This is a genomic window from Pseudomonas sp. NFX1 (assembly GCF_051123555.1).
GTDB classification, from domain to species: domain Bacteria; phylum Pseudomonadota; class Gammaproteobacteria; order Pseudomonadales; family Pseudomonadaceae; genus Aquipseudomonas; species Aquipseudomonas capeferrum.
Genome location: NZ_CP169366.1, coordinates 1940468 through 1996096 on the forward strand (window position 1 = coordinate 1940468; position 55629 = coordinate 1996096).

General features: G+C 64.1%; 53 protein-coding genes and 2 pseudogenes (1 of these 55 running past the window's edge). 25 read left to right on the forward strand and 30 right to left on the reverse strand.

Annotated elements, in window-relative coordinates:
• Positions 1-432 precede the first annotated feature (432 nt).
• The 9 genes from bcsC to DJ563_RS08475 are packed head-to-tail and all read right to left on the reverse strand — an operon-like array spanning position 433 to position 14142.
• Positions 433-3951: a cellulose synthase complex outer membrane protein BcsC gene (gene bcsC / locus DJ563_RS08435; RefSeq protein WP_434519267.1), complete on the reverse strand. Its 3519-nt coding sequence runs from the start codon at positions 3949-3951 to the stop codon at positions 433-435.
• Entirely contained in the window at positions 3939-5054 is a 1116-nt protein-coding gene (bcsZ, locus tag DJ563_RS08440; protein ID WP_434519268.1) for a cellulose synthase complex periplasmic endoglucanase BcsZ, read from the reverse strand. Before bcsZ ends, bcsC begins: the two co-directional genes overlap by 13 nt.
• On the reverse strand, positions 5054-7336 hold the full coding sequence (bcsB, locus tag DJ563_RS08445) for a cellulose biosynthesis cyclic di-GMP-binding regulatory protein BcsB (RefSeq protein WP_434519269.1): 2283 nt from the start codon (positions 7334-7336) through the stop codon (positions 5054-5056). Before bcsB ends, bcsZ begins: the two co-directional genes overlap by 1 nt.
• Entirely contained in the window at positions 7333-9942 is a 2610-nt protein-coding gene (gene bcsA, locus DJ563_RS08450) for a UDP-forming cellulose synthase catalytic subunit (RefSeq protein ID WP_434519270.1), read from the reverse strand. The genes bcsB and bcsA overlap by 4 nt, the downstream gene beginning before the upstream one ends.
• Positions 9939-10646, reverse strand: coding sequence for a cellulose biosynthesis protein BcsQ (bcsQ, locus tag DJ563_RS08455; RefSeq protein WP_434519271.1), 708 nt, complete (start codon positions 10644-10646; stop codon positions 9939-9941). The genes bcsA and bcsQ overlap by 4 nt, the downstream gene beginning before the upstream one ends.
• Entirely contained in the window at positions 10643-10861 is a 219-nt protein-coding gene (gene bcsR / locus DJ563_RS08460) for a cellulose biosynthesis protein BcsR (protein ID WP_434519272.1), read from the reverse strand. Before bcsR ends, bcsQ begins: the two co-directional genes overlap by 4 nt.
• Positions 10858-12477, reverse strand: coding sequence for a cellulose biosynthesis protein BcsG (gene bcsG / locus DJ563_RS08465; RefSeq protein ID WP_434519273.1), 1620 nt, complete (start codon positions 12475-12477; stop codon positions 10858-10860). The genes bcsR and bcsG overlap by 4 nt, the downstream gene beginning before the upstream one ends.
• Complete coding sequence (bcsF, locus tag DJ563_RS08470; protein ID WP_186655988.1) at positions 12470-12655, reverse strand: cellulose biosynthesis protein BcsF; 186 nt, start codon at positions 12653-12655, stop codon at positions 12470-12472. Before bcsF ends, bcsG begins: the two co-directional genes overlap by 8 nt.
• Positions 12652-14142, reverse strand: coding sequence for a BcsE family c-di-GMP-binding protein (locus DJ563_RS08475; RefSeq protein WP_434519274.1), 1491 nt, complete (start codon positions 14140-14142; stop codon positions 12652-12654). Before DJ563_RS08475 ends, bcsF begins: the two co-directional genes overlap by 4 nt.
• 437 nt (positions 14143-14579) lie before the next feature.
• Here DJ563_RS08475 and DJ563_RS08480 point away from each other — a divergent pair, with 437 nt between their 5' ends.
• Positions 14580-16151 carry a diguanylate cyclase gene (locus tag DJ563_RS08480; protein ID WP_434519275.1) on the forward strand — a complete coding sequence of 524 codons (1572 nt, stop codon included), beginning with the start codon at positions 14580-14582 and terminating at the stop codon, positions 16149-16151.
• A gap of 18 nt (positions 16152-16169) precedes the next feature.
• On the opposite strand, the gene DJ563_RS08485 is transcribed toward DJ563_RS08480, so the two are convergent.
• Entirely contained in the window at positions 16170-17057 is an 888-nt protein-coding gene (locus tag DJ563_RS08485; protein ID WP_434519276.1) for a MerR family transcriptional regulator, read from the reverse strand.
• Positions 17058-17211: 154 nt separating this feature from the next.
• Between DJ563_RS08485 and DJ563_RS08490 the strand changes: the two genes are divergently transcribed.
• From DJ563_RS08490 to DJ563_RS08520, 7 genes are all read left to right on the forward strand, one after another.
• Complete coding sequence (locus DJ563_RS08490; protein WP_274099251.1) at positions 17212-17658, forward strand: PAS domain-containing protein; 447 nt, start codon at positions 17212-17214, stop codon at positions 17656-17658.
• 104 nt (positions 17659-17762) lie between these two features.
• Positions 17763-18185: a nuclear transport factor 2 family protein gene (locus tag DJ563_RS08495; RefSeq protein ID WP_274099252.1), complete on the forward strand. Its 423-nt coding sequence runs from the start codon at positions 17763-17765 to the stop codon at positions 18183-18185.
• A complete protein-coding gene (locus DJ563_RS08500) occupies positions 18182-18934 on the forward strand; it encodes an SDR family NAD(P)-dependent oxidoreductase (protein ID WP_274099253.1) in 753 nt (250 codons plus the stop codon). The genes DJ563_RS08495 and DJ563_RS08500 overlap by 4 nt, the downstream gene beginning before the upstream one ends.
• A gap of 6 nt (positions 18935-18940) precedes the next feature.
• Complete coding sequence (locus DJ563_RS08505; RefSeq protein ID WP_274099254.1) at positions 18941-20188, forward strand: NAD(P)/FAD-dependent oxidoreductase; 1248 nt, start codon at positions 18941-18943, stop codon at positions 20186-20188.
• Positions 20185-20994, forward strand: coding sequence for a DUF1365 domain-containing protein (locus tag DJ563_RS08510; protein WP_434519277.1), 810 nt, complete (start codon positions 20185-20187; stop codon positions 20992-20994). Before DJ563_RS08505 ends, DJ563_RS08510 begins: the two co-directional genes overlap by 4 nt.
• Positions 20969-22231, forward strand: coding sequence for a class I SAM-dependent methyltransferase (locus DJ563_RS08515; protein ID WP_434519278.1), 1263 nt, complete (start codon positions 20969-20971; stop codon positions 22229-22231). The genes DJ563_RS08510 and DJ563_RS08515 overlap by 26 nt, the downstream gene beginning before the upstream one ends.
• The gene (locus tag DJ563_RS08520; protein WP_434519279.1) at positions 22231-22725 is read left to right on the forward strand and encodes a DUF2878 domain-containing protein; all 495 of its coding nucleotides are present in this window, start codon (positions 22231-22233) and stop codon (positions 22723-22725) included. Before DJ563_RS08515 ends, DJ563_RS08520 begins: the two co-directional genes overlap by 1 nt.
• Positions 22726-22746: 21 nt before the next feature.
• On the opposite strand, the gene DJ563_RS08525 is transcribed toward DJ563_RS08520, so the two are convergent.
• Complete coding sequence (locus DJ563_RS08525; protein ID WP_274099258.1) at positions 22747-23283, reverse strand: DUF3833 domain-containing protein; 537 nt, start codon at positions 23281-23283, stop codon at positions 22747-22749.
• Positions 23284-23505: 222 nt separating this feature from the next.
• On the opposite strand from DJ563_RS08525, the gene DJ563_RS08530 reads away from it, so the two are divergent.
• From DJ563_RS08530 to DJ563_RS08555, 6 genes are all read left to right on the forward strand, one after another.
• Positions 23506-23997 carry a DUF1543 domain-containing protein gene (locus DJ563_RS08530; RefSeq protein ID WP_274099259.1) on the forward strand — a complete coding sequence of 164 codons (492 nt, stop codon included), beginning with the start codon at positions 23506-23508 and terminating at the stop codon, positions 23995-23997.
• A gap of 313 nt (positions 23998-24310) precedes the next feature.
• Positions 24311-25357, forward strand: a complete 1047-nt coding sequence (locus DJ563_RS08535; RefSeq protein WP_434519708.1) for a diguanylate cyclase — start codon at positions 24311-24313, stop codon at positions 25355-25357.
• Between the two features lie 364 nt (positions 25358-25721).
• Positions 25722-27131 carry a circularly permuted type 2 ATP-grasp protein gene (locus DJ563_RS08540; protein WP_434519280.1) on the forward strand — a complete coding sequence of 470 codons (1410 nt, stop codon included), beginning with the start codon at positions 25722-25724 and terminating at the stop codon, positions 27129-27131.
• 3 nt (positions 27132-27134) lie between these two features.
• Positions 27135-28085 (forward strand): alpha-E domain-containing protein, encoded by a 951-nt coding sequence (locus tag DJ563_RS08545; protein WP_434519281.1) that lies wholly within the window; start codon positions 27135-27137, stop codon positions 28083-28085.
• Positions 28082-28861, forward strand: coding sequence for a transglutaminase family protein (locus DJ563_RS08550; protein ID WP_033698462.1), 780 nt, complete (start codon positions 28082-28084; stop codon positions 28859-28861). Before DJ563_RS08545 ends, DJ563_RS08550 begins: the two co-directional genes overlap by 4 nt.
• Positions 28862-28938: 77 nt before the next feature.
• Complete coding sequence (locus tag DJ563_RS08555; protein ID WP_274099261.1) at positions 28939-29673, forward strand: proteasome-type protease; 735 nt, start codon at positions 28939-28941, stop codon at positions 29671-29673.
• Between the two features lie 47 nt (positions 29674-29720).
• Here the strand turns inward: DJ563_RS08555 and DJ563_RS08560 are convergent, their stop codons facing one another.
• The 3 genes from DJ563_RS08560 to DJ563_RS08570 form a co-directional block, all read right to left on the reverse strand.
• On the reverse strand, positions 29721-30431 hold the full coding sequence (locus DJ563_RS08560) for an anti-sigma factor (RefSeq protein ID WP_434519282.1): 711 nt from the start codon (positions 30429-30431) through the stop codon (positions 29721-29723).
• Positions 30428-30973 carry a sigma-70 family RNA polymerase sigma factor gene (locus DJ563_RS08565; RefSeq protein ID WP_434519283.1) on the reverse strand — a complete coding sequence of 182 codons (546 nt, stop codon included), beginning with the start codon at positions 30971-30973 and terminating at the stop codon, positions 30428-30430. Before DJ563_RS08565 ends, DJ563_RS08560 begins: the two co-directional genes overlap by 4 nt.
• A gap of 102 nt (positions 30974-31075) precedes the next feature.
• On the reverse strand, positions 31076-31609 hold the full coding sequence (locus DJ563_RS08570) for a DUF3455 domain-containing protein (protein ID WP_274099263.1): 534 nt from the start codon (positions 31607-31609) through the stop codon (positions 31076-31078).
• A gap of 188 nt (positions 31610-31797) precedes the next feature.
• Between DJ563_RS08570 and DJ563_RS08575 the strand changes: the two genes are divergently transcribed.
• Both DJ563_RS08575 and DJ563_RS08580 read left to right on the forward strand, forming a co-directional pair.
• Positions 31798-32337 carry a type 1 glutamine amidotransferase domain-containing protein gene (locus tag DJ563_RS08575; protein WP_434519284.1) on the forward strand — a complete coding sequence of 180 codons (540 nt, stop codon included), beginning with the start codon at positions 31798-31800 and terminating at the stop codon, positions 32335-32337.
• 134 nt (positions 32338-32471) lie between these two features.
• Positions 32472-32975: a CinA family protein gene (locus DJ563_RS08580; protein ID WP_095064529.1), complete on the forward strand. Its 504-nt coding sequence runs from the start codon at positions 32472-32474 to the stop codon at positions 32973-32975.
• A gap of 40 nt (positions 32976-33015) precedes the next feature.
• Here the strand turns inward: DJ563_RS08580 and DJ563_RS08585 are convergent, their stop codons facing one another.
• A complete protein-coding gene (locus tag DJ563_RS08585) occupies positions 33016-33156 on the reverse strand; it encodes a hypothetical protein (RefSeq protein ID WP_274099265.1) in 141 nt (46 codons plus the stop codon).
• 415 nt (positions 33157-33571) lie between these two features.
• On the opposite strand from DJ563_RS08585, the gene DJ563_RS08590 reads away from it, so the two are divergent.
• Together DJ563_RS08590 and DJ563_RS08595 are read left to right on the forward strand one after the other, a co-directional pair.
• Positions 33572-34036: a hemerythrin domain-containing protein gene (locus tag DJ563_RS08590; RefSeq protein ID WP_274099266.1), complete on the forward strand. Its 465-nt coding sequence runs from the start codon at positions 33572-33574 to the stop codon at positions 34034-34036.
• Between the two features lie 78 nt (positions 34037-34114).
• On the forward strand, positions 34115-34363 hold the full coding sequence (locus DJ563_RS08595) for a hypothetical protein (protein ID WP_033700117.1): 249 nt from the start codon (positions 34115-34117) through the stop codon (positions 34361-34363).
• A gap of 25 nt (positions 34364-34388) precedes the next feature.
• Here the strand turns inward: DJ563_RS08595 and DJ563_RS08600 are convergent, their stop codons facing one another.
• The 10 genes and pseudogenes from DJ563_RS08600 to pedF all read right to left on the reverse strand — a co-directional run bounded on the left by DJ563_RS08600 (position 34389) and on the right by pedF (position 43158).
• Complete coding sequence (locus DJ563_RS08600; protein WP_434519285.1) at positions 34389-36116, reverse strand: PAS domain-containing hybrid sensor histidine kinase/response regulator; 1728 nt, start codon at positions 36114-36116, stop codon at positions 34389-34391.
• Positions 36100-37263, reverse strand: a complete 1164-nt coding sequence (ercA, locus tag DJ563_RS08605; RefSeq protein ID WP_033698473.1) for an alcohol dehydrogenase-like regulatory protein ErcA — start codon at positions 37261-37263, stop codon at positions 36100-36102. The genes DJ563_RS08600 and ercA overlap by 17 nt, the downstream gene beginning before the upstream one ends.
• A gap of 89 nt (positions 37264-37352) precedes the next feature.
• Positions 37353-38495 (reverse strand): pyrroloquinoline quinone biosynthesis protein PqqE, encoded by a 1143-nt coding sequence (gene pqqE, locus DJ563_RS08610; RefSeq protein WP_434519286.1) that lies wholly within the window; start codon positions 38493-38495, stop codon positions 37353-37355.
• Positions 38473-38745, reverse strand: a complete 273-nt coding sequence (gene pqqD, locus DJ563_RS08615) for a pyrroloquinoline quinone biosynthesis peptide chaperone PqqD (protein ID WP_186656103.1) — start codon at positions 38743-38745, stop codon at positions 38473-38475. The genes pqqE and pqqD overlap by 23 nt, the downstream gene beginning before the upstream one ends.
• Positions 38742-38879 (reverse strand): annotated as a pseudogene (locus DJ563_RS08620) (pyrroloquinoline-quinone synthase PqqC); the annotation flags it as partial. The pseudogene DJ563_RS08620 and the gene pqqD, both read right to left, overlap by 4 nt.
• A 53-nt stretch (positions 38880-38932) precedes the next feature.
• Complete coding sequence (gene pqqA / locus DJ563_RS08625; protein ID WP_003253598.1) at positions 38933-39004, reverse strand: pyrroloquinoline quinone precursor peptide PqqA; 72 nt, start codon at positions 39002-39004, stop codon at positions 38933-38935.
• A 229-nt stretch (positions 39005-39233) separates the two neighbouring features.
• Entirely contained in the window at positions 39234-40754 is a 1521-nt protein-coding gene (exaC, locus tag DJ563_RS08630; RefSeq protein WP_186664273.1) for an acetaldehyde dehydrogenase ExaC, read from the reverse strand.
• Positions 40755-40927: 173 nt separating this feature from the next.
• Positions 40928-41869, reverse strand: a complete 942-nt coding sequence (locus tag DJ563_RS08635) for a quinoprotein relay system zinc metallohydrolase 1 (protein WP_434519287.1) — start codon at positions 41867-41869, stop codon at positions 40928-40930.
• A 41-nt stretch (positions 41870-41910) separates the two neighbouring features.
• A complete protein-coding gene (locus DJ563_RS08640) occupies positions 41911-42678 on the reverse strand; it encodes a quinoprotein dehydrogenase-associated SoxYZ-like carrier (protein ID WP_434519288.1) in 768 nt (255 codons plus the stop codon).
• Positions 42679-42696: 18 nt separating this feature from the next.
• Entirely contained in the window at positions 42697-43158 is a 462-nt protein-coding gene (gene pedF, locus DJ563_RS08645; protein WP_434519289.1) for a cytochrome c-550 PedF, read from the reverse strand.
• 251 nt (positions 43159-43409) lie between these two features.
• Here pedF and exaA point away from each other — a divergent pair, with 251 nt between their 5' ends.
• Together exaA and DJ563_RS08655 are read left to right on the forward strand one after the other, a co-directional pair.
• Complete coding sequence (exaA, locus tag DJ563_RS08650) at positions 43410-45305, forward strand: quinoprotein ethanol dehydrogenase (protein ID WP_434519290.1); 1896 nt, start codon at positions 43410-43412, stop codon at positions 45303-45305.
• A 63-nt stretch (positions 45306-45368) separates the two neighbouring features.
• Positions 45369-46028: a pentapeptide repeat-containing protein gene (locus tag DJ563_RS08655; protein WP_434519291.1), complete on the forward strand. Its 660-nt coding sequence runs from the start codon at positions 45369-45371 to the stop codon at positions 46026-46028.
• A 22-nt stretch (positions 46029-46050) separates the two neighbouring features.
• On the opposite strand, the gene DJ563_RS08660 is transcribed toward DJ563_RS08655, so the two are convergent.
• On the reverse strand, positions 46051-46689 hold the full coding sequence (locus DJ563_RS08660; protein ID WP_434519292.1) for a response regulator: 639 nt from the start codon (positions 46687-46689) through the stop codon (positions 46051-46053).
• A pseudogene (locus DJ563_RS08665) lies at positions 46689-47405 on the reverse strand (sensor histidine kinase); the annotation flags it as partial. The gene DJ563_RS08660 and the pseudogene DJ563_RS08665, both read right to left, overlap by 1 nt.
• Before the next feature lie 265 nt (positions 47406-47670).
• Between DJ563_RS08665 and DJ563_RS08670 the strand changes: the two are divergent.
• A complete protein-coding gene (locus tag DJ563_RS08670; RefSeq protein WP_434519293.1) occupies positions 47671-48231 on the forward strand; it encodes a PQQ-dependent catabolism-associated CXXCW motif protein in 561 nt (186 codons plus the stop codon).
• Positions 48232-48288: 57 nt separating this feature from the next.
• Complete coding sequence (locus tag DJ563_RS08675) at positions 48289-48954, forward strand: response regulator (protein ID WP_434519294.1); 666 nt, start codon at positions 48289-48291, stop codon at positions 48952-48954.
• On the opposite strand, the gene nahK is transcribed toward DJ563_RS08675, so the two are convergent.
• From nahK to DJ563_RS08690, 3 genes are all read right to left on the reverse strand, one after another.
• Positions 48939-51599: a hybrid sensor histidine kinase/response regulator NahK/ErcS' gene (gene nahK / locus DJ563_RS08680; protein ID WP_434519295.1), complete on the reverse strand. Its 2661-nt coding sequence runs from the start codon at positions 51597-51599 to the stop codon at positions 48939-48941. The two genes, DJ563_RS08675 and nahK, sit on opposite strands and share 16 nt — an antisense overlap.
• Positions 51529-52692: a nitric oxide-sensing protein NosP gene (nosP, locus tag DJ563_RS08685; protein ID WP_434519296.1), complete on the reverse strand. Its 1164-nt coding sequence runs from the start codon at positions 52690-52692 to the stop codon at positions 51529-51531. The genes nahK and nosP overlap by 71 nt, the downstream gene beginning before the upstream one ends.
• 131 nt (positions 52693-52823) lie before the next feature.
• Entirely contained in the window at positions 52824-54008 is a 1185-nt protein-coding gene (locus DJ563_RS08690; RefSeq protein ID WP_434519297.1) for a porin, read from the reverse strand.
• Positions 54009-54276: 268 nt separating this feature from the next.
• On the opposite strand from DJ563_RS08690, the gene DJ563_RS08695 reads away from it, so the two are divergent.
• The 3 genes in view from DJ563_RS08695 to DJ563_RS08705 are tightly spaced (each overlapping or abutting the next) and all read left to right on the forward strand, a layout consistent with a single transcriptional unit that may run on beyond the window.
• Entirely contained in the window at positions 54277-54873 is a 597-nt protein-coding gene (locus tag DJ563_RS08695) for a paraquat-inducible protein A (protein WP_434519298.1), read from the forward strand.
• A complete protein-coding gene (locus tag DJ563_RS08700) occupies positions 54870-55514 on the forward strand; it encodes a paraquat-inducible protein A (RefSeq protein WP_274098250.1) in 645 nt (214 codons plus the stop codon). Before DJ563_RS08695 ends, DJ563_RS08700 begins: the two co-directional genes overlap by 4 nt.
• Positions 55495-55629: the start of an intermembrane transport protein PqiB gene (locus DJ563_RS08705; protein WP_274098251.1), read on the forward strand. The gene runs 1521 nt beyond the window's last position; the window shows 135 of its 1656 coding nt (coding positions 1-135); it begins with the start codon at positions 55495-55497; the stop codon falls past the right edge of the window. Before DJ563_RS08700 ends, DJ563_RS08705 begins: the two co-directional genes overlap by 20 nt.

Below are 55629 nucleotides of genomic sequence, written 5' to 3' on the forward strand. Positions count from 1 at the left end.
GTCTGTCTTGGGTTTGGAGGTGGGGCGAAGATCGAGCGCCGCCCGCGCGGCGCATCGCGAGCTACGCTCGCTCCTACGTTTGTTTCGGGCCAGTTATTCCTGTGGGATTTGCGCGCGAACGCCTTGGGCACCTGGCTGGATATCGTGTCGTACAAACAAGGCGGTCGCGTGCACGGGTGCAGGCGTTACTGGCCCGAAACAAACGTAGGAGCGAGCGTAGCTCGCGATGCGCCGCGCGGGCGGCGCTCGATCTGACAGGCGCTGAAAATGCCAAGCCAGGCACCTGGTGGCCGCGAATACAATCTCCAGGCATCCCATCTCCCCTTAAAAAAGCCGAGGGCATTCTGGCCTCAGTCGCCCATGCGGCACGGGCCCTGGATATGTAATGTTCATTGGTATATTTCTGAAACACCACACTAGGCTCACCGTGCCTCAACGCCACTCGCTGTACGGCTCCAGCGGCGTCACCGGCAGCGCGAGGTTGCCCCGCCACGGCTCGAACAGGTAGCGCAAGTAAAGCATGCCGTGGCTTGGTGCATAGTCATCGCTGTGCTGCCAATCGAACCCGCCCCCCAGCACCCAGTGGTCGCTCAGGCGGCGCTCGAACAGGCCGCGCAGGCGGTAGCCCAGGCCGCTGCTGTCGCTGGCATCGTTCATGGCATCGATGTTCGAACGCACGTCAAACTGCGCCAGTACCTTGTGGTTGATGGGCGCGTCCGGGTACAGGCGGCTGCGGCCGCTGTGGGCTTGGGACCAACCGACCGAACCCTCCAGCAGTAACGACCAGTCGTAGTTGCGCCAGGCGTAACTGACCGGCACGCCCACCGACGTGTAGCGTTGCGGGCTGTAGTAGCCGCCCTGCCCCAGGCTGTAGCCGCCCAGGTCCTTGTCGTGACGCCAGTGCATCAGCGTCAGGCCAACGCGTACGCGCTCGTCGGCTTTTTCCACCAGGCGGTGGTAGTAGCCGGCCATGGCGCGGGTGCGCTGGTTGTCGGCGACGTTCTCGCCATACAGCCAGTGGTGCCCCAGGCTGGCCCAGACGCCGTTATCGCCCCCTTGGTCCCAGCTCAGGCCAAGCGTGCCGCCATTGGCCGTGACTCCGCCCCAGCGTACGCCGGTTGCCGGGTCGCGTGCCCCGGCGAACGACAGCAGCGAGTTGCTCATCGGCCGCCGCGAAGCGGTCAGTGACCAGCCGACCTGGCCCAGGTCGCCGTTGACCGTTGCCCCACCCAGCCAGTTGTTGACTGCGTAGCCCTGGGTGGTGCCCAGGTCGAAGGCCCAGCGGTTGCCCTGCCAACCCAGCGCCAGCACACTGCCGTTGGCTGTCTGCGAGCCGCCCGTACACGCGGGCAGCGATTTTCCGTCAGCCGTCTGGCCAACAAACTGGCAGCTGCCGAAGTCGGGGGTGTAGCGCCCCTGATCGTTCTGCTCGAACGAGCCCGCATCCATGCCGATACGTTCTATACGCGCAAAGGCGGTGCCGTCCTGCCAGGGGGTATCGACATGCAACAAGGTCGACTGGGTGCTCAGCTCGGACGTGCCCGGCGTACCGTCATCCTCGCGCCAGCCGTAATCATGCATCAGGGTCACGTGGGTATTGCGCTGGCGATACAGGGCATCGACGTCGCTGCGCAAGCTGCGCGCCAGCCAGTCATCGGCGCCCTGCTCGCGGCTGGCCAGTGTCAGCGCGCGGTCGTCGCGTGGCGACACGGCGGCGCGGTCGAGCAACTGCGCATCGGCCATGGCCGCCGCATAGAGGTCCAGCGCCCGTTGCGGGTCATCCTGCGCCACCAGGCGAGCGGCATCACGCCGCAACAACGGATCGGGGCGCACCTGCTGCGCTGCAATCCGGTCGAGCAGCCTCGCCGCTTGCTCGTGTTCGCCCAAGGCGACCCAGATCGCCGCCAAACGCCGTTGGGCGTTGCTGTCATCAGCGGCAAATTGTGGCACCTGCACGCCCAGCATGTGCCGGGCCTGCGCCAGGTTGCCTTGGGCCACGGCGCTTTCCATCACCCCAAGCCGCGCATCAGCACGCCCAGGCTGTACGGCAAGCACACGCTGGTAATAGCCACGCGCTTTGCCAGGTTCACCGCGCGCTGCTGCCCAGTCGCCCAACAGCATCACGTCATCCGGGCTACCTTCACCACGCGCCAGACTGGCTTCCAGCAAAGCTGATGCCTCGGCACTACGGCCTTGTGCCTGCAGCTGTTGCGCCGAGGCCAGGGTCATGCGCCGTTGAATACGCTGCTGCAGCGCGTGCATGTCCGGGTTCCAGGTTGCCTGCAGTACCGCGCCCAGGCTGTCCAGAGCCAAGGCATCACGGTCGCTGGACTCCAGAAACAGGCCGTGGGCATAGCGCGTCGCCGGGTCGAGTGGCTGGTGCTGCACCAGCCTGGCGAATGCCGCGTCGGCCTCGGCGGTGCGCCCCTGGTGACGCAAGCTGTTGGCCAGCTGATAGACCAGCCAAGGCTCATCGGGGGCCAAGGCAGTTGCCTGGCCCAGCGCCTGGCTGGCCGCCTGCCAGTCTTCGCGCTGCAGGGCTTCATCAGCCTGTTGACGCAGGCGCGCCAGTTCCAGGCTGCGGCGCAGGCTGGCGAATTGCGCTTGCTGGCGTGGCGGCAGGCTGTCCAGGTATGCCTGCGCCTTGTCTGGCGACTGCGCCTGGTACACACGCATCAGGCCACGCACAGCGCTTTCGTTATCCGGCGCCATGCGCCGCACCTGCAGGAATTGGCGCTCGGCAGCTGCCGCATCGCCCTCTGCCAGCGCGACATCCGCCAGGCCCAGCAAGGCGTATTCATCCTTGGGACGCTGCTGGCGTGCCTGCAGGTAAAGGGCGCGCGCGCCTCGCAGGTCGTTTGCCTGCAATGCCCGCTCAGCTTTGTTGAGCAGCGCCCAGTACTGGCTGGACGACTCCAGGTCTTTCCATTGGCTGATCCAGTAGGTGTCCTGCTCCTTGACGCTGGCCGCCCGGAACGCAGCGTTGGCGTCTTGGTAGCGGCTCTGGCGCATCAGCGCATAACCCAGGGCACCGTACAGGCTGGCATCGTCCGGGTACTGGCGCAGCGCCCGGCGCAGTTGTGCTTCAGCTTCGGCGTTACGGCCCTTGTCGAGCAACGCCTTGCCCCGCTGGCCAGCCTGCCAGGATGGGTCGGCCAGCAGTTTGCGCTGCTGTTGCAGGTTATCGCTGGCCTGGGCCAGCAGCGGCGAGGCCGGGTAGCGTTGCAGGAAAGCTTGCCAGGCCGCCGCACTGGCGGTGCTCACCGCCTGCCCGGACAGGTAGTCGAACTCGCGCTGGGCAGCGGCATCGCGTGCGCCAGGGTCGCGTGACAGTTGATCGAGCAGCGCCAGCGCTTCGCGGTCGCGGTTTTCAGCGAACAGCCAACCGGCCAGGGTCTGGCGCAGCCCGGCGCTGCCAGGGTACTGCCGGTCCAGTTGCTGCAACTGGCGGATGGCTTCAGGGCGTTGGCCTGGCAGGTTGCCGCGCACGCGCCAGTAGTCAAGGGCCAGCTCAAGGCTGGGCGGTTCACCCGCAAACAAGTGCTCATACGCCGCCAGCGCTTCTTCATTGCGCCCGGTAACGGCCAACAGGCGTGCCTGCTGCAAGCGTCGCGCCGCCTCTGGCTGCTGCAGCGCAAGCAGGCGCGTGGCCTGGCGTGCCTGCAGGCTGCCAGGCGCCAGGGCATTGATCCTGGCCTGCAACTGCTGGGCCTCGGTGGTGTTCTTGTCACGTAACGCCAGACTCAGGGCTGCCAGCAGCACGTCCGGGTTGCGCGGCTCCAGCAATTGCAGGCGGCCCAGTGCATCGCGCACCAGATCGTCACGGTGCAATGCCTCGCCCCGACGCACCTGGTCCAGCAGCCATTGGCGCTGTTCAGCGGCATCCTTGGGTTGCGCTACGGCCTGGCACGCCAGCGTCGCCAGCATCACCACGCCAATCATTCGCTGCATGGCGCGCTCCAGGCCGGCAACAAGCGGCCGTGCGAGTCAAAACGGTAACGGGCTTCATCCCAGCCCTGGCCAAACAGCGCGAGCACCTGGCCGTAATAGGCCTTGGCCTCGACTGGCTGCTCGTGCAGGCGCTGACGCTGGGCGGCAAGGCTGGCAACGTGCGCTGGCGACGCGGCCAGCAATGGCAGCAATGCTGCAGAGAACCCCGCCGGACCATGGCCGCTGGTGTTACCGCTGTGCGCATCCGCGCGCTCTGGCGGTAGCCCCTGGTGTGCGGTCACTGCCGCCATCGGGGCATAGTGGGCCAGCAGTTCGGCACGTTGCGCCGCGCCCTCGGCCAGCATGCCGACCCACAGGTACACGCGAATGGCGTCGTAGTCGCCGGCGTTGCCATGCTGCGGGTCCGCAGCCAGCTCACCGGCCGGCGTCCACAGCAGCCAGTCCGGGGCGAAGCCCTTTGGCGACGAAGCCAGCCACAGACGCCGCGTGTTGGCGGCCAGTTCGCCCCACAGCGGGTCCACCAGGCTGAAGCGGTCCAATACCTGCAGCGGCAGGTAGCTTGGGTTCAAGCGGGTGCCGTTGGCATCCTCGAAGCCGTAGTCACCAGGCAGCAGCATCACCCCCAGCCTCGGCAGCTTGCGCACGGTCTGGGCGGCGATGCGCCATAGCATGTGCTGCCCCAGTTGCGTATAGGCAGGCATCTCCCAAAGCCGCCCCGCCTCCAGCAGGCTGTAGGCAATCCACAGGTCGGCGTCGCTGGCGTTGTTGGCGTCCAGCACCTGCCACTGGTTCTGGCCCTTGCGGCCCCACAACCAGGCCGGCAGGTGACGCGCCAGGTCGCCCTCGGCGAGGTTGTTGCCGGTCCAGCCCAGCACCTGCGCGAACGCCTCCCGGTCATTGCCCACCAGGGCGAAGAACAGCGCATAACTCTGCCCTTCCGAGGTGGTGATCAGGCGCTCATCGCTCGGGTCGATGACCCGCCCGTCCACGCTCACCAGCTCGGCCTTGAAGCGCTCCCAGGCCGGCCACGGGCAGGCGGGTGCGGCATTGGCGAAAACGGGCAAGCCCAAGGCGACCAGCCCTACCAGCAACGGACGCACCATCACCCGCGCTCGCCCAGGCGACGACGGCCTGCCCAGCGCAATGCCCGCCACAGCAAGAAGGCAAACAGCACCACGCAAAGGGCCGCGATCGCCGCCAGCAACACCGGGTGCTCGGACAAGTGGAACCACAGCAACATCCACCAGGGCAGCGCACCGACAAAGTAGTGCTCGCCGACGAACTGGCTGGTGACGCCACTGCTGCGCACCAGCGTCACCGAACCGGCCACTGCATCGAGTTTGCCCACATCACCCAGCACGTCGCGCAGCAATGCGTAATCGCTGTCGCTGTTGGCCAGCAGGGCGACGACGCTGCGCTGCTCGTGGAACGGCGATTTCAACCCGGTGATGGCCGCGATCGGCGCTTGCGCGCTGACCGCCACACGGCTGCTTGCGGCCACCGGTGCGGTGTCGAAGCGCTGGCTGCCTGGCAACCCTGCGCTACGGCCTTGCAGCAACCAGTCACGCTGGGCGCTGAGCAGCAGGCCGAGGTTAGGCGCATCGCTCAAAGCCTCGGGCAAGCTGCCAATCAGCAACAAGTCGGCGTCGGCGGCCGTTGCCTGCTTCCAGTCATCGACCAGCTTCAGACCAAGCGCCGGGTAACCGATTTGCCCGGCCAGCCCACCAACCGCGTCGAGCAAGGTGCCAACCTGCATCGCCGTGGGCTTTGCCGGCATGATGACCAGGGTTTCGGAAAGGTCGGCCATGCGGCTGAACGGGAAGCCGCTGCGGGCGAAGGCGCGCAGGTCGGGCATGGCGATGTAATGGTGGTAGCCGGACAAGTCGATGGTCGAGTTTTCGTCGATCGCCGCGCGCACATCCACCGGCAGCGACGTCTGGCAATGATCGCGCTGGGCGCTGCCCAGGGTGCTGGCAAAGCTGAAATCGAAACGCAGGCGGTTGCGGTCGCCGATCTTCAACGCCGGCACCAGCGAGTTTTCGGTCAGTGCGCTGCTGTCACCTGACAGCACCGCCAGGCGCACCTGCTCGAGCGTGCCGCCGCGCCGGTCGTTGCCCACCAGCGGCATGCTGGTGATGTACTGGTCATTGACGCTGATACTCAGGCGCGATTCGTCAGTCACTGCCGGTGCCGTATAACGGTACAGCGTGCGCAACGGGATGCCCTGGTTGCGCCAGACGAACAAGTCTGGCGGCAAATTCAGTGACAGCGTCACCGGCCGCGGTTGCAGGCCACTGACTTGCAACTGCTCGGGGTAGTCGAGCAGTTCGGCGAAGCGCACCGGCCGATCGGTGCGCGTCCAGTTTGGCGCGTCGTAGGGCTTGCGCGGCTGCAGCGCGGTCATCTGCTCGACCTGCACCCGGGCACCACGGAACAGGTTGTTGCCAACCGCCAGCGCCGAAGCTGCCTTGATCAGGTCGTCATCGTTGCGCCCCAGTACCAACAGCACCTTGCTGAAGCGGTCGTGCGGATGGTCGATCATCTGCAACACCGGGCCGTCGACCAGCGGAAACTGCTGCAGGTCGGCGAGAAATGCCGGGCGACGTTCATTGCTGGCAAACACGATGCTCGGCTTGGGGGTGTCGGCACTGGCCGGCAGGCGGTTGTACAGCACCGGGAAGGTTGCCTTGCGCCAGCCGGCCTGGCTGCCGAAGTAAGACGCCAGGATCGCGGCCGCACGCTGCTCACCCAGGCTCGGCACACCACTGAACACCACCGGCAGCTCGACCTTGCCGGTGTCGCGCGCGTCAAAGAACGGCAGCGGGAAGTACGCCAGGTCGTTGTCCAGCGCCAGTGCCTGCTCGTGCAACTGCACCTGGCTCTTGCGGTTCAGGTTCAGCCACAGGCCGCTGTGCGCCGGGTCTTCGCAGATGTCGGTGTAATGCCCGACAAACTCCAGGCGGACCCGGTTGAAGTCGCTGAGCAGCTTAGGGTCCAGCGGCAGTTGGCGGCGCACGCGCTGGCCAAGCTGCTCCTTCTCCACCGGCACTACCCCCATCAGCTCGTCATTGAGGTAGACGCGCAGGTGCGACAGGTTCGGCAACAGCGCGGGCGAAGGCGTGTAGTCCAGCTGCAAGGTGGCTTCGGTGGCCAGGCGGTCGCGACGCAGGCCGAATTCGATGTGTTCGCTGTTGCGCACCCCCAGCAGCAGGCTGTCGGACGCATGCCCGAGCTGCTCGAAGGTTTTCGTAACCGGCCAGCTCGGCACCTTGGGTACGGCGGGCTCGGCAAGCGGGGCTTCGGAGGCGGCAGCGGCGCTCTGCGACAAGGCGGCAAACAGCGCCATCGCCAGGCCCCAGGTACGCGCGGGATAACCAGTCATCATGCGTCTCGATCAACAGGGTTCATGAAAGGGATAGGCCGCGGCGTGCGGGGCCTGTAGCTGGCCAGCCAATGCACCAGCGCGCGCAGCGGGCGCAACCACGTCCGCAGCCACGGCGGCATGTGCTCGACCAGGCGCAGGTAACCGACAGCGCCCAGCTTCAGCACCTCGACCAGGCTGCGCAGCGGGCGATCGGCCTCGTGTTGCTGGTGCCAGCCAAGCCAGGCATCGGCACGGGCAAAGGTGCAGTGAACCAGGTCTATGCGCTGTTGCTGGCTCAGGTCGTGGAACACCAGGCCCACGTGTTGCCCGACGGTACGGGTAACGCAGGCCTGGAAGGCAAACTCGCGCTGGCCACGGTTGAGCAGCAGGCGTACCTGCGCCCCGGGTTTGAGCGCAAGGCCTTGGTGCAACTGCAGGCCGACGCCGCCATCGGAGTAATCGACCAGGGTGCAGGGGTAGGCGTGACCGCTGGCCAGCACCAGCCCCGCCGGCAAGTGCATCTGCACCCGGTGGGCGCGGCGTACCTGGCGCACCTCGGCGGCCACGGCAACGGCGGCGCCGATGATCAGCAGGTTGTAGACCACCCACAACGAGCTGACGATCACCGTGCCGACTTCCGCCGCGGGGCCGGTGAACAGCCGCCACACGGCAAAGCCCAGGCCGGCCACGTTGAGTGCCGCAAGCCACAGGTAGGGCTGGGCGATGCGCCAGTCGAACTGCCCCTGCTCCATCAGGCCGCCCTTGGCGGTGACGTTGAAGGTGCCCTTCTTCGGCGCGAACAGCGCGACCGTGGTGGGGCGGGCGATGTACCAGGCCAGCACGGTCTCGTAGACCTCGCCCCAGAACGTTTGCCGGTACTTGCCCTGCATGCGCGAGTTGGTCAGGCTGGCGTGAATCATGTGCGGCAACACGTACAGCAGGATCATCAAGGCAGGCGCATAGATGATGTAGGCATGCAGCAACAGGAACGCCAGCGGCGCAGTCAGAAACACCAGCCGCGGCAGGCCGGCCAAGAAGTGCAGCATCGCGTTGGCGTAACACACCCGCTGAAACAGGCTCAGCCCGCGGCCGAAAATCGGGTTGTCGGTACGAAAGATCTGCACCATGCCACGCGCCCAGCGAATACGCTGGCCGATGTGCGCCGACAGGCTCTCGGTGGCCAGGCCCGCCGCCTGGGGGATGCTCAGGTAAGCCGAAGACCAGCCCTGGCGGTGCATGCGCAAGGCGGTGTGGGCATCTTCGGTCACGGTCTCCACGGCAAAGCCGCCAATGCTTTGCAGCGCCGTACGCCGCAGTACCGCGCATGAGCCGCAGAAGAATGCCGCATTCCACATGTCGTTCCCGTCCTGGATCAGGCCGTAGAACAGCTCCCCTTCATTGGGCCGGCGGCGGAACGAGCCCAGGTTGCGCTCGAACGGGTCTGGCGAGAAGAAGTGGTGCGGCGTCTGCACCAGCGCAAGCTTCGGGTCCTTGAGGAACCAGCCCACCGTCATCTGCAGGAATGAGCGCACCGGCACGTGGTCGCAGTCGAAGATGGCGATCAGCTCGCTGTCGGTCACACCCAGCGCATGGTTGAGGTTGCCGGCCTTGGCGTGCTTGTTGTCCGGGCGCACGATGTAGCCCACGCCGACCTCGTCGGCAAAGGCGCGGAACGCGTCGCGCCGGCCATCGTCGAGAATGTAGATGCGCAGGCACTCGCGTGGCCAGTCCAGGCCCAGGGCGGCCAGCACGGTGGTGCGCACCACCGCCAAGTCTTCGTTGTAGGTGGGGATCATCAGGTCGACCGTCGGCCAGTGCCCGGGGTTGGCCGGCAGGTTCGCCGGCTTGCGCTGCAGCGGCCAGCAGGTCTGGATGTAGCCCAGAATCAGCACGCACCACGAGTAGGTCTCGGCAGCCAGCAGGATCACCCCGCACACCAGGTCCGTGGTGTCGTTCCAGTTCAGGGTCGAGGTATAACGCCACCACAGGTAGCGGCAAGAGATGATGGTCGACAGCACGATCAGCATCAGGGTCGGAAAGCGGCCCGGCATGTGCCGCACCAGCATGGCAATACCCAGAAGCAGGCAGATGAACGTCAACTGTGCCAGGTAGCCGAACGGCTCGGTCACGCACAGCAAGGCCAGGCCAAAGGCGCAGAGCGTCAGCACACCATAGAAGGCCCAGCGGGCGAATACGCTCAGGCCGCGCAAGCGTGCCGAGGCTACCTGCTTGAAGGCACTGGCCCGATAGCGCGCGGGCAACCGTTGCAGCCGGTCGATCAACCGGCCACGGTAGTGCTGCACCCTCTGACGCGTGGTGTGCCATTGGCCGCGCACGGCACGCCAGGCCTTGCTGGCCGGCCCTGGTTGGCGTGGCAGCGGTTGGCGCCGTAGCAGCAGCCACAGGCTCTGGATCAACACCCGCACGGGGTCGCCCAGGCTCGGGCGCTTGCCCGCCAACTGCGGGTACAGGCGCTGACGCTCGGCCAACAGGGCCTGCCAGGCGGGCGACTCCAGGCGCAAGAACAGCACGGCCAGCGCCACACCCAAGGTAAACAGCCAGGCGACCGGCCGCTGCGCGCCGCGTGTGGTGAACCAGGCGTAAGCCGACAGAGGGTTCAGGGTCACGACTGCCGCCTCGTCAGGCAGCGCACCGCCAGGCTCTGCACATCCCGGCAGGCCAGGCTCTGCGGCGCATAATGGCCAAGCGGGGCCTTGCACGCCAAGGCCTCGAGAAAGGCCTCGTCGCGGTGCACCACCTGCAGGGGCAAGCGATCACGGAACAGGTCGCGCCACACCATCAGGAGGTCGCTCTGCAAGCGGCTGGCCGGGTCGTAACGGTTGACCAGCAGCAGGTCGTAGCGCTCGATGGCTCGGCGCCCGAGCAGCAGATGGCTGGCCATTTCGGCTTCGGCCACCAGCACCCGCACATCGGTCTCGACGCAGTGGCCCGCAGCCGCGGCCGGTAACTGCGGCACGTCGAACAGCAACCAGTCGAAGTGTTCGGCCAGTTCAACTTGGCGAGCGGCCCAGGTTGCAGCGTCGGCCGCCGGGTGCAGCGCATCGCCAGGTGCATTGCCGAACGGCATCAGGCACAGCCCATCGAGCACCTCGTATACAGCGTCGGTGTACGGCCGCCCTTCCCGCTCGGCAAGCGCCCAGCCCTCGCGCGCCTCCAGCGGCAGGTTGAAATGCAGCCCCAGCAGGTTGTCCGGGCACAGGTCGATCAACAGCACCCGCTCACCCACGCCCTGCAGCGCATAGCCCAGCGCGGCCAGCAAGGCACTGCGCCCCAGGCCACCGCGCACGCCGTGCAACGCTAGGCTGGTCATGGCAACACCGCCTCGCGCTTGGGTACAGGCATAGGCAGCCCATCCTGGGCACTGGACCGGCAGCTTTCACCCAGCAACGGCCAGCGCTGCAAGGCCTGCTGAACCCCCACCAGCATGGAAATATCCTGATAGTTCAGGTCCGGCATATCCAGGTGCTGGCGCAGTTGGGCAATGTCGTCACTACGGTCGGCAGGGTCAGCGTTGCCAGGCTTCATCGGCTCTCCTCGGGGATAGGCTGCCAGTCAGGCTGGCCTTGCAGGCGCATATAGGCGCGCCCCTGGTAGTTCAAGACCTGCGCACCGGAGGTTTCCGCGACCTGTTCGGTGGTCGGCAGGTCGTTCAGCAGGCTGGGCACATCCAGTACCTGCTGCTGGCCAAGGCCGGCGTACACCCGCGATATCACTTCGGACAACGCCAGGTAGCTGGTGGGCGCCGAGACCCGCAGCGGCTCGCTGCGCCCAGGCTGCCCCATGCCGATGAACTTCAGGCCAACCGGCACATGGGTAATCGACGGCGTGGGGATTTCGCGCATGCCCGACAGCTGCATGCGGTCGCCATGCAGCGCGGCGCCATGCTCCGGGACGATGGCCACGACCACGCGGCGGCCACTGCGCTCCAGTTCGTCGAGGAAGGTGCCCAGCTCGCCGAACAGGCGGTTGGCGCGGGTGGCGTAGTCGGCGACGCGGGTGCCGCCGTCGGCGGTGACGATGCGGTTGCCGTCATGCAGGCTGATGCTGTTGTAGAACAGCGACACATGCTCGGCCGGCGTGCCTTTACGCTGCCCCCACCAGCGCCGCAACACGTCCAGGTCGCTGGCAATCGGCGAGCCGTCGAAGCCGACCAGTGCCCGCGGGAAATCGGTGTTGCGCAGGCCGGGTTGCGGCATGTGCTGCTGGGTGATATCGCCGATGAAGTTGTCGAAGCGCCCGCTGTGGTTGAGCAAGGTATTGCTCTGGAAGCCAAGCCTGGCCAGGTTCTGGAACAACAGGCACTGCTCCGGGGCGCTCTGGTACAGGCCCGCGTGGGACGACTGCCCACAGCTGGCACGCAGTACGCGAATGGCGGCCGGCCCGCTGTAGGACGTGGCCGAGTTGAACTGATCGAAGACCACGTCCAGGCGCGAGAGCAGCGGGTTGTCACGCAGCCCCACGGCCGACAGGTCATCCCAGGCCAGCGAGCAGATGTTGATCACCAGCAGGTCGAACGGCTGCTCCTCGGCATTCATGGCAGGGAACGCCGTTACCCGTTCACGCTCACTGGCAAAGAACCGCTCAAGCCAGCCGTCGAGCGTGGCGTTGTCGGCCAGCGCCGTGGCCTGCGCCTGCGCAGCGGGGCTGGTAGTCACCGTGCCAGGCGCCTGGCCCGCAGTGAACCCCAGTGACGGCAGCCCGCCGACGGCCAGCCAGCCCAGCCCTAACAGGCTCAGGGTACTCAGGCGCAGCCAATGGCGCAGGTACAGATACCCCACCAACAGCAGTGCCAGCGCGCCCATCAGGTTCCAGTTGATGAAACGGCCCAGCAGTTCGAGCAGGTAGCTCCACGAAAAATCGAGTACCCCCGGCTGCGCCAGCAGGCGACTGAACGGCGGCAACCAGGTGTCCTGGTAGAACAACGCGATGCCAATCGGCAGCGCCGCCAGCTGGCGCGCAATGCGCAACCACTTGCCCGGCAACGGGATCAGCAGAAACGCTGCGAACAACAGGTTCGGCAGCGCCTGGAAGTCGAGCATGCCCAGAGCGACCAGCAGGAACTTGGCCAGAAAATAGAGGTTCCACGCTCCCAGACCAGGCCATCGGGCCAGAACCGGGAGCGTGACGGTTGTATTAGTCATTACGGGGTTCCTGGCGTGCAGCGCGGTGGCGTACGCCCAGCGGTTTCAGGTAACGGGGGGAAAGGCGGCGGTGCAACCAGCCGCGCAACACTGCGCGCAGGCGCACCACCAGCAAGGCCAGGCCCAAGGTGACCAACGCAGTGAGGGCGATCACTTGCAGCAATTGCGCGAAGTTCATACTGCGCCCCGCTTGCCCAGGGCGACCCGGCGCGGTGCCAGTGCCGGCCGCGCGGGCGTGGGCAACTGCGCCGCTGCATCGACCCGCGGCGGCTGCGGCGAGCGGTTATCGAGGAAGGCCGGGGCGGCCAGGCTGTCGACGCCGGCAAGCACTTCCTGGCTGATGAACAGCTCTTTCCATGACAACTGGAAGATGTGATCAAGCGCCTGTTCGACGCCTTCGGAACGGCAGGCAAACAGGAACAGGAACAACACCTCCCCGACCACACAAGCGATGTCGCCGTCGCGGCGGAACACCGTACGCGAGCATGCCTGCAGCGGGGTCAGACCTGGGGCCGGGCGCAATACCAGCAACTGGTGGACGATTTCGCCGTTACGTACACCGTGCCACATGCTCTGCACTGCTTCGGCGAACGCATCAGGCGCTACCAAGCCGCAGATCGCGAGTGGCCGCAAACGCGTGAGCAAGGCATCGAAGTCGGTTGGCAGGTGTCGGCGCCAGACATAACCCTGGATGCTTTCCACCATGGTCAGGAAGCGTGACAGGCTGGCGCCAAACGGCACGATTTGGGTGGCGCCGCAGGCCAGCAGCAGTTGTTCATCCTGATAGCGCAAGGTGGGCGCCATTTCGCGCACTACCAGCTTCAAGGCATTGCCACGCAACTGGCGCAAGCGGTGCAGCTGGCGCGCCAGGCTGTCCAGCCGCTGCCCGCCATCCATGGCGAAAATGACCGTGGCGGACACCGCTCGGCTGGCGCGGTCAGCCAGTTCGTCGAGGCTTTCGCAGACCTGCCAGTGCTCGGAGAAGGCAGGCGCCCCTTCAAGGACCGGCCGCTGGGCCAGGCACAACAGCTCATCGCCACCGGTATCGGTGGGCGCCTGCGGCGTACCGGCAACGGCAAACCCCGCGTCAAGGCGCACCAGCTCCATGTCCCGGGTGCCCGCCTTGCCAAGCGGGTTGCTCCAGAAGTGCTGCAGGTAACGGACCCCGCCTTTGCCGCGATACACCTGGGCCAGGCCGTCGACGCCCTGGTTGAACACGCGCAGGCACTCCACCAGGCCGGCACTCTGGCCACCGCTGATGACCAGCAGCAGCGCCGCCTCGGCCAACAACAGCGGGCGCAGCGCCTCGCACCAGCGCTCGACCTTGCCGTCTGCCCAGGCACCGGCAGGCGCCAGCGCGACAAGCACACGGCCAGGAACATCGAGACGGGGCAGATCATCGACCAGGTGCAGGGTGGCGTGAGGGTTGGCTTCATACAGCGCCAGCTCGCCCGGGCCCTTTGCGGCATCCAGTGCACTCAGCACATCACCCATGCCTTGCGCATTGGCGATCAGGGCTGCCCGCGTTGGTTCGGGCAACCCCTCCACCACCTGGCGGCAGAGCAAGGTGGCGTCTTCTGCGGTGTCACAGGCCAACCAATACAGTCCCTGTAGATGAAGCTGGCTGCTTTCGGCGCCTAAGCCGGAGATTGCCAACAACGGCATTCCATTCGTCAAAACACTGGCTCTAAATTAAGAATTGAAACGGATTTCGGGAGGAATATCGCATGCGCGCTAGGGTGGCATTTTGATCTTCGTCAAAAAAATAGCAAATTAGCTTGCGATATAGCGTAACCGTCAATCTTACAGCACGAAGGCAAAATGCTGGCGCGCTCAAATGTAATTAATTGCAAGGAGATGTTCGGTTAGGGCTGTGAGGCGTATGGGGAAGGGGTGCCTGGCTTGGTTTCTTCAGGGGTGCGTATATCGAGCGCCGCGCGGGCGGCGCTCGATCTTCATCCACCGTTGCCGCGCGTTGAATCAACGAGGTAGGACGTTCCTGCGCAATGGCGAAGACAGTTTGCAGGGCTGCGCGGTGCACAACCCGATTCCTGTCTAAGCTTCTGCCAGCATTTCCAGCAGTTGAGGCTTACGACGTACTCATGGGCAACGTTCTGTCATCGCATATCGGCCTGCGTGGCCTGATTTTGAGCTTTGTTCTACTCGCCGTGCTGGGCACGCTGTGCAATGGCCTGATCACCGCCTACGGCGTGCAACGCGATGCTTTGGTCCACTCGGCGCTGGAAGCCAACCGTGCCTACGCGTTCAAGGTGGCCTCCAGCATCGATGGGTTCCTGTACTCGGTCAATGAGCGCCTGAAATACAGCAGCCAACGCCTGGGCCGCGACATTGGCAACCCAGCCTTGCTGGAGGAGGAAGCGCTTCGCTTGCAGGCCCAGGACTCGGAACTGAACAGCGTGCTGATCACCGACCCTGCGGGCAAGATCCTGCAGGCATACCCGCCTGGGGTGCAGATCGGTTCGACGGTGGCTTCTACTGAGTTGCACGCAGCACTCAAACAACGGCAGCCCTTGGTCAGCCAGGCATTCACTGCGGCCAACGGCAAGCTCATCATCTTTGTGTCGCAGCCGATCTTCAGCCCGGCCGGCCAGTTTCTCGGGCTGGTGGGCGGTTCGGTGTACCTGCAGCAGCGTGGCGTGATGCATTCGCTGATTGGCGAACATCACCTCGATGGCACCTTCGCCTTCGTCGCCGACGGCAACCGCCGCTTGCTTTACCACCCCGACCAACAGCGCATCGGTGAAGTGCTCGGCTGGAGCGAGACGGTGGACATCGCCCTGCACGGTGAAAACGGCACCCTGGAAACCGTCAATTACCGGGGGGTGCCGATGCTTGCCGGGTTTGCCCATGTGCAGGGGTCCAACTGGGCTGTGGTGGTGCAACAACCGCAGGCACAGGCACTGGCACCACTGGGCAAGCTGATGCGCGACATGCTGATCAAGATCATCCCGGCCGGGGTGGTCGGCTTTGCTCTGATACTGCTCGGCGTGATGCTGATCACCCGCCCGTTACGTGCACTGGCCGGCCATGCCATCGACCTTTCGGCGCCCAATGCCACGGCAGAACTGTCCGCGATCAATGCCTGGTACGCAGAGGCCGCGGCGATCCGCCAGGCACTGGTGCTGCAGGCGCAACACCTGCAACAGAAGATCGGCACCTTGAACGCCGCTGCCGAAACCGACCTGTTGACCGGCCTGGGCAACCGGCGCGCGATGAAGGCGGCACTCGAGGCCCTGGATGCATCGCAGCAGGCTTATGCGGTACTGGCGTTGGATATCGACCACTTCAAGCGGGTCAACGACACCTTCGGCCATGATGTCGGCGACCTGGCCCTGCAGCAGGTGGCGCAAGTGATCCGTGCCTGTACGCGTGCAGGGGACCTGCCCTGCAGGGCCGGCGGCGAAGAGTTCTGCCTGCTGCTGCCGAACACCGGGCCGAGTACTGCGAAAGAGGTCGCCGAGCGTATTCGCTCGATGCTGAGCGCCACGCCCATGAAGCAGGTCGGCACGCTGACGCTGTCTATCGGTGTGGCTTGCCGCAGTACAGAGACCCCCACCGCCGCAGCCATCCTCAAGCGTGCCGACGAGCGCCTGTACCTGGCCAAGGAAAATGGGCGTAACCGTGTGGTGGCTGAAGATCGCGTGCTTTCCTAGATGCCTGCCGCTACAGGGTCAGAAATCCAGGGCGCCGCTGAGCAAGGCGTTGAGTTTGCCCGCGACGTCGGCGCCTTGCTCGTCCAGCAGGCACAACGCAATGCCTTGCAACGCCGCCTGAGAGCCGGCGAGGCCCGCACCTATCAGCGCCAGCGGGCAGGCAATCTCCATCTGCAACGCGCGCAGGCGCCTGGCCAACACAGGGCCAACCGGTGCCTGCAGCGCAATCACCAGTGCCGCCGGCTGCATCGCCGCACACAACAGGGGCAGCTCTTCCAGCGGTTGCCCGCAGCCGAGCACCTCGATGCGTTGATGCTCGCCGCTCAACAGCAGCCCGGCACACAACACTTGCAGTTCGGCTTGCCCTTCGGTGCCTGCCAGCAGTACGCGCGGCGCATCGGCCTGGTTCATCTGCAGGCGCAGCATCAAGCGGGCGCGCAGGAACGTATCGAGAAACAGCCATTGGCTACGCTGGCCGAACGCACTGCCTGAAGCCAGCTCATGCCACACCGGCAGCAGCACTTCACGCAGTACGGTGGCCTTGGGCATGAGTGTGAACAACTGGCCATGCAGCCCTTCCAGCGCCTGCGCATCGAATGCCTGGGTTGCGCGCACTACGGCGGCGCGCCAATCGTCAAAGGCCGAGTGCGGCTGCACAGGCGCCTCAGGCTGGCCTGCGAGCATGTCGCCAACCTTGCTGATGGGCAGGCCGTTGGAGGTCCAGCGCAAGATGTCACGTATACGCTGGACATCCCGGGCCGTGTACAAGCGATGGCCGCCCTCGGTGCGCTGCGGGCGAATCAGCCCATGCCGCCGCTCCCAGGCACGCAAGGTCACCGGATTGATGCCGGTCAGGCTGACCACATCGCGCATGGGTAGCAAATCAGGTGGGGTGGCGTCAGTCATGGCGAGGGGGCTTCCGGGGGGTGCCCTATTCTAAACCCATCTGCACCTTCTGCGGCGAGCGGCCTTGGTTCATCATGCAGCAAACGGCGCCGAAGCCTTCTGCACAGAGGCTACGCTGCGCATATCGCATACGAGATTTATGTGGGTGGGCCCTATGATCAACGCAAAACTCCTGCAACTGATGGTCGAGCAGTCCAACGATGGCGTCGTCGTCGCCGAGCAGGAGGGCAATGACAGCATCCTTATCTACGTCAACCCTGCCTTCGAGCGCCTGACGGGCTACAGCGCCGAGGACATCCTCTATCAGGACTGCCGTTTTCTTCAGGGCGAGGACCATGACCAGGTCGGCATCGCCACCCTCCGCGAGGCGATCCGCGAAGGCCGCCCCTGCTGCCAGGTACTGCGCAACTACCGCAAGGACGGCAGCCTGTTCTGGAACGAGCTGTCCATCACGCCCGTGCACAACGAAGCGGACCAGCTGACGTACTACATCGGTATCCAGCGCGACGTCACAGCGCAGGTGTTTGCCGAGGAAAAGGTACGCGAGCTGGAGGCGGAAGTGGCTGAGTTGCGTCGGCAACTGGGCCAAGCCAAGGGCTGACCCAAAAACCTATACAAGATCGTTTATTTGTATAGATTAACGCTCAGGCTTCAGCTATACCTGTACAACAAATCATTGTTGTACAGGATTGCCTGGAGCCCAGTATGTCAGCGTACCTACAACAATTCGCCGAGCGCTTCGCCAGCCTCGATGGGGATAACCTAGACGCGCTGGAAAAACTGTACAGCGAAGAGGTCACCTTTCGCGATCCCCTGCATCAGATACAGGGGCTACCGGCCTTGCGGGCCTACTTCGAGCAGTTGTACGCCAACGCCCACGATATCCGCTATGCCTTCACCAGCGTCGACGAGGTGAGGCCCGGGCAGGGTTACCTGCGCTGGACCTTGCAGTTTTGCCACCCACGCCTGGCCCGCGGCCAGCAGATCACCTTGCAAGGCTGCAGCTGCTTGCATTGGCGCGACCGTGTGCATTTTCACCAGGACTATTTCGACGCCGGCGCCCTGCTGTATGAACACCTCCCGGTCATGGGCAGTGCTATCCGCTGGCTCAAAGGCAGGCTGGCATGAGCCGCTGCTGGTTGACCGGCGCAAGCAGCGGTATCGGTGCCGCACTCGCGCAGATACTGCTTGAACAAGGCCACCAGGTTGCTCTGGGGGGGCGCCTCGCAGAGCGCCTTGCCCCCTTGGCTGAACGGTTCCCCGGGCAGGTATTGCTGGCCATTGGCGATATTGACGACCCGCAGCAGGTGGCCGCTATCGCCGCCCGGATCGAGCAGGCCTGGGGCGGGCTGGACATGGCCATTCTCAATGCAGGCACCTGCGAATACCTGGAGCCGGGCCATTTTGATCCGGCCTTGGTCGAACGTGTGCTGCGCACCAACGTGCTGGGTGTCAGCTACTGCCTGGCGGCGGCACTGCCCTTGCTTCGCGCCGGCCAACGTCCCCACCTGGTGGTGATGGGCAGCTCGGTAAGCTGGCTGGCCTTGCCTCGCGCTGGCGCCTACGGCGCATCCAAGGCTGCGGTGCGCTACCTGGTGGAGTCACTGCGCATCGACCTGGCACACGAGGGCATCGCAGTCACCTTGGTCAGCCCAGGCTTCGTCGACACGCCATTGACCCGGCGCAACGATTTCCCCATGCCGCAGCTGTGGCCCGCGCAGCGCGCAGCCCGGCATATCGCCAGGCGCCTGCAGCACCGCCCGCTGGAAATCAATTTCCCCGGCCTTTTTACCTGGGTGTTGCGCCTGCTCGGGGCGCTGCCCGCGCGCCTGCGCCTGGCACTGGGCCAACGCCTTGCCCGCCATGAACAGGAATGATGATTCATGCGTATAGCAATCATCGGCAGTGGCATCGCGGGGCTGACCTGCGCCCATCTGCTGTCACGCAAGCACGAAGTGACTGTTTTCGAGGCCGAGCAATGGATCGGGGGGCACACGCATACCTTCGATGTGATCTGGCAAGGCGAGCGCCATGCGATAGACACCGGTTTCATCGTCTTCAACGACTGGACCTACCCGCACTTCATCCGGTTGCTCGACCAGCTCAAGGTCGCCTCGCAGCCGACCGAGATGAGTTTCTCGGTGCATGACCCGATCACCGGCCTGGAATACAACGGTCATGACCTGAACACACTGTTCGCCCAACGCCGCAACCTGCTGTCCCCAGGGTTCTGGGGGATGCTACGGGATATTCTGCGTTTCAACCGCCAGGCAGTCGCCGACCTCGACGCCCAGCGCATCGACGCCAACACCACCCTGGGCGCCTACCTTCAGGCGCACCGCTATGGTCGGCGCTTCATCGACCACTACATCGTGCCGATGGGTTCGGCGATCTGGTCGATGTCCCGCGCAGACATGCTTAGCTTCCCCCTAGCGTTTTTCGTGCGCTTTTGTCGCAATCACGGCTTGCTGTCGGTCACCCAACGGCCGCAGTGGCGGGTGATCAAAGGCGGTTCGCGCGGCTATGTTGCGCCGCTGTGCCGACCGTTTGCCGAACGCATCCGCCTCAACTGCAAGGTTTACCGGGTCAGCCGCGACGAACGTGGCGTCACCGTCGTCAGCGCTGCCGGCAGCGAACGCTTCGACAATGTGGTGTTCGCCTGCCACAGCGACCAGGCCCTGGCGCTGCTGGACACCCCAAGCCCGCAGGAGCGCGCCGTGCTCGGCGCCATCGGCTACGCCAGCAACGACGTGGTGCTGCACACCGATACCCGTCTGCTACCAGGCCGCAGGCGCGCCTGGGCCAGTTGGAACTACCGCCTGGGCGGGCCAGAGCAGGCCCCTGCGGCGCTGACCTACAACATGAACCTGCTGCAAGGCATCAAGGCGCCGACCACCTTCTGCGTGAGCCTCAACCAGACCGCGCAAGTAGACCCGGCGCAGATCATCGCCCGCTTCCAGTACGCCCACCCGCAGTACAGCCTTGCGGCCTCCGCCGCGCAGGCGTGCCAGGCGCAGTTGCAGGGCCAGCAACGCAGTTACTTCTGTGGCGCCTACTGGGGTAATGGTTTTCACGAAGACGGGGTAGTCAGCGCGCTGAAGGTGGCCGCGCATTTTGGAGAGCAGCTGTGAACAGCAGCCTTTGCCTGGGCTGGGTCAGCCACCGGCGCCTGACGCCGCGGCGCCACGCGTTCCGTTACCGGATCGGCATGTTCTACCTGGACCTGGACGAGCAAACCTGGCTGCTGGGCCTGTCACGCTGGCTGGGGCGCTGGCGCCTGGCGCCGCTGTGCTGGCGCGAGACCGACTACCTGCCCGCGCTGACCCGCCAAGGCGAGCCGCTGGCCCAGGCCGCACGCTTGCTGGTCCACCAGGCGACAGGGCATCTGCCCGAAGGCCCTGTGCGCCTGCTCACGCAACTGCGTTGCTGGGGGCTGTCGTTCAACCCGGTGAGCTTCTACTTCTGCCATGACCGCGACGGGCGCCTCGCGGCGATTCTGCTGGAGGTGCGCAACACGCCGTGGCGTGAACGCTTTCACTACGTGCTGCCAGTGCAGGGCAACCTTGCCAAGCGCTTCACCGTGGCCAAGGCCTTCCATGTGTCGCCGTTCATGCCCCTGAACATGGACTATCACCTGCGCTTCAGCCTGGACGCGGCGCATGTACGCATTCACATGCAGAACTGGCAAGGCGGCCGCAAGGTGTTCGAGGCCGACCTCACCTTGCAGCGCCAGCCACTGGATGCACCGGCGCTGCGCCGCTACGTGCTGACCTTCCCCTGGATGAGCCTGCACACCGTTCTGGCCATCTACTGGCAAGCGCTGCGCCTGTTGTGCAAGCGCACCCCCGTCCATGACCACACCACCCGCCAGGGCGACCTGGCGCTCGGCCAACCTTGCGAGGACCCTGAACATGTCGAATCCCACCCTGAGCGTTAGCAAGTTCGCCGGCCTTGCGCCCTTACTCGGCGGGCTGGCACGAAGCGCCGTGCTTGCCCAGATGGGCAAACTGCGCCACGGCCACCTGCGCCTGCTCAGCCACGGGCAGCAGTGGAGCTTCGGTGATGCCGAAAGCCTGCTGCAGGCCGAGGTGGAGATCCTCGATGACGCTACCTGGAGCCTGATCGCCGGCAATGGCTCGATCGGCGCGGGCGAAGCCTACATCCACGGCTACTGGCGAAGCCCCGACCTGGCACTGGTGACGCGCCTGTTCGTCGCCAACCTGGAAGTGCTCGATGCGCTCGAAGGTGGCCTGGCCCGCTTCGGCCGCCCTGCCCTGCGCCTGCTGCACCGGCTCAACCGCAACAGCAGGCGCGGCGCCCGGCGCAACATTCTGGCGCACTACGACCTGGGCAATGCCCTGTTCGAGCGGCTGCTGGACCCGACCATGATGTATTCTGCCGCACAGTTCGAGTACCCCGGGCAAACCCTGGAGCACGCCCAGTTGCACAAGCTGGAGCGCATCTGCCAGAAGCTCGAACTGCGCCCTGACGATCACCTGCTGGAGATTGGTTGCGGCTGGGGCAGCCTGGCGATCCACGCCGCCACTCGGTACGGCTGCCGGGTCACCACCACGACACTCTCCGAAGCCCAGTACGCCCATACCTTGCAGCGCGTTCAGGCCCTGGGGCTGACGCAGCGCGTGACGGTGCTGCGCGAAGACTACCGCGACCTTCAAGGCAGCTTCGACAAACTGGTATCGATCGAGATGATCGAGGCAGTCGGGCATCGTTACCTGCCGGTGTACTTCCGCCAGTGCGCCTCGCTGCTCAAGCCCGAAGGCCTGATGTTGTTGCAAGCGATCACCATCCGCGACCAGCGCTATGCCCAGGCACGGCGCTCGGTGGACTTCATCCAGCGCTACATCTTCCCCGGTGGCGCCCTGCCCTCGCTGAGCGTGATGCTGGACACCGCCAGCCGGCAGACTGCACTCAACCTGGTGCACCTGGAGGATTTCGGCCTGGACTATGCCCACACCTTGCAGCATTGGCGCGAAAACCTGCGCCAGGCGCGCACAGCGCTGATGGACCTGGGCTACGACGACATGTTCCAGCGCCTGTGGGAGTTCTACCTGTGTTATTGCCAAGGCGGCTTCGAGGAGCGCGCCATCGGTGTGGCGCACCTGCTGTGGGCGGCCCCCCAGGCACGGCGCGCGCCCTTGTCTGGCTACGCGTGATGCGCGGCCGCTGGCTGCTCGCCAATGCGCTCTGGTTACAGGCTGGGTGGTGGGCCTGCGTGCTCGGCGCGCACCGCCCTTGGTTGTTGCTGCTGGTGCCACTGGGCCTGGCCGTGCACCTGCGCCTGTGCCTGGGCTTCAACGCCGAGGTCAAGGCGCTGTGGCGCGTTGCGTTGGCCGGCTGCCTGCTCGATAGCATGATGGGGGCACTGGGCGTGTTCAGTTTCGACGCCTGGCCGCTGCCGCTGTGGCTGGCACTGCTGTGGTGGGTGCTGGCCAGCGGCATGCGCCACAGCCTGGCATGGGCCGGCAAGCGCTACTGGCTCGGCGCGTTGCTGGGCGCATTCGGCGGCCCGTTGGCGTATGTCGGCGGCGCCAGGCTGGCGGATGTCGCCTTGCCTTTGGGCGCGATGGAAACCGGCCTGTTATTGATGCCGGTGTGGGCATTGGCCCTGCCACTGCTTTCGCGTCTCGCGGCGTCGCCGTCACGTTGAGCGGGGCAAGCGCGTTCAGCTTCAGGGCGTGCCCGCTGGCAAGCGGCGGAAGAACAGGGTGATCTGGCCGACTTCCACGCCCAGTTTGCTCATGCTCGTGCGGTTGATGAGGGTGTCTTCATCCATGAGGTACATCCAGTCGTCCATGTCCACCTGCCAGTGCCGCCCGTCGACCGGCAGGTCCAGTTGGTAACGCCAACGCAGCGCATTCCCCGCCACTTCGCCACGCGCCTCGCCGATCACGTCCCCCGCTGTTCCGCGCCAGCGGCCAGGGCCGTCCGGCAGCAGTGTCCAGGTGCGCTGCTGGCGCGTGCCATCGCTGTATAGAAAATGCTCGTCGAGGATCAGCCGCTCACCTTCGCGGCGGCTGTCGATGCGCACGTGGAAGCGCTTCACCACCTCGCCGGAACGCTTCTGGAACATCCCCCAGGCCTGCACCGGGCGCGAGAAGAACGCCGCCAGGTCCAACTTCGGTTGCGTCTGGGCATAGTGCTCGACACCGACATTGCCACAGCTTCCCAGAAGCAGACAGGCAACCAGCAACAGCGCTTTGTACATGTTCAGCTACCTCGGTCGTTGCCCGCCAGCCCGAGTCCCTGGCCAGCGGACCGAGCCAGAGGGCGAAGAACGCCCTGCAGGCCTCGACACCTCGACAAATATTATACAATAGTAGCTTATTGCATAGATATTACCTGGGTTTGTATAGATTTCTAGGAACTCCACACTTGCCCTGCAAATCCCGCAAAATACGCCGTCTACTGCTCCCTGAAGGAATTGCTCATGCTGTACGTAGTCATGCTCGGTGGCCGCCACCCACGGGCCAGTATCGAGGTACACGACGTGCTGTTCGCACAGGCGGACTCACTGCAGCAGGCGTACCCGCAACTGCGCCAGGACTGGTTCGGCAGCCGTGCAGGCCTGCACATCGACTCGTGGCTGGAAGTCGACGGCATCGATCACTACCGTGTCGCGTTCAGCCAGCTGGCGCCAGGCGCGGATGACCCACGGCTGTTCTTCATCAACCTGGGCGGCTACGAGCCCAACGTGTTTGGCGAGGCGCACCGCTACCTGCTGGTGGTGGCCAGGGACAAAGCCCAGGCCAAGCAACTGGGCAAGCAACGCCTGCAGGCGGGCTGGCTCAAGCCTCATACCGATGCAGTACTGGAGGTTGACGACTGCCTGCCCGTCGACCGGGTGGGCGAGCGTTATGTGCACTTGATCGAAGGTGCCCATGGCGGGCTGCGTCAATACAGCGACTACATCCTGCTCTGAGGTTCAAACGCCGCCTCACCGGCGGGAATCAGCCCGCACTGACACCCGGGTGCCTGGCTTTCGGATTGTCATGAAACAGGCTATGTTCGGCGAGACTCGACTGCGCGTCGCCAGCACCGACTTCGATCAAGGGAAACTTCATGCAGCAACGTGAACTGCTGACAACCGTTGCAGGTGCCTGCGAAGTGCCGCAACGCGCTACCGTTCAAGCGTGGCAGCGGCAGCCATGACAGACCTTGATCCTCGCGATGAAATAGCGCACTCGGTAAGGACGGACCGCCTGAAACAGCTGTTCGTCCAGTCGGCGCCCGCTGTGCTGGGCAGCTACTTGGCAGCCATCATGTTGTGCTGGCTGGGCTGGGAGCGTTTCGACCAGCAAAGGGTGGTCGCCTGGATGGCTGTACTCAGCCTTTCGACGGCCCTGCGTACCGCCATGTTCCTCACCTACCTGCGCGCTCCCGCCAGCCAGCGCACGGCTGAACGCTGGGAGTGGCGCTACTGGGCCACGCTGGTACTGTCGGCGGCAACCTGGGGCTTGGGTGCATTGGCTGTGATGCCGGCCGACGACCTGCTGGGGCAGACATTGATCATGCTGTTTGCCGTGGGCATGTCGGTCAGCGCCGTGTCGTGTTACTCGTCATACCGCAACATGACCGTGGTATCGATCGCCCTGGTTTTGCTGCCCTGCACCGGTTGGCTGCTATTGCAGCCTTCCGCGCTGCAACAGGGGATCGCACTGGCGGTACTGGTGTTCGCATCGTTCGTCGTCAACGCGACGCAAAGCCTGTCCTCAGCCCTGTTGACCGCGTGGCGCCTGAAACACGAAATGGAACACGCCCACCGCCTTGCCATGGTGGCTTCGTGCACGGACGAACTGACCGGGCTGAACAACCGACGTGCCTTTTTCGACTCGGCATCGGTGCAGCATGCCCGCTGCAGGGCGGGTTGTACCTTCGTGGCCGTGCTGATGCTGGACGTCGATCATTTCAAGCAGATCAACGATACGGCCGGGCACGCGGCGGGCGACCAGGTGCTGCAGCGGATCGGTGCCGTGATCAGCGCCAGCCTGCGTGATGACGACATAGCCGGCAGGCTGGGCGGCGAGGAGTTCGCCATCCTGCTGCCCGATACGCCTCTGCACACCGCCACCGAGATCGCCGAGCGCTTACGGGCCCTGATAGCCAAACTGAACGTCAACGTCGAACACCCGGTGACCGCAAGCATAGGCCTGGCGTTCGCAACAGCCCCCGCGAGTGAACTCGGTGCGTTGCTCAGTAGCGCAGACAAAGCCATGTACCACGCCAAGGCATCCGGCCGTAACCGGGTGACGGTCGTCGACCAGATGCCCGCCGCCGTCTGACAAGAGGCAAGTCTGCCCCGATTTGGTTCAACCCTGCCATCACGCCAAACCTTGCACTCAATTGATGCAGGGCAGCCACGCGCTCGGCATGCGCCCCTGCATCCAGCTGCCACAAATCCCCGCCAATTCGTCTGATACCGCTGCAGTTCTGCTACTTGAACGCGCACATCTGCTTTTTTAGCGCCATTTTCCCTCCCGATCCATCCGCCCTGCCCGTTCCGGCATTGTCATTGCAAAGCGAGTTCACCCCTTAACCCGAGGCGATCCATAGAAACCGCATCCACAAGTAAATGCAGTACCGCACCCTGTTGTGAATGGATGAATGTGCAACAACACTGCCGACGAGTCGTGGCAAGGAGTGGGTATGTCCCGGGCTTTTTTCAATGAAATGTATGAGGCAAACGGAAGTTGCCGCCCGCACTATCAGGAGTTCGCCCGCTGGCTGGCGAACACGCCGCTGGCATTGTTGGAGCAGCGGCGGCACGAAGCCGACCTGCTGTTTCATCGGGCCGGTATCACTTTCACCTTGTACGGTGACCAGCAAGACACCGAGCGGTTGATCCCCTTCGATATCATCCCGCGCAGCATCCGCGCCAGCGAATGGCGCATCGTCGAACGCGGGTGTATCCAGCGCGTCCAGGCGCTGAACCTGTTCCTGCAGGACATCTACCACGATCAACGCATTCTCAAGGCCGGCATCATTGCGCCCGAGCAGGTGCTGGCCAACGAGGGCTACCAGGTCGCCATGCAGGGCCTGAACCTGCACCGTGGGCTGTACGCCCACATCGCCGGCGTCGACCTGGTGCGTGACAGTGACGGTACGTATTACGTACTGGAAGACAACCTGCGCACGCCCAGCGGCGTCAGCTACATGCTCGAAGACCGCAAGATGATGATGCGCCTGTTCCCCGAACTGTTCGCCGCCCAGCGCATCGCACCCATCGACCACTACCCCAACCTGCTGCTGGACACACTCAAGAGTGCCAGCCCGCTGGACAACCCGACCGCCGTGGTGCTCACCCCGGGGCGCTTCAACAGCGCCTACTTCGAGCATGCGTTCCTGGCTCGGGAGATGGGCATCGAGCTGGTCGAAGGCGCCGACTTGTTCGTGCGCAACGACCATCTCTACATGCGTACCACCGCCGGCCCACAGCAGGTGGATGTGATCTACCGCCGCCTGGACGACGAATACCTTGACCCGCTGTCGTTCAACCCTGACTCGATGCTGGGCGTACCGGGGCTGATCTCGGTGTACCGGGCTGGCAACGTGGTGCTGGCCAACGCGGTGGGCACCGGCGTTGCCGACGACAAGTCGATCTACCCCTATGTCGACGACATGATCCGCTTTTACCTGAGCGAGGAGCCGATCCTGAAGAACGTGCCCACTTGGCAATGCCGCAAGCCACAGGACCTTTCCCACGTCCTGGCCCACCTGCCCGAGCTGGTGGTCAAGGAAACCCAAGGCTCCGGCGGCTATGGCATGTTGGTCGGCCCCGCCGCCACAGCGGCGCAGATCGAGGACTTTCGCGCCCGCATCAAGGCGCGCCCGCACGCCTACATCGCGCAGCCCACGCTGTGCCTATCCACCTGCCCGACCTTTGTCGAAAGCGGCATCGCGCCGCGCCACATCGACCTGCGTCCGTTTGTGCTGTCAGGCAGTGAAACCCGCCTGGTGCCCGGTGGCCTGACCCGCGTTGCGCTGCAAGAAGGCTCGCTGGTGGTCAACTCGTCGCAGGGCGGCGGTACCAAGGACACCTGGGTGGTGGAGGACTGACCCATGCTTTCGAGAACCGCTTCCGATCTGTACTGGATGTCCCGCTACCTGGAACGCGCCGAAAACCTCGCACGCATGCTCGAGGTCAGCTACTCGCTGTCGCTGATGCCGCAAGCCGGGCGTTCGGATGGCCACGCCGAGCTGGCCATGTCGCTGCTGGCGTCCGGTACGCTGGACGATTACATCCGCAAGCACACCGAGCTGGACCCCGAGCGCATGCTGCACTTCTTTGCGCTGGACGCGAGCAACCCCAGCAGCATCTATTGCTGCCTGCAAGCTGCCCGCACCAACGCCCATGCGGTACGTGGGCGGATCACCGCCGACATGTGGGAAAACATCAACGCCACCTGGATCGATATGCGCAACATCGCCAGCAACGGCCTTGGGCGCTATGGCATCAGCCAGTTCTGCGACTGGGTCAAGGAGCGCTCGCACCTGTTCCGTGGCGCGACCTCCGGCACCATCATGCGCAACGATGCCTACAGTTTCATTCGCCTGGGCACCTTCCTCGAGCGGGCGGACAACACCCTGCGCCTGCTCGATGCCCGTTATGAAATGTTCGGAGAAACCTCCGAGGAGGTCAGCGACGACTCTGCACGCGGTTACTACCAGTGGAGCGCCTTGTTGCGCGCCCTGACCGCCTACGAAGCCTTCAACGAAATCTACCGCAACGCGCCCAGCGCGCGACCGGTGTCGGAGCTGTTGCTGCTGCGCGTCGACGTGCCGCGTTCGCTGCATGCCTGCATCGACGAGCTCGACCAGATTCTTGCCGGCCTGCCTGGCAATACCGGCCGCGCCGCACAAAGGCTGGCCGCCGAACTCAACGCACGACTGCGCTACACCGCCATCGACGAGATTCTCGAAGCCGGGCTGCACCTGTGGCTGACCGACTTCATCGGCCGCATCCACCAACTGGGCCAGACCGTCCATAACGCCTATCTGGAGGTCATATGAAACTGTCCATCCGCCACGACACCACTTACAGCTACGCCAGTGACGTCTGCAACAGCATCCAGTTCCTGCGCCTGACACCGCGCAGCAGCGAGCGCCAGCGCATCCTCGACTGGCAATTGGATTTGCCCTGCAAGGTGAACAGCCAGATCGACCCCTATGGCAACATCCTGCACGTGCTGACCCTGGAAAAGCCCCATGGCCACCTGGCCCTCACGGCCAGCGGCCAGGTGGAAATCGACCCGGACTGCGAGCATGAGGCCGGCAGCCAGTCGCCCCTGCCGTTCCTGCGCAGCAGCCACCTCACCCAGGCCAGTGACGCGCTCAAGGCCTTCGCCACTCAGCAGTGTGGCGAGCGCCGCGACCGGGCAGCGTTGACTGCGTTGATGCAAGGCCTGGCCGACCATATGCCCTACAGCCCAGGCGCGACCTCGGTAGGCACCACGGCCATCGAGTCGTTTGCCGGCGGTGCCGGGGTGTGCCAGGACCATACCCACGCGTTCCTGGCCTGCGCCCGCAGCCTGGGTATCCCGGCACGCTACGTCTCCGGCTACTTGTGCACCGAAGACGAAACCCACCTGGCCAGCCACGCCTGGGCCGAAGCCTGGATCGATGAAGCCTGGTACAGCTTCGACGTCACCAACCGCCTCACCCGGCCCGAGCGTCACCTGAAACTGGCCGTCGGGCTGGATTACCTCGATGCCTGCCCAGTCCGCGGCGTGCGCCGGGGTGGCGGCGTCGAATCCATGCAGGCAAGCGTTCAGGTGCATCGCCAGTAACCCCCCGGCGCAACACCAGCAGGCCCCGGCGTGCCGTGTGCGGCGGGGCCCTCCATTCAAAGCACAAGGTAAACAGCATGACCTACTGTGTCGCTATGCACGTGGCGGACGGGCTGGTATTCATCTGCGACTCACGCACCAATGCCGGCATCGACCAGATATCCACGTTTCGCAAGTTGTTCGTTTTCAGCGTGCCGGGCGAGCGGCTGATCGTCCTGCAGACCGCCGGCAACCTCGCCACCTCGCAATCGGTGGTCAACCTGCTCGAACAACGCAGCCGGGGCACCGGCACCCACCTGCTGAACGTCGCCACGCTCTACGATGCAACGGTACTGGTGGCCGAAACCCTTCGCGAAGTGGTTGCCCGTGACCGCAGCAAGCTGACAGCCCAGATCGACCTGAGCGCCTCGTTCATGGTGGGCGGGCAGATCGCCGGCAGCCCCATGGGCATCTACAACGTCTATGCGCAAGGCAACTTCTTCCAGGCCACCCAGGACACCCCCTTCCTGCAATTGGGCGAGAGCAAGTACGGCAGGCCGATTCTGGACCGCAACCTCACCTACCACACGCCCTTGGACGAGGCGGTGCGCTGCGGCCTGATCTCATTCGACTCCACCATCCGCAGCAACCTGTCCGTGGGCATGCCCCTGGATCTGCTGGTGTATGGCAAAGACAGCTGCACAGCAAGGGAGCCGGTTCGCATTCATCACGACGACCCTTACTACAGCCAGATCCGCAAGCAATGGGGTGATGGCTTGAAAAACCTGCTGGCCGAACTCACGCCACCCCCACGGGATTTCATGGCCCAATGAGCGAGGTCGAAACACGCCGTCGGCTGGCGACCGAGCAGCCTCCATACTCAAATAACCTTCACCGCACGGCCTATGAACTTCACCGGCCCGGTCGGCCGCCCGGTGGGCGAGCCACCGGCTTTTTCGAGCGTCAGCTCGAACAGTTGGTCGGGTTCTAAAGGCGGCATGCTGCTGGCGGGGACGCGGTATTGCTCGCCTGGCTTGATCAGCCCCAGCGAAACGGGCGCGGGCCATTGCGAGCCCTTGGTCCAGAACTGCAGCGCCATGCCGTCAGGTACAGCGTCCTGGCCCAGGGGGATGAGCTCCAAGGCCCGCCCATCGCTTGCCTGCACCACCCATCCCGGCGCCTGGTCCGTCGGTGCAACCAGCACCACCAGGTAGCGCGGCGACGGTGCCTGGCTGACCAGCAACAGAAACGTCAGCACCAGGCTCGCTGCGATGCCCACGGCACTCACCCCCTGCCACAGGCGAAGACGCTGCCACCACGCCACGGACGGTTTGGCAAACCACCCCGCGCGCTCGTCCAGGCTGCGCTCTATACGCCCCCATAAGCGGGGGCTGGGTGTCGAGGGTTGGGCAACACCGGTCAGGGCCAGCAGGCGTTCTTCCCACGCATCCACAGCCCGCTGCAGGCGCGGGTCATGCGCCATGCGCGCGGCCAGCGCCGCGCGCTGGTCGGCAGGCAGTGTGCCGAGTACGTACTCCCCTGCCAGCGCCTCCAGCGCGTCCTGGTCTTGATCGGCAGCATCCGCTTTCATCCCATGCACTCTCTGAGAGCCTTGAGGCTTCGCTTGATCCAGGCTTTGACGGTACCTAGTGGCGCGTCGAGCAGGCTAGCGATCTCGATGTGGCTGCACCCGTCCACATAAGCATGCAGGATGCACCGTTGAGGTGACGGCTGCAGTTGCTCCAGGCAGCGGTAGATCCTGCTCGAACCCGACCATGCCTCATCATCGGCACCCGGGAACACGGCGCCGATGGCGTCGATATCGCTTTCGTCAAAAGCGACTTCACAGCGCACGTCACGTATGTGATTCAACGCCAGGTGCCGGGTGATGCTGTAGATCCAGCCCCGTGCCGAACCGCGCGCCGGGTCGAAACTCGCGGCGCCGGTCCAGATGCGGATGAAGGCATCGTGGACGATATCCTCGGCGGTTGCGTCATCCCTGGCGATGCGCCGCGTGACGCCCAGCAAGCGTGCGCCTTCATGGGTGTAGAGCGCCTGCAAGGCGCGCCGATCGCCTTGAGCGCACGCCGCCAGGCATGCCTGAAAATCGAAGGGGGTAACAGGCAGGTTCAACGTTCGATCACTCCTAGCATTACCGAGTGCAGCCCCAGCCTTGAGGCCAGGTCTGGCGGTAAGGGTAGATGATCAATCACCCGCCGGCTGCCACAACATCGATCATTTGGCGGCCCAGAACACGTAGTCAGCCTGGTACTTGACGATTTGTCGCTCGCCTTTGTTCTGCGCCATGCAGCCACTTTGCGGCGCAACGCCACCATGGGTCGCAACGCGCTGGATGTAGCTGACGCCGTGCATGGCACCTGGGCCTTCGGCGGGGTTGGCCTTCACCAGTTGATACGGCAGCGCGGTCTTGTCCACGGGCGCCACAGCGAGCTGGGTCCCGGTGATTTTCGAACCGTCCTTGGCTTGCCAGGTGGCAGGCGGGCCGAAGTAGTCGCCCACTGCCTTGCCCGAACGGTCATTGAGCACCGCTTTCGGGCCTACGAATACCCACTCGGTCTGCCCCGGCATGCTGGCCTTGTCGCGGCATTCGTAGGTGATTTCGCCCACGCCCACGGTTTCCAGGACCACCTTGTGGCCTTCGGGCACCTTCACGGCATCAGGCAGGCCTTGTTGAGCGTGGGCTGTGTGTGAGGCCAGAACCAGGGCCAGGCCAGCGACGAGCGAGCAGGAAACGGATGTGAAGGTCATCGTGCAAACTCCTGATAGGGGGTGGTCGGGGCTGCAGCAAGGCTGCCCCTGTCCTGATTACCCGCCACCGTCCTGTTTGGATGCACCCCTGCACAAAAAAATGTGAGGACGCTGACGCACAGCGTCGGAACTTTGCTGGCTTGTCGCAGGCCTTCTTTCTCAGGTGTATTGATAAAAGGAGATACCCGATGAGTGCGCAACTCAGTGGCAAGCGCGTGGCCTTTCTGGTCACTGATGGTTTCGAACAGGTGGAACTGACCGGTCCTCGTGATGCATTGAAAGATAACGGCGCAGTGGTCGATATCCTGAGTGACACGCCAGGCACCGTTCGCGGCTGGAATCATGACAAGCCTGCCGACGAATTTAGCGTGGATGCAACCTTCGACGATGCCCAGCTCGACCTCTACGATGCCCTTGTACTGCCTGGCGGCGTACAGAACTCCGACACCATTCGCCTGATACCCGGCGCGCAGGAACTGGTAAAAGCTCACGATTCGGCCGGTAAACCATTGGCGGTGATCTGCCATGGTGCATGGCTACTGGTGTCCAGCGGCCTGGTCAAAGGCAAGCGGATGACCAGTTACAAGACTCTGCAGGATGATATCCGCAACGCCGGCGGCACCTGGGTGGATGAACAGGTGGTGGTGGATGGCAACCTGATCAGCAGCCGCCAGCCAGATGATATTCCCGCGTTCAACCAGCAGTTGATCAGCGCCCTGGCAGGCTGAACCTGCCCCTTGCAGCCCCTTGCATCGCTCAAGGGGCCTGCACGCCTCAGCTCAGACGAAACGGGCAATAACACGCTGAACCATTTGCCTGTGTGCCACGTCCACCGCACAAGCATTCATGAGTCGAAACCAAAATGGCGTGCGATCCCGTGCTGGCAGTGCTCGGCTACCTCAAAGACCACCAGTTGGTACTCACCACGGCGGAATCCTGCACGGCAGGCTGCATGATTGCATTGCTGGCCGCCTACCCGGGTGCAGGGGAAGTGCTTGAAAGCGGCTACGTGGTGTACTCACCCACGGCCAAGAAGCGTCTGTTGGGCGTGAACCCGCAAACCATCGAGCGCTATGGCCTGACCAGCGAGGCCGTGGCCTGGGAAATGGCATTAGGTGCGTTGAAGGACAGCGATGCCAATGTCGTTATCGCAACCACCGGCGTAGCCGGGCCTGGCCAGGCATCGGGGGTTCTACCCGGCACACTGTGCTTTGCCTGGGCTTTTGCCGGCGAACCCATCGCAGTGTTTACCCGTACCCAGCGATTCTTTGGGGAACGTGCGCAGGTCATGCACGAGGGCGCCCTGTATGGGCTGACCCGGCTGGGTCACTACTACGAGCGCTGGCTGCGCGGGGACCGCGCCTGAATAACGGACACTTCATGAGGGCCACAGTTTCGTCCAGGGTTTACTGAACCAGGATGGCGTGATGAACCTCGATAGACGGGACGGGCACCACACTGCGCCGCGTCGTCAGCCACTCACGCATCCGTGCGGTATCGAAGATCTGCCCCTCTTCCATCATCACCAGAACCAGCGCTTGGGACATTCGGTAGCACCCGCATTGCGAACAGTGACGCTCTTCCCACCCCGCCGAACACTCGACGGATTCGGCATTTCCCGCGCAAATCAGACAACTCATGAAGCCCCCTTCTGCTTATTTTTGGTAGGAGGTTGAAACAGGGTTAACGAGATGAACTATTTCTCATAGTTACCATGAGATTTCCATGCCAATTCGAAATTCCCTGTTTTTTGGGGGGTGGGATTGCATTTGGGCTACAAGGTGCTCGCCAGTGCATTTTTAGCGCCTGTCAGATCGAGCGCCGCGCGGGCGGCGCTTGATCTTCGCGACACCTCCAAGCCCAAGACAAGCACGCCAACCATCATCCTTGTTGAACCCTGCTGCACAAGCTCGACTCAATGCCTAGGAAGCCTGTATCAACCCCCCGCACTGAGGTGACGACATGAATGCTATCGATCTGCTGGTTCAAGACCACAAGGTGGTGAAAAAGCTGCTGGAAGAACTGTCTTCGACCACTGAACGTGCCGTAAAGAAACGCGCTGAACTGCTGCATCGGATTGAACAGGAACTGCAGGTCCACACCGCCCTGGAGGAAGACATCCTCTACCCCGCGATCAAACAGGCCGGTGGCAAGGAAGAAGCCAAGATGTATTACGAAGCGAAGGAAGAGCACCGCACCGTCGATTCACTGGTGCTGCCTGATCTGCTTCATACCGAAACCGGCACCCTGGAATTCGCCGGGCGGGTCAAGGTGATGAAAGAGCTGCTGGAGCATCACATCGAGGAAGAGGAAGGCGAGCTGTTCCCGACGGCCAAGAAGCTGCTGGGCAAGAGCCAGCTGGAAGAGCTGGGGCTGGCCATGGAAGCGCAGAAGAAACTGCTCAAGAGCGAGCAGCGCGCCGCTTGAATCGAGTGCGCCGTGCCGGGGCCCTCTCGGCTCGCCCTGGCAGGCGCCCAGTAAGAAAATGCGTTGGGATTGGCGTTGATGGCGAACTGGATCGAATTGCTGGAATGGCCTGCCATGGCGGTCACGGTACTGGCCGCCTGGTGCATAGGCTCGCGCCGCGCCGGGCGTCGCAAGATTGGCTTCTGCTGTTTCATTGCCAGCAACCTACTGTGGTCAGTCTGGGGCTGGCACGCTCAGGCCTGGGCGTTGATTGTGCTGCAGGTAGTGCTATGCCTCATGAACCTCAGGGGCTGGAAGAAGAACACGGCTGCCGAGCTCCAGTCGTGACGTTCACCTTGGCTGCAGGGGCCTGTTAACCCAGCAACTGGCTCAATACCGCGCGCAATTTCCCCGGTTTGACGGGCTTGTTCAACAGCGGCGCACCGAGCTTTTGCAAAGCACGCCGGCACTGATCGCTGCGGTCTGCGGTGATGATCACCGCGGGGATGGTGGCGTTGAAATGCTCACGCAAGTGCCGGACCACCTCGCAACCCACAACCCCGTGATCCAAGTGAAAATCCGCCAGGATCAGCTCCGGTGCCTGCCCCTGCAAGGCCAACAAGGCCCCTGCCTGGTCGGTTGCGGTCACCACCTCGCAGCCCCACTGAGCCAGCAGCGCGCGCATGCTTTCGAGAATGCTCACTTCGTTGTCCAGCACCAGCAGCCGGCGGCCGGGCAACGGGTTACCGGCGCCGGGCTGCGGCGCGCTCTGGTGGATTGGCAACGGTACTTTCTCGCCGATCGGCACCTCGATGCTGAACATCGAGCCACGGCCCGGCCATGACCGCACCTGGATCCGGTAACCGAGAATCTTGGCGATCCGCTCAACGATGGCCAAACCCAGGCCTACGCCTTTGCGATCAGCGGCGCGGCCAACGTCCAATTGGTTGAACTCAAGGAAAATGGCCTCCAGCCGATCCTGCGCGATGCCACGCCCGGTGTCCCACACCTCCAGGCGCAAACAGGCGCCGCGACGCCTGGCCCCCAGCAAGATCCGGCCCTGGTCGGTATAACGGCAGGCGTTGCTGAGAAAGTTGCGCAGGATCCGCGTCATCAGCCGCAGGTCGGTGCTGATAGCGTAGTCACCGATGCGTGCCCGCAGTTTAAGGCCTGCCGCGTCGGCCACCGAGCGGAATTCCGAGACCAGCGGCCCGAGCAGTTCATCGAGGCGGTACAACGCCACGTCAGGCTTGACCGCCGCCTGGTCGAGCCGGGAAATGTCCAACAGGTCGGTGAGCAGGTCCTCGGCGCCCTCCAGAGCCTGATGGGTACGCTCCACCAGCACCTCCTCGGCCTCCGGCAATGGCCGTTCGCGCAAGGTCGAGATCAGCAGGCGTGCGGCATTGAGCGGTTGCAGCAGGTCATGGCTGGCGGCAGCCAGGTACTTGTCCTTGCTGCGGTTGGCGGTTTCCGCGGCGTCGCGAGCGTCGCGCAGGGCCCGGGCGATCTGTTTACGCTCGGTAATCTGCTGTTGCAGGTTGCGGTTGGCCTCCAGCAGTTCATCGGTACGGGCAGCCACCCGCTGCTCCAGTTCGTCATTGAGCTGTTGCAGGCGCTGCTGGGCCTGCTTGCGTTCGGTGATGTCGGCGACAAAACCTTCCACCAGCCCTTGCTGGCCGGGTTTGAGCAGCAGGTTCATCAGCACATCGAGGTGGCTGCCGTCCTTGCGCCGCAAACGGGTTTCGTAGCCATGCAGGCTGTGTTCACGTGCTAGGGACGCGGTAATGGCGTGCAGCTCCTCGGCACCGCCGACAAACAGGTTGGCGGCCAGGTCGGTCAGGGAAAACAACACCGCCTGCGGGCTCTCGTAGCCGAGCATGCGCGCCAGCGCCGGGTTGGCGGCACGCATGCCCTCTTGCAGGCTGGCCTGAAAAATCCCATGGACGGCGTTCTCGAATAGCCATTTGTAACGGTTGCGCTCGGCTTCCAGTTCGTCCAGGCGCGCCGCCAGTTCCGGGTAATGGCTCTTGCGCGCCGAGTGGTCGCCCAGCCCCAACAGCCCGGCCAGTGCCCGCTGCTGCTCGTCAGAGGGCCTCGCCATAGACGACCTCGACATCACGTTGGCTCGACTCGCGAGGGTTGGTGAGGATGCACGGGTCACCCATCGCGTGCTGCGACAAAAACGGAATGTCGGACGTGCGCACCCCATGCAGACCAAGGGTTTCATGGAAGCCGATAGCGCGCTTCAACGCGATCAGGTGGTCCACCAGGCGCGCGCAGATCTGCCGGTGGTTGAGACCGCGGCAGTCGATGCCAAATACCTCGGCAATCACCTTGAAGCGCTCCGGGGCCGAGCTGTAGTTGAACGCCACCACGTGCTCCACCAGCACGGCGTTGCACAAGCCATGGGGTAAGTCGAGGAACCCGCCCAGGCTGTGGGACATGGCGTGCACCGCGCCAAGAATCGCATTGGAGAACGCCAGGCCGGCCTGCATGCTGCCCAGCATGATTTTCTCGCGCAGGGCGATATCGCCCGGGTTGGCGATCATCTGCACCAGGTTGCCATTGATCAGGCGCATGGCCTCCAGCGCATGGGGGTCAGTCAGCGGGCCGTGGCCGGTGGAGACGAAGGCTTCGATGGCATGCACCAGCGCGTCGATGCCGGTGCAGGCAGACAGGAAGGGGTCCATGCTCAGGGTGGTTTGCGGGTCGATCAGCGAAACGTCCGGCACCACGGCCTTGCTGACGATGGAGAACTTCATGCGCTCCTGCTGGTTGGAAATGATCACGAACTGCGAGACGTCGGCCGAGGTACCGGCCGTGGTGGGGATCAGAATCAGTGGCGGGCTGGGCACCCGGATCATGTCCACGCCTTCGAACTCAAGGATGCTGCGCCCGTGGGCGACCACGATGCCAATCGCCTTGCCGCAATCCATCGGGCTGCCGCCGCCGACGGCGACAATCACGTCGCAGTGGTTTTCCCGGTAGATCTCGGCACCGAGCATTACCTCTTCGACCCGTGGGTTGGGCGACACGGCGCTGTACAGGCAGTAATCGATGCCTTGCGCCTGCAGGCTGGCCTCGACATCCGCCACCCAACCGGCGGCAATCACGCCGGGGTCGCTGACCACCAGCACCTTGCGGGCACCGAAGGTCTTGGCGTAGTTGGCGACGTTATGCCGGCAGCCGGCACCAAAGATGATTTCAGGCGAAACGAACTTGCGAAGCGGGCTGAAGCTCTGGCTCATCGGAAAGCCTGTTTTTTTTGTTCTGAAAGGTAACCGCCAGCGTAAAGCATCCCGCAACGAAAGCAACCAGACCAAAGGGTGGCAAGGGCTCAGCCCCGAAAAATCAGGCGCGACGCCTTTTCGTTGCGCAAGGTCAGTTGCACCATGCCCTGCCCCGCTGCCTGCGCCTCCTCCCGGGCCTTGAGGATGACGCCGTGGTGCGGCGACTTGCTGCACACAGGGTCGGCATTGGCCGCATCGCCGGTGAGCATGTAGGCCTGGCAGCGGCAGCCACCGAGGTCCTGGTGCTTTTCATCGCAGGAGCGGCAGGGCTCCTTCATCCAGGCCGTGCCGCGAAAACGGTTGAAGCCGAAGGCGTCGTTCCAGATATGCTCGATGCTGTGTTCGCGCACGTTGGGGAAGCTCACGGGCAGCTGCCGGGCGCTGTGGCACGGCAGCGCAGTGCCATCCGGGGTGATGTCGAGAAACAGATTGGCCCAGCCGTTCATGCAGGTCTTTGGGCGTTCTTCGTAGTAGTCCGGCGTGACGAAAATCAGCTTGCATGGATGTCCCTCGGCCTCCAACCGCTGGCGATAAACCTGGGTAATCCGTTCGGCCCGTTGCAACTGCTCACGGGTCGGCAACAGGCCTGCACGGTTGAGCTCGGCCCAGCCGTAGAACTGGCACGTTGCCAACTCGACGAAGTCCGCCTGCAAGGCCAGGCACAGCTCGATGATCTCGGCAATCTGGTCGATGTTATGCCGATGGGTCACGAAGTTCAGCACCATCGGATAACCCTGGGCCTTGACCGCCTGGGCCATCGCCAGCTTCTGCGCGAACGCCTTGCGCGAGCCGGCCAGCAGGTTGTTAACCGCCTCGTCGGCGGCCTGGAAGCTGATCTGGATATGGTCAAGCCCGGCGCGCTTGAAGTCGCGGACTTTCTGTTCGGTCAGGCCGATGCCGGAGGTGATCAGGTTGGTGTAGTAACCCATGCCCCGCGCGGCCTCGATCAGCACTGCCAGGTCTTGGCGCACCAACGGTTCGCCGCCAGAGAAGCCCAGTTGCGCGGCGCCCATCGCCCGCGCCTCGCGGAACACCCGGATCCATTCTTCAGTGGTCAGCTCCTCGCCCTGTTGGGCAAAGTCCAGCGGGTTGGAACAATACGGGCACTGCAGCGGGCAGCGGTAGGTCAGTTCCGCCAGCAACCACAGCGGCGGCCCCGGGCGTGGCTCATTCGATCCAGTATTTGGCACGAGCCACCTCCAGAAACGCCAGCACATCTTCATCCAGCCCCGACACGCCGGGGAAGCGTTGCGCCAGTCTGTCGATGATCAGCGCCACGCTGCGCTGGCCGTCGAGCAATTCGAGGACCCAGCCGGCGCTGGCATTGAGGGTGATCATGCCTTCGGGGTACAGCAGCACATGGCAATCCTGGCGTGGCTCCCATTGCAGGCGAAAACCGCGGCGCAAGCCCAGCACCTGCTCACGCTCGATCAGCTTCACAGGGTAATCCTCCGATGCCAGACGTTGTCCCGAGTGACGCTGTGATACGGCAGCCGCTGCAGCCCATACGCCATGCTCATGGCATCGAGCATGCTCCACAGCACATCGAGCTTGAACTGGAGGATCTCCAGCATGGGCTGCAATTCCCAGAGAAGAAACGGCCATCGCAACGATGGCCGCAAGGCCATCAACGATTGGCGAAGTACATCGTCACTTCGAAGCCAATGCGCAGGTCGGTAAAAGCGGGTTTAGTCCACATGGGGCAGTCCTCTTCTAATGCCGGGCGATTCCGGTAGAGGCATTAATGCACGGGGGGCGACGGGGCCGAATGCTACTTTGGAACGAGCTTGCGGGGTGCGTTGGTAGGGGGTGACACGGGACATTACGCAAACGGGTGACGCGCGCGGGGAGGCGCCCACCCAGAGCCCTCCCCGCGTGCGTCGTTGCATCCAGGCCCAGCGGCACCCTACCGCTGGGCCTGTGTGCGCTTAGAAGAAGCCCAGCGGATTGATGTCGTAGCTCACCAGCAGATTTTTGGTCTGCTGGTAATGGTCGAGCATCATCTTGTGGGTCTCGCGGCCCACCCCAGACTTCTTGTAACCACCAAACGCCGCATGCGCCGGGTACAGGTGGTAGCAGTTGGTCCACACGCGACCGGCCTTTATCGCCCGGCCCATGCGGTAGGCGCGGTTGATGTCGCGGGTCCACAGCCCTGCGCCCAGGCCGAACTCGCTGTCGTTGGCGATCGCCAAGGCTTCGGCTTCGTCCTTGAAGGTGGCCACGCCCACCACCGGGCCGAAGATCTCTTCCTGGAAGACGCGCATCTTGTTGTGGCCCTTGAGCAGGGTCGGCTGAATGTAGTACCCACTGGCCAGGTCGCCGTCGAGCCGCTCGGCGCCGCCGCCGGTGAGCAACTGCGCGCCCTCGTCCTGGGCGATCTGCAGGTAGGAGAGGATCTTGTCGTATTGCTGCTGCGAAGCTTGGGCGCCGACCATGGTTTCGGTGTCAAGCGGGTTGCCGCGGGTGATCCTGCCGATCTTCTTCATCACCTCGGCCATGAACGGTTCGTAGATCGACTCCTGGATCAACGCCCGTGACGGGCAGGTGCAAACCTCGCCCTGATTGAAGAACGCCAGCACCAGGCCTTCGGCGGCCTTTTCGATGAACGCAGGTTCGGCCTGCATGATGTCTTCGAAAAAAATATTCGGCGACTTGCCGCCCAGCTCCACGGTGGACGGGATGATGTTCTCGGCCGCGCACTTCATGATGTGCGAGCCCACCGGGGTGGAACCGGTGAAGGCGATCTTGGCAATGCGCTTGCTGGTGGCCAGGGCCTCGCCGGCTTCACGGCCGAAGCCCTGGACGATGTTCAGCACACCTGCGGGCAGCAGGTCGGCGATCAGCTCGGCAAACACCGTGATCGACAAGGGCGTCTGCTCGGCGGGTTTGAGCACCACGCAGTTACCGGCGGCCAGGGCCGGGGCAAGTTTCCAGGCGGCCATCAGCAGCGGGAAGTTCCACGGGATGATCTGCCCGACCACGCCCAGCGGTTCATGGAAATGGTAGGCCGTGGTCAGTTCGTTGATCTCTGCCGCGCCCCCTTCCTGGGCGCGGATGCAGCCGGCGAAATAACGAAAGTGGTCTGCTGCCAGCGGCACGTCGGCATTGAGGGTTTCGCGTACGGCCTTGCCGTTGTCCCAGCTTTCGGTCACAGCGAGCACTTCCAGGTGCTGCTCGATGCGGTCGGCGATCTTCAGCAGCACCCGCGCGCGCTCCTGCACCGAGGTCTTGCCCCAGGCTTCGGCGGCGGCGTGCGCGGCGTCCAGGGCCAGGTCGATGTCCTGGGCAGTGGAGCGTGGGAATTCGGCAATCGGTTGGCCATTGACCGGCGAGCTGTTGGTGAAGTACTGGCCACCCAACGGTGGCACAAACGCGCCGCCGATGAAATTGCCATAGCGGGGTTTGAAGGCCACGACAGCGCCTGGCGTTCCGGGTTGTGCGTAGATCATGCTGAGCCTCTGCGGGTCGATGCCTGTCCGACGACGGGCGATGGAGCCATGGTAAAAAGCCCCGCGTGCCGGACGAATGCATCGTTGGCAGTGGAGGTCTCGTCATTTGGTAGTAAGGCACGAAGGGTCGGGGGGTCAGTTTGAGGGTTGTGGTGGTGCGTATATCCTGATCCCTACAACCCCACCCTACCCCCATCAACGCGCTGCAACCGCTGACGTTCGTAACGCGGATAAAGATGGCTGACACTGCGGATCAATTCATACCGGCTCAAGCTGATACTGGCAAACCGCTCGGGAATCGGGCTGCGGATCATCTCGACCATGTCATCCCCCCGCGCTGCACCCTCACGCATCAGGCCATCGAGCCAGCCCAGGTAGTCGCGCATCTGCGCAAACGGCCGCGCATCGCTGGCCACCGGCCCGTGCCCGGGTACAACCCGCTTCCAGGGCAAGGCTTGCAGGGTATCCAGGTCCTTGAGCCAAACCTCCAGCCCCGGGCTGTTGGGCGTGGTCAGAGCACGCTCATGGAACACCAGGTCACCCGCAAACAGCACGCCCGTCTGCTCATCGAAAATCGCCAGGTCAGCGCCGGTATGCCCGCCCAACGCCAACAGCCGCAGCCGGTGGCCGCCAACCTCATGAACGCCTGGTTCCAGCACCCGGGTCGGCAGCACCACCTCAGTGCCGCGCATCCAGTCGCCGACCAGGCGGTACATGTTCTCGGCCATGGCATCGCCCTGCTGGCGCAGCAGCTCGCCGGTGCCTGCCAGGGCGCTGATGGGGACATCGGCAAAGGCCTGGTTGCCCAGCACATGGTCGGGGTGGTGGTGGGTCAGCAGCAGTTCGACCACCGGCTTGTCGGTGGTTGCGGCAATGGCCTGGCGCATCGCTTCGCCATAGCGTTTGGACGGCCCGCTGTCGATCACCACCACGCCGCTGTCGGTGACGATGAACGCCGTGTTGACGACATTGCCGCCATTGCCCTTGGCGAAATTGTCGGTGCTGCCCTCCAGCAGCCAGGTGCCCTGCGCGATCTGCCGGGGCGTGAGGTGATAATCCAGGTCGGCCCAGCCCGGCAGGCTCAGGTACAGCAGCAATAGCAAGGTCCAACGCATGACAGGCGCCTCGGGTCAGGGGATGGAAACGAGCAACGCGCTCAGCGAACGGTCGCCTCGAAGCGATTGCCACTGTTGTCCTGCAACACCAGCCGGGTCAGCCCAGGGCCCTGGATATCGAAACCCAGGTTGGGGTTTTCGCTGACCGCCGGGTACAGTTCCAGGCCGGCCAGGCGCTGGCCCTGCGCATCTTGCAACTCGGCATGGTTGAGGAAGAATTCGGGGATGCCGCTGACCAGGCCGTTGTCCATCGGGTGGGCCACCTGCAACCGCAGGCGGCTGGTATCGCCTCGCGGGTAGCGCCCGCCCAGTACTTCACCCAGGTGGTCCTCCCAGCCGGGCTGGGTGCGCACCACGCTGGGCGCCGTACAGCCCCCACCTGCAGCATCGATCAAGGTCGAGCCCACATGCCACAATCCGTCGCGGGTCAGCACCGCCGCGCGCAGCGGCGTGGCCTGCTCGATGCGGATGCGCACCGACAGCCATGGCAGCACGCGCTCGCCCGGCTCGAAATCGACGATGCGCGGCAGCGGGTTGAGCTCGGCCCAGGCAATGATGCGTACCACCTCGCCCGCGAACGCCCGGGCGTCGATTTCCAGCGGCACCTGGCGTGCGTCCTCGGCAAAGGGCGGCGCCAGCAGCTTGACCCGATCATCGAAGACGAAAGCGGCCTGCCCCAGCAACTGCTTGTGGTAGAAGTCCCACATCACCGATGGTACCGGATCTGGGTGGGCACTCGCTTCGGTGGCCAGGGCCTGGGCTGCCCAAGGCATCCAGCAGGCCAGCAGCATCGTCGTTCGCCAGTTCATTACCTGCTCCTAAGGCTGTCACTCCTCCACGTGCACGCTGTCCAGGTAGGTGCGTACCGCCCACAGGGCTTCCTGGCTCAGGTAGTCGGCCATCTTTGGCATGTACACCCGCCCGTCACGCACCGCGCCGTGGCGTACCCGCTCGACAAACCATTCATCCCCGGCCTCGCCGACATCGAGCATGCGCAAGTCCGGGGCGATGCCACCGGACTTGGCTTCCAGGCCATGGCAGGCGGCGCAGTTCTGGTTGTATGCCGAGGCGCCGATTTCCACGGCCTTGTCATGTTCGGCGGAGGTACGGTACGGGTTGACCGCCGCCCAGCCGTCGCCGTCCAGGCTGACCCCGGCGTCCTTGATCGGGGTCAGGCCCTTGGTTTCCACTGCCTGGGGCACCACGTTGCCATGGGCCCAGGCCGTACCGGCCAGCAAAGCGCCGGCCAACAGGCCTGTAGCGAGCAAGACGTTGCGTTTTGTTGTCATTGTTATGCCCTCAAGTTGCACGCAAGGCCTCAACCACAGAGGCCGTGCCGCCATCTTAGAAACAGCCCGCAGGCGGCCGTATGCTGCTTTGGTGGCCGGGCCGTACTCCCTTGGTAGTAGGGCTTGTGGCGAAGGGCCAAATGAGGTGCCGACCGGGAACTTTTCCCGGTAAGGGCGGGACTTTTTCCGTATCCCCGACAGCCGCCCCGCCCCACCCTGTGCAGGCCAAAACTCCACAGGGAACTGCAACCATGACAATAAGATCGCTACCCGCCCTTTCCCCGCTGGCCCTGAGCGTGCGGGCCCTGCTGCTGGCCGGTAGCCTGGCCCTCTGCACGGCGGCCACGGCAGCCACCGCCCCCACGGCACCGGCCGGCAAGAACGTGACCTGGGAAGACATCGCCAACGACCACCTGACGACCCAGAACGTACTGCAGTACGGCATGGGCACCAACGCCCAGCGCTGGAGCCCCCTGGCCCAGGTCAATGACCAGAACGTGTTCAAGCTGACGCCGGCCTGGTCGTATTCCTTCGGCGACGAAAAGCAGCGCGGCCAGGAATCCCAGGCCATCGTCAGCGACGGTGTGGTCTACGTCACCGGTTCGTACTCACGGGTATTCGCCCTCGATGCGAAGACCGGCAAACGCCTGTGGACCTACAACCACCGCCTGCCGGACAACATTCGCCCGTGCTGCGACGTGGTCAACCGCGGGGCGGCGATCTACGGCGACAAGATCTACTTCGGCACCCTCGACGCCCGCCTGATCGCCCTGGACAAGCGCACCGGCAAGGTGGTGTGGAACAAGAAGTTCGGCGACCACAGCGCCGGCTACACCATGACCGGCGCCCCGGTGCTGATCAAGGACAAGACCAGCGGCAAGGTGTTGCTGATCCACGGCAGCTCCGGCGATGAGTTCGGCGTGGTCGGCCAGCTGTTCGCCCGCGACCCGGACACGGGCGAAGAAGTGTGGATGCGGCCCTTCGTGGAGGGCCACATGGGCCGCCTGAACGGCAAGGACAGCACCCCGACCGGCGACGTCAAGGCGCCGTCCTGGCCAGACGACGCCACCACCGAAACCGGCAAGGTCGAGGCCTGGAGCCACGGCGGCGGCGCCCCCTGGCAAAGCGCCAGTTTCGACGCCGAGAGCAACACCATCATCGTCGGCGCCGGCAACCCCGGCCCCTGGAATACCTGGGCGCGCACCTCCAAGGATGGCAATCCCCATGACTATGACAGCCTCTATACCTCGGGCCAGGTCGGCGTCGACCCAAGCACCGGCGAGGTGAAGTGGTTCTACCAGCACACGCCGAACGATGCCTGGGACTTCTCCGGCAACAACGAGCTGGTGCTGTTCGACTACAAGGACAAGGACGGCAAGGTGGTCAAAGCCACCGGCCACGCCGACCGCAACGGCTTCTTCTACGTGGTGGACCGCAACAACGGCAAACTGCAGAACGCCTTCCCCTTCGTCGACAACATCACCTGGGCCAGCCATATCGACCTCAAGACCGGGCGCCCGGTCGAAAACCCCGGCCAGCGTCCGGCCAAGCCGCTACCGGGTGAAACCAAGGGCAAGCCGGTGGAAGTCTCGCCGCCGTTCCTGGGTGGCAAGAACTGGAACCCCATGGCCTACAGCCAGGACACCGGCCTGTTCTACATCCCCGGCAACCAGTGGAAGGAGGAGTACTGGACCGAGGAGGTGAACTACAAGAAAGGCTCGGCCTACCTGGGCATGGGCTTTCGCATCAAGCGCATGTACGACGACCACGTCGGCACCTTGCGCGCCATGGACCCGAGCACCGGCAAGCTGGTCTGGGAGCACAAGGAGCACCTGCCGCTGTGGGCCGGCGTACTCGCGACCAAGGGCAACCTGGTGTTCACCGGCACGGGCGACGGCTTCTTCAAGGCCTTCGACGCCAAGACGGGCAAGGAGCTGTGGAAGTTCCAGACCGGCAGCGGCATCGTCTCGCCGCCGATCACCTGGGAACAGGATGGCGAGCAGTACATCGGCGTGACCGTGGGCTACGGCGGCGCCGTGCCGCTGTGGGGTGGCGACATGGCCGAGCTGACCAAGCCGGTGGCCCAGGGCGGCTCATTCTGGGTATTCAAGATCCCGAGCTGGGACACCAAGACCGCTCAGCGTTGACCCCTTGCGGGGAGCGGTCAGCCCGCTCCCGCAACTGCCCCCTTTCGCCGAGAGCCTTTTGCCATGAACTACCTACCTTTTGCCCTGCTGCTGGCCCTGACACCTGCCTTGGCCGAGAACGCCGACGACGACGGTAACGATACCCCTTTGACCGTCAACGGCTGTGTCATCGCCGAAGCAAGCCAATGCCCGGGGGCCAATTTGCGTGGGGCCAACCTGGCCAACCAGGACCTTCGCAAGATGAACCTGGCCGGCGCCGACCTTCGTGATGCCGACCTGCGCCATGCCCGGCTGGACCTGGCCAACCTGGAAAAAGCCCGCTTGCAGGGCGCCAACCTGACCCGCGCCAGCCTGCAGCAGAGCAACCTGCGCTTGGCAGACCTGAGCCATGCCCGGCTCATTGCCATTCAAGGCTGGGGCCTGTTCGCCCAGGGCGCGCAGTTTGCAAATGCCGACTTGAGCGCTGCGTACCTGCAGTTCGCCAGGCTTTCTGGGGCGAAGATGCACCAGACCAACCTGCAGGCGGCGGACCTGGAAATGGCTTGGCTGAGCAAGGCTGATCTGCAAGGTGCCAAGCTTGGCGATGCCAACCTGCAGGAAGCCAAATTTGGCCAGAGTAATCTGGCAGGGGCCGATTTACGCGGGGCGCGGCAGCATTATGGGAACTTCCAGGAGGCGAATATGGAGGGGTGTGCGGGGTGTCCTGAGACTTGGGATAAATGAGTTGTGGTGTACGTCCACAACCTCACCCCGCCACCCTCACCACCCCCATGTCGATCCCCAGGTGCACCAGCTCGGCATGGGAACTGACCTGCAACTTGCTCTTGAGCAAGGTCAGGTGATTGGACACCGTCTTGGCGCTGATGCACAACTGCTCGGCAATCACCCGCATCGGTGTGCCCTTGGCCAGCATCACGAAAATTTCCAGCTCACGCTGGGTCATGCGCCGCAAACGCGGGTCGCTGGCGCTCTGCTGGGGGACACACGCCAGCTGGGTGGCCAACGCTTGTTCGATGTAGGCATGCCCAGCCAACACCCGCTGCACCGCCTCGATCAACACCTCGGGCGCCGCGTTCTTGGTCAGGTAACCCGAGGCCCCCGCATCCAGCGCCTGGCGCACCAGGGGCAGTTCATCGTGCAGGCTGAAAAACAGCACCCGCAACTGTGGCAGGCGCTGGCGCAGGCGGCGGGTGGTTTCCAGACCGCTGATGCCTGGCAGGCCAAAGTCCATGATCACCAGGTTCGGCACTTGCTCCTGAACTCGGGTTAGGGCCTCTTCGCCGCTGGCGGCCTCGCGCACCTGCAACGCCGGCAGCACCGCCCGCAGCAAGCTGGCATAACCTTGACGGACCACGGCGTGGTCATCGACCAGGACGATATTCATCAAACCTCCACGGGCATGTTCAGGGCCAGCGCCCAACCGGCACCCGGCCGGCTGAGGATGCGCAATTCGCCGCCCAGGCTGCGGGCGCGCTCGGCCATCGAATGCAGCCCCACCCCGGGGCGCTGGGGCAGGCATGCGCCGCAGCCGTTGTCGCGTATCAGCAGGCGCACGCCCTTGGCGCTGCGTTGCAGGCGTACCCGCACCTGGCTGGCACCGGCATGCCGGGCGACATTGGTCAACGCCTCCTGCAGCAACCGATACAAGTGCACTCGGCTTGCCCCACTCAGCATCGGCAGCGGCTCAGCGACCCGCAGGCGGCAATCGATGCCCTGGCTGGCCTGCCATTGGCTCACCAACTGACCGAAGGCTTCGGCCAGCGGTACCTGTTGCAAGGCCACCGGGTACAGGTCGTGCACCAGCGCACGAAAGCCCTGCTGCAAATGTTCGCAATGGAGTGCCAGGGCCTGCGCGGTCTGCTCCACCCGCGCAGGCTGGTCAACCACCCTGCGCAGCAGGCAGGCCTGGGCGCGGATCCCCGCCAGGCATTGCCCGAGGTCGTCGTGCAGGGCCTGCGCCAGCCGTGTGCGCTCCTGCTCCTGCACCGCAAGCAGGGCCTGGGTCAGCTGGGCATTGGCGGCCTGGGCCTGGGCCAGCTCATCCAGCAACCCCCTGCCCCGGCGCACCGCCCAGCGGATTTGCAGCAACAGCAGGAGCAGCACGTTGACCCGGCGCATGGGCGGTTCCCCTCAAGGGTTGCGCGCCCAGGCTCGGGGCGCTGCTGCTCATCGTAGAACCGAGGATGCCTGGCGGATTTACTACCTTGGTGCCAGGTAACCGCTACTTTCTGCATAGGCGCGCAACCCAATGGGGTCATCAGCCCTGGCCATCTACTACTTTAGTACTGGCTTTGCTGTCTATCGTCGCATTCACAAAGCACCCCTGCTGGCATGTAATGGGCCTATAACAAAAAGGACAAAGCCCATGCCACGTGCCCTGCCCAGGCTGCCGCGCCCTCTGCTGGCGGCCCTTTCGCTGAGTCTGTCGCTGGGCGTCGCTCAAGCCGACACCACGCCGCTGTTCTCCGCCGAGGGCTATCGTACCGCCCGCTATCGCAGCCCGACCCCGCACCAGGTGGACGGCGCGCAGATTATCGATACCGCCACGCTGCAAGGCCTGCTGGGGCAACAGCCCAGGCCGGTGCTGGTCGATGTGTATCGCCGACAATGGCTGCAAGGACGCTTCATCGAAGACCAACCCCATGCCAACCTTCCCGGCAGCTACTGGCTGGCCAACACCGGTGACGGTGAGCTGAGCCCGCCCTGGCAAGCCTACTTCGCACGCCATCTGCAAAAAGCCACCGGCGGCGATGTGGATCAACCGCTGGTCTTTTACTGTCGCGCCGATTGCTGGTTAAGCTGGAACGCGGTAAAACGCGCAGCAACCCTGGGCTACAAGCACCTGTATTGGTACCGCGATGGCCTGGACGCCTGGCAAAACGCCAAGCTGCCCCTGCAACCCGCGCAGCCAGAGCCCTTTCCCTGAACTGACCGCTTGCGAACGCGTGCCCGCCCTATCCAATAACAACGAGGTGAAAAGGCCATGTACAAAATTCTGATTGCCGACGATCACCCACTGTTTCGCGAAGCCATCCACAACGTCATCAGCGATGGTTTCCAAGGCAGCGAAGTCATGGAAACCGCCGACCTGGACAGTGCCCTGGCGCTGACCCAGGCACATGACGATCTGGACCTGATCCTGCTCGACCTGAACATGCCAGGCATGCACGGCCTCAATGGCCTGATCACCCTGCGCAACGAGGCACCGACCACACCGGTGGTGATCGTCTCGGCCGAGCAGGAAAAACAGATCGTGCTGCAGGCCATCACCTATGGCGCCGTGGGGTTCATCACCAAGTCTTCACCGCGCTCGCAGATGATCGAAGCGATCGAGCAGATCCTCAACGGCAATGTCTATCTGCCGCCCGACATCATCCGCGCCCAGAAGTCCGGCACCAGCCGGCGCCTGAACGAGGCCCCAAGTTTCCCGCCCGAGATGCTCCAGGCCCTGACCCGCAAGCAACTGCTGGTACTGGAACGCATGACCAAGGGCGAGTCTAACAAGCAGATCGCCTACACCCTGGATATCGCCGAAACCACGGTCAAGGCCCATGTCTCGGCGATCCTGCGCAAACTCAACGTGCACAACCGGGTACAGGCGATCCTCAGTGCCGGCGATATCGACTTTGGCGACTACCTGCGCCGCTGATCAGGCTGCGTGGCCTTGCCGGCCAGCAGGTGACTCATCGCGGTCTTGAGTTTCATTGGCCGCACCGGTTTGTGCATCAGGGTGTGGCCCAACTCACGGATCTGTTGCTTGAGTTCGTTGCTGTAGTTGGCGGTGATCATCATCACCGTCAAGGGCACCGCACGGCGGGCATTGATCCGCGCCACCGCATCGACGCCATTGCAGCCGTTGTCCAGGTGGTAGTCGGCGATCAGCAGGTCGGCTTCGGCGTGGTAGTTGTCCACCTGGCGTGCCAGGTCTTGCTCCGAAAGTGCCGTGACCACCCGGCAACCCCAACCTTCCAGCAGTGTGCGCATGCCGGCGCAGATCGCCGCGTCGTTATCCAGCACCCAGACCCGCGCGCCGCGCAGGCGTTCGAGCATCGGCTCGCTGATTGCCAGGCTCGGCTGAGGCTTGGGCGCGGTGGCGCTCAGCGGTACTTCGACAGCGAACACCGAGCCCTTGCCGAGCCATGAGCGCACGCGGATCCGATGGCCGAGGATGCCGGCGATTTTCTCCACGATGGCCAGGCCCAGGCCCAAACCACGGTCCTGGTCCGGGCGCTGCACATCGCCACGCTTGAACTCCTGGAACATTTCGTCAAGGCGTTCTTCGGCGATGCCGATCCCGCTGTCCCACACCTCGATCCACAGGCCGCGGCGCTGCCGACGACAGCCCAGCACCACGCGGCCGCTGCGGGTGTAGCGGATGGCATTGCTGAGGAGGTTGCGCAGAATCCGCGCCAGCAGCTGGATGTCGCTGTGGACCACGGCCGAACAGCCCACGAAGTGCCACTCAAGCCCTTCGCTGCGTGCCACCTGGGCGTATTCGGCGGCGAGGTTGTCCATCAGCTCGCTGAGGCCGAAGGGTGCGATATCGGCCTTGATTACTCCGGCATCGAGCTTGGAAATGTCCACCAGGGTGCCTAACAGGTTTTCCACGTCCTCCAGGGAATTGCTGACATTGCGCACCAGCTGAACACTCTCTTGTGGCTCGCGGAGCTCGAGCAAGGCGCTGGTGAACAGCCGCGCTGCGTTCAGAGGTTGCAGCAGATCATGGCTGACGGCGGCCAGGAACTTGGTTTTCGACAGGTTGGCCTGCTCGGCCTCCCGCTTGGCCTCGCGCAAGCGCGCTTCGGCGCGGCTGCGCTCATCGATCTCGCGCAGCAGTTGGTCGTTGAGGCGGGTCAGTTCGGCGGTGCGCTCGCGCACCCGTTGCTCCAGGTTCTGATAAGCCTGGTGCAGCGCCTCGGCGGTTCTGCGGCGCTCGGTAATGTCGCGGATCAACACGAAGATCCCCACCACTTCGCCGTTGGCCAGGCGGTTGGGGACGTAGGAGCGCAGCATGTAGCGCTCCTGATCGTTGATGTTGGTTTCGGCAAACTCGAATGTCACGCTCTCCCCCGCCAGCGCCCGCGCCACATAGGCTTCAAGGCGCTGGTAGTGCTGCTCGCTGTGGGCCTCGCGCAGGCTTTGGCCGAGCATGACGCCGCGCGGCCAGCAATACCACTGTTCATAGACCTTGTTGGTGAACTCGTAGACCAGGTCGGCATTGAGGTAGGCGATCAGCGCCGGCACATGGTCGGTAATCAGCCGTATCCAGCGCTCGCTTTCGCTGAGGGCTTCGGCGTGCTGGTAGCGCTCGGTGATATCGGTGAAGGTGTTGACGAAACCGCCGGTGGGCAGCGGATGCGTACGGATCTCCAGCATACGCCCGTCGTAGAGGCGTTGTTCGCACTCGTGGATGACCCGCCCGTTGGCGTCGCGGCTGTCGGGGGTCAACAAGCTCAGTTCGCTGTCGCCAATCACCTCGGCAAAGGGCCGGTGGGCAGCGACTGGCGCCAAGCCGCTGAGTTCCAGAAAACGCCGGTTCCACAGCTCCAGAACCCCCTCGGCATTGACCATGGCCACCCCTTGCGACAGGTTGTCCACCGCCCGCTGCAACAGGTGCGACTTCTGTGCCACGGCCTGCTCGCGGCGCAGGGTTTCGCTGAGCTTGACCTCGGTGATATCGGTAAACAGGATCACCCGCCCGCCTTCGCACGTCGGCCGTTCACTGACTTGCAGCCAGCGCCCGTTGTACAGCCGGTACAGCAGGTGCTCGTCGGCGTGACCGCGGGTTTCTTCGCTGAACAGGCCACTGGCCGTCATCAGCCGCTTGACCTCGGCCAGGCGCATGCCGGCAATGATGCGCACCCGGCTGTTGGCCCAGAACGCCTTGAAGCGGCTGTTGCACAGCACGATCCGCTGGTTCTGATCGAACAGCACGAAGGCGTCCGAGATGCTTTCGATGGCGTCTATCAGGTGCTGGTGGGCCGTCTCGGCCCGCAGTCGGGCTTCGCCGAGCAGATGGTTGCCGGCCTTGAGCTCGGCCATGGCCTGGTTCAGGGCATCGGTGCGTTCACGCACCTGCTCGGCCAGCACCACCGAATGCTGGAACGCCGCGTACGGGTCGTTGCCGCGGGTCACGCCGGACTCGATGCGTTCGATCAGTGCGCCATTGATCCGCTGCAGCTTATGGTTTTCGTGCTGCAGCCGGGCGACCTCGGCCTGCAGTTCAGCAGCTGAGCGCAGCTCGGTTGCGGGCAATGGCGACCCCGGTGAAGGTCTGGTTGATGTGCATGCCATTGAACTGCTCTCCGTAGGTGTTGAAGCCCATCACCCGCTGCTCGCGCAAGAACCCGCCGACCTGCGCCAGGCTGCCGTGGTCTTCCAGCTCCAGGCGCCGCAGGAAGCAGTCACAGCCGATGGTCAGCAACAGCGGGCCGAGGCGCTGACGCAAGCCATCGAACAGGTTGTGCAGGTTCGGCAGCAGCGGGCCTGGGGCCATGGCCGTGAGTACGATGCCGTTCTCCACCGCGCAGTAGAAGCTCAGGCTCAGGTCCGGGTGCACTTGCTGGATCGCCCGCACGTAGTACTGGTCGTGGATACGTACTGCCAGCGGGTGGGCGGCGAAAACCCGGTGATCAAGCTCGCCCACCGGCACGCCGATGTGCCGGGCGTACTCCTCGGCAGCGGGTTCGGCATTGAGCTCGAAGACCCGGCGCTGGGCACTGTCGGCGCCGGTCACCACCAGCTTTTCCTGGCGCGGCAGGATATGGTGGGTGGTGAACACTTCGAAATCGAGCCAGGTATTGACCAGCACCACCACCGCCGCACCGCTGTGGAAGGTGCCGCCGAAGTACACATGGGTGCGGGTCAGGTAGTTGTCATCGCCGGCCGAACCACCGAAATGCGGGATGTCCCCCAGTGCTGCGCTCAGGGCGGCGAGGATCATCTCCTCGCGGCTGGACAAGCCATCGAGCAGGGTCAGGGCAAAGCTGTGGCCTTTGATCGGCGCCAGGGTATTGCTGCGGCAGGTGCCGACCAGGCGCTCGACCCGCTGCTGGGCGTCGATCAGGCTGAAGCGCTCCATTTCATCGATCAGCTCGGTGGCGATGGAGAAGTGCCGATGATCGAACCCCACTGCCGTCACGCAATTGCGGCCGTAGCCCAGCGGTGTGATTTCGCCGGCACTGGTGCAGCCGACCAGGCGGATGCCACCGAAGCCTTGTTCCAAGGCCTCGCCCAGTTCGCGTAGATCGTATTCGGCCGAACAGAAGAACAGCACGAAGCCCAGGTGCGGGTGCAACAGTTGCCGTGCCAGCTCCTGGGCCGCCAGCCGCGCGTCGGTTGCCTGGGACATGGCGCTGACAACACCGTCGTTTTGAGCCTGCTGCATCTTGGTCTCCGGCGCGAGGTGTCTGAGGCTTGAGTGTACGGAGGGCGCACGGGCGGACGAATGCTACTTGGGTAGCGGGTTTGGGGTTCGATGGGTGTAGAGAGAGAGGGCGGCACTTGGCCGCTACCCCCTTACCAAGTCAACACCGCCCCCACCGCAAAGGTATCGGTATCTTCATTCTGCTCATTCCCATCATGTCCGTCGATGGAAAACTGGTTGTACTCGCCCACCAGCTTGAGGTTGTCGTTGACGTCATGAAACAACGCCACCCCACGGGTCCGATAATCCGCGCCACTGCCCACCACGCCGTTGCCATCGTCCTGGGTCTTGCCATAAGACAGCGCCAGGCGATTCTTGCCGACCTTGTACGACCCCTGCAGCAGATAACCGTCACTGTCGACATTACGCAAAGTCGGTTCGCCAGCATTGTTGGTAAAGAACGGGTTGATCCCCTTCGCCTGAAAACCCGACCCCGTGAGCGACAGCCCGCCCATCTTCGCCTGTACCCCATAACCCACGCCTTTGGAGGTGATCGTCTCCACCGTCGAGTCGGTGTTATCGGAGGTCTGGTAGCTGCCGTTGACCCAGCTGTAGATCTTGGCCCCGGCCAGGTCGAACTGGTAGGTGATTTCGCTCTCGGTGCGAGGGGTTTCCTGGTAGGCCTTGCCGGTCGGGCTGCTGTCGTTGGTGTCCACCGGGTCCATGATGCCCACCGCCACCCGTAAACCGTCCATCACCGGTGTGCGGTAGGTGATCTGCGACGTGGGGAACGGGTAGGGGTAACCGCTGCCGATGTTGCCGAACGACACCCCGCCGCCGTCCACCAGCCCCAGGCTGTCACTGACCTGGCCGTAACCTGCCAGCAACTCGTCGAGCAGAATGTTGGAACGCGCGAACAGCCCGAAATCCTTGCCGATCAACACCTCGCCCCATTGCGCATTGGCCACGGTGCCGTAGAACTGGCGCACATCGATGGCCGTGTCGGTGCCATTGGTTTCGCTGTCGTTGATGGTCACCCAGAACGAGGCACGCGCCCCAAGCTTCAGGTCATCCACCTGTTTGCCCATGTTGAAGCCCAGGTAGTTGGGCAAAAAACCCATCTTCACCCGCGACTGCCGGCGGTCGTACTGCTCACCGGCCCGGTCGACATCGCTGTTGACGTAGAAGGCGTTGATGTAGCCGTCGGTGGAAAACGTCGTCTGGTCCTTGTCGTACAGCATGATCTCGGCCTCTGCGACGCCACTCAGGCCCAGGGTCGAAAAGCTGGCGATGGCCGCCGCGAGCAAACGTGGCTGCAAGTTCTTATTGTTGTGCATGGCGCGCTCCGAAAACGTGGACTCGATGTCGGAGGCGATTATCAGAAGCATGCCGGAAGCCGGGTACGCTGCCTTGGAGGGGGTTGCCAGGTGCTTTGGGCCGGCGGGCATGGCGCGGTGATTATGGCCCACTACCGGGTTACACCAAGGGCGTACGCCCCCTGGCCAGCCAGGGGCCGATCCGTGTTTCGTCCGCCGGCCATTTGCCTAATGCCAGAGCGCTTCTATATTCAGAAAGGCCTCACTGCCGGTTGATCAGAGCATCATGATGTCCACACCCGAGCAATTGATCATCTGCGAGCACTGCGATTGCGTTTATCAGAAGGCATCGCTCGCCAAGCATCAGAAAACCGTGTGCACCCGCTGCGGCGGTGTGCTGCAGCGGCACAACGGCTTGACGGTCGAACAACGCCTGGCGTTGAGCTTCACCGCTGCGGTGCTGTGGTTGTTTGCCAACTTCTACCCGGTGATGAGCATCAGCCTGCAGGGGCTTAAAAACAGTGCCACGTTATGGGACTCGGTGCTGGCATTGAGCCAGGGGCCGATTACCTTCATGGCCATGGTCGCGGCCATTTCGATCATCATCGCCCCCGCCTTCCAGCTGCTGTTGCTCATCTGGGTACTGGGCTTTGCCCTCACCGCCCGCCGCTCGCCCGCGTTCAAGCTGTGCATGCGCTGGCTGGAGACCTTGCGCCCCTGGAGCATGCTCGAAGTGTGCCTGCTGGGGGCGATGGTGGCGGTGTTCAAACTCGCCGGTATGCTCGATGTGCTGCCGGGTATCGGCCTGCTCGCACTGGCCGTGTTGAGCCTGTTGATGATCCGTATCGCCGGGCGCGATATTCGTGACTTGTGGGACATGCCATGAGCCGGCCGCCAACCGCCAGCGAGCTTGACCTGTGCCTGTGCCACAGCTGTGGCCTGGCCTGCGACATGCACGACGAACCGCACCAGTGCCCGCGCTGCGACGCCCCTTTGCATCGGCGCAAGACCAATTCCCTGGGCCGCACCTGGGCTTACCTGCTGGCCGCCCTGGCCTTCTATGTACCGGCGAACGTGCTGCCGGTGATGAACACCATGATGCTCGGCAGCGGCGCCGACAGCACCATCATGAGCGGTGTGCTGGAGTTCTGGGAGCACGGCGCCTGGGACATTGCGCTGATCATCTTCATCGCCAGCATCGCTGTGCCCGGGGTGAAGTTCGTGGCCCTGTCGATGCTCTTGATCACCGTCCAGCGCGGCAGTACCTGGGCGCAACAGCAGCGCTCGAAGCTCTACCGTTTCGTTGAACTGATCGGCTATTGGTCGATGCTCGATGTGCTGGTGGTAGCGCTGGTCGCGGCGCTGGTGAAGTTTCAAGCGCTGGGTGACATCGAGCCGCGTCCGGGCATCCTGTTCTTTGGCCTGGTGGTGGTGTTCACCATGCTCTCAGCAATGAGTTTCGACCCCCGCCTGATCTGGGACACGCCACCTGACAAGGAGCTCATGGATGACCCCATCCAGCAATGACCACGCGCCCACTCCCGGCCCTGCACCGGTCAAGACTCGGCGCTTCGGCTTTTCCTTGGTGTGGATCGTGCCCATCGTGGCCGTGCTGGTCGGGCTTTCCCTGGTCGTGCACAAC

What these genes read in the sequence shown, in the direction of transcription:
- bcsC (WP_434519267.1), bottom strand. Translation starts at nt 3,951, where the DNA reads ATGCAGCGAATGATTGGCGTGGTGATGCTGGCGACGCTGGCGTGCCAG.
- bcsZ (WP_434519268.1), bottom strand. Translation starts at nt 5,054, where the DNA reads ATGGTGCGTCCGTTGCTGGTAGGGCTGGTCGCCTTGGGCTTGCCCGTT.
- bcsB (WP_434519269.1), bottom strand. Translation starts at nt 7,336, where the DNA reads ATGATGACTGGTTATCCCGCGCGTACCTGGGGCCTGGCGATGGCGCTG.
- bcsQ (WP_434519271.1), bottom strand. Translation starts at nt 10,646, where the DNA reads ATGACCAGCCTAGCGTTGCACGGCGTGCGCGGTGGCCTGGGGCGCAGT.
- bcsR (WP_434519272.1), bottom strand. Translation starts at nt 10,861, where the DNA reads ATGAAGCCTGGCAACGCTGACCCTGCCGACCGTAGTGACGACATTGCC.
- bcsG (WP_434519273.1), bottom strand. Translation starts at nt 12,477, where the DNA reads ATGACTAATACAACCGTCACGCTCCCGGTTCTGGCCCGATGGCCTGGT.
- bcsF (WP_186655988.1), bottom strand. Translation starts at nt 12,655, where the DNA reads ATGAACTTCGCGCAATTGCTGCAAGTGATCGCCCTCACTGCGTTGGTC.
- DJ563_RS08475 (WP_434519274.1), bottom strand. Translation starts at nt 14,142, where the DNA reads ATGCCGTTGTTGGCAATCTCCGGCTTAGGCGCCGAAAGCAGCCAGCTT.
- DJ563_RS08480 (WP_434519275.1), top strand. Translation starts at nt 14,580, where the DNA reads ATGGGCAACGTTCTGTCATCGCATATCGGCCTGCGTGGCCTGATTTTG.
- DJ563_RS08485 (WP_434519276.1), bottom strand. Translation starts at nt 17,057, where the DNA reads ATGACTGACGCCACCCCACCTGATTTGCTACCCATGCGCGATGTGGTC.
- DJ563_RS08490 (WP_274099251.1), top strand. Translation starts at nt 17,212, where the DNA reads ATGATCAACGCAAAACTCCTGCAACTGATGGTCGAGCAGTCCAACGAT.
- DJ563_RS08495 (WP_274099252.1), top strand. Translation starts at nt 17,763, where the DNA reads ATGTCAGCGTACCTACAACAATTCGCCGAGCGCTTCGCCAGCCTCGAT.
- DJ563_RS08500 (WP_274099253.1), top strand. Translation starts at nt 18,182, where the DNA reads ATGAGCCGCTGCTGGTTGACCGGCGCAAGCAGCGGTATCGGTGCCGCA.
- DJ563_RS08505 (WP_274099254.1), top strand. Translation starts at nt 18,941, where the DNA reads ATGCGTATAGCAATCATCGGCAGTGGCATCGCGGGGCTGACCTGCGCC.
- DJ563_RS08515 (WP_434519278.1), top strand. Translation starts at nt 20,969, where the DNA reads ATGTCGAATCCCACCCTGAGCGTTAGCAAGTTCGCCGGCCTTGCGCCC.
- DJ563_RS08520 (WP_434519279.1), top strand. Translation starts at nt 22,231, where the DNA reads ATGCGCGGCCGCTGGCTGCTCGCCAATGCGCTCTGGTTACAGGCTGGG.
- DJ563_RS08525 (WP_274099258.1), bottom strand. Translation starts at nt 23,283, where the DNA reads ATGTACAAAGCGCTGTTGCTGGTTGCCTGTCTGCTTCTGGGAAGCTGT.
- DJ563_RS08530 (WP_274099259.1), top strand. Translation starts at nt 23,506, where the DNA reads ATGCTGTACGTAGTCATGCTCGGTGGCCGCCACCCACGGGCCAGTATC.
- DJ563_RS08540 (WP_434519280.1), top strand. Translation starts at nt 25,722, where the DNA reads ATGTCCCGGGCTTTTTTCAATGAAATGTATGAGGCAAACGGAAGTTGC.
- DJ563_RS08545 (WP_434519281.1), top strand. Translation starts at nt 27,135, where the DNA reads ATGCTTTCGAGAACCGCTTCCGATCTGTACTGGATGTCCCGCTACCTG.
- DJ563_RS08550 (WP_033698462.1), top strand. Translation starts at nt 28,082, where the DNA reads ATGAAACTGTCCATCCGCCACGACACCACTTACAGCTACGCCAGTGAC.
- DJ563_RS08555 (WP_274099261.1), top strand. Translation starts at nt 28,939, where the DNA reads ATGACCTACTGTGTCGCTATGCACGTGGCGGACGGGCTGGTATTCATC.
- DJ563_RS08560 (WP_434519282.1), bottom strand. Translation starts at nt 30,431, where the DNA reads ATGAAAGCGGATGCTGCCGATCAAGACCAGGACGCGCTGGAGGCGCTG.
- DJ563_RS08570 (WP_274099263.1), bottom strand. Translation starts at nt 31,609, where the DNA reads ATGACCTTCACATCCGTTTCCTGCTCGCTCGTCGCTGGCCTGGCCCTG.
- DJ563_RS08575 (WP_434519284.1), top strand. Translation starts at nt 31,798, where the DNA reads ATGAGTGCGCAACTCAGTGGCAAGCGCGTGGCCTTTCTGGTCACTGAT.
- DJ563_RS08580 (WP_095064529.1), top strand. Translation starts at nt 32,472, where the DNA reads ATGGCGTGCGATCCCGTGCTGGCAGTGCTCGGCTACCTCAAAGACCAC.
- DJ563_RS08585 (WP_274099265.1), bottom strand. Translation starts at nt 33,156, where the DNA reads ATGTCCCAAGCGCTGGTTCTGGTGATGATGGAAGAGGGGCAGATCTTC.
- DJ563_RS08590 (WP_274099266.1), top strand. Translation starts at nt 33,572, where the DNA reads ATGAATGCTATCGATCTGCTGGTTCAAGACCACAAGGTGGTGAAAAAG.
- DJ563_RS08595 (WP_033700117.1), top strand. Translation starts at nt 34,115, where the DNA reads ATGGCGAACTGGATCGAATTGCTGGAATGGCCTGCCATGGCGGTCACG.
- DJ563_RS08600 (WP_434519285.1), bottom strand. Translation starts at nt 36,116, where the DNA reads ATGGCGAGGCCCTCTGACGAGCAGCAGCGGGCACTGGCCGGGCTGTTG.
- ercA (WP_033698473.1), bottom strand. Translation starts at nt 37,263, where the DNA reads ATGAGCCAGAGCTTCAGCCCGCTTCGCAAGTTCGTTTCGCCTGAAATC.
- exaC (WP_186664273.1), bottom strand. Translation starts at nt 40,754, where the DNA reads ATGATCTACGCACAACCCGGAACGCCAGGCGCTGTCGTGGCCTTCAAA.
- DJ563_RS08635 (WP_434519287.1), bottom strand. Translation starts at nt 41,869, where the DNA reads ATGCGTTGGACCTTGCTATTGCTGCTGTACCTGAGCCTGCCGGGCTGG.
- DJ563_RS08640 (WP_434519288.1), bottom strand. Translation starts at nt 42,678, where the DNA reads ATGAACTGGCGAACGACGATGCTGCTGGCCTGCTGGATGCCTTGGGCA.
- pedF (WP_434519289.1), bottom strand. Translation starts at nt 43,158, where the DNA reads ATGACAACAAAACGCAACGTCTTGCTCGCTACAGGCCTGTTGGCCGGC.
- exaA (WP_434519290.1), top strand. Translation starts at nt 43,410, where the DNA reads ATGACAATAAGATCGCTACCCGCCCTTTCCCCGCTGGCCCTGAGCGTG.
- DJ563_RS08655 (WP_434519291.1), top strand. Translation starts at nt 45,369, where the DNA reads ATGAACTACCTACCTTTTGCCCTGCTGCTGGCCCTGACACCTGCCTTG.
- DJ563_RS08660 (WP_434519292.1), bottom strand. Translation starts at nt 46,689, where the DNA reads ATGAATATCGTCCTGGTCGATGACCACGCCGTGGTCCGTCAAGGTTAT.
- DJ563_RS08670 (WP_434519293.1), top strand. Translation starts at nt 47,671, where the DNA reads ATGCCACGTGCCCTGCCCAGGCTGCCGCGCCCTCTGCTGGCGGCCCTT.
- DJ563_RS08675 (WP_434519294.1), top strand. Translation starts at nt 48,289, where the DNA reads ATGTACAAAATTCTGATTGCCGACGATCACCCACTGTTTCGCGAAGCC.
- nahK (WP_434519295.1), bottom strand. Translation starts at nt 51,599, where the DNA reads ATGGCATGCACATCAACCAGACCTTCACCGGGGTCGCCATTGCCCGCA.
- nosP (WP_434519296.1), bottom strand. Translation starts at nt 52,692, where the DNA reads ATGCAGCAGGCTCAAAACGACGGTGTTGTCAGCGCCATGTCCCAGGCA.
- DJ563_RS08690 (WP_434519297.1), bottom strand. Translation starts at nt 54,008, where the DNA reads ATGCACAACAATAAGAACTTGCAGCCACGTTTGCTCGCGGCGGCCATC.
- DJ563_RS08695 (WP_434519298.1), top strand. Translation starts at nt 54,277, where the DNA reads ATGTCCACACCCGAGCAATTGATCATCTGCGAGCACTGCGATTGCGTT.
- DJ563_RS08700 (WP_274098250.1), top strand. Translation starts at nt 54,870, where the DNA reads ATGAGCCGGCCGCCAACCGCCAGCGAGCTTGACCTGTGCCTGTGCCAC.